51 protein-coding genes, 1 tRNA gene and 1 pseudogene are annotated in these 49,150 nt (G+C 51.7%); 33 read left to right on the top strand and 20 right to left on the bottom strand.

The genetic code is table 11. The features are described 5' to 3' along the window. Nucleotides 1–675: 675 nt before the first annotated feature. The 3 genes from IT781_RS12940 to IT781_RS12950 are packed head-to-tail and all read right to left on the bottom strand — an operon-like array spanning nt 676 to nt 1,633. Nucleotides 676–1,179 (bottom strand): hypothetical protein, encoded by a 504-nt coding sequence (locus IT781_RS12940; protein ID WP_194970584.1) that lies wholly within the window; start codon nt 1,177–1,179, stop codon nt 676–678. Continuing rightward, nucleotides 1,176–1,445, bottom strand: a complete 270-nt coding sequence (locus IT781_RS12945) for a hypothetical protein (RefSeq protein ID WP_194970585.1) — start codon at nt 1,443–1,445, stop codon at nt 1,176–1,178. Before IT781_RS12945 ends, IT781_RS12940 begins: the two co-directional genes overlap by 4 nt. Then, nucleotides 1,442–1,633, bottom strand: a complete 192-nt coding sequence (locus IT781_RS12950) for a hypothetical protein (protein ID WP_194970586.1) — start codon at nt 1,631–1,633, stop codon at nt 1,442–1,444. The genes IT781_RS12945 and IT781_RS12950 overlap by 4 nt, the downstream gene beginning before the upstream one ends. 456 nt (nt 1,634–2,089) lie before the next feature. Here IT781_RS12950 and IT781_RS12955 point away from each other — a divergent pair, with 456 nt between their 5' ends. Then, complete coding sequence (locus IT781_RS12955) at nt 2,090–2,881, top strand: hypothetical protein (RefSeq protein WP_194970587.1); 792 nt, start codon at nt 2,090–2,092, stop codon at nt 2,879–2,881. Between the two features lie 14 nt (nt 2,882–2,895). Continuing rightward, nucleotides 2,896–3,162 (top strand): hypothetical protein, encoded by a 267-nt coding sequence (locus tag IT781_RS12960; protein ID WP_194970588.1) that lies wholly within the window; start codon nt 2,896–2,898, stop codon nt 3,160–3,162. Nucleotides 3,163–3,246: 84 nt separating this feature from the next. Here the strand turns inward: IT781_RS12960 and IT781_RS12965 are convergent, their stop codons facing one another. Then, entirely contained in the window at nt 3,247–4,785 is a 1,539-nt protein-coding gene (locus tag IT781_RS12965; RefSeq protein ID WP_194970589.1) for a hypothetical protein, read from the bottom strand. 69 nt (nt 4,786–4,854) lie between these two features. Between IT781_RS12965 and IT781_RS12970 the strand changes: the two genes are divergently transcribed. Beyond that, entirely contained in the window at nt 4,855–5,301 is a 447-nt protein-coding gene (locus tag IT781_RS12970) for a hypothetical protein (protein ID WP_194970590.1), read from the top strand. Nucleotides 5,302–5,327: 26 nt separating this feature from the next. Here IT781_RS12970 and IT781_RS12975 read toward each other — a convergent pair whose 3' ends face one another. The 14 genes from IT781_RS12975 to IT781_RS13040 form a co-directional block, all read right to left on the bottom strand. Beyond that, complete coding sequence (locus tag IT781_RS12975) at nt 5,328–5,510, bottom strand: hypothetical protein (RefSeq protein WP_194970591.1); 183 nt, start codon at nt 5,508–5,510, stop codon at nt 5,328–5,330. 298 nt (nt 5,511–5,808) lie between these two features. Continuing rightward, nucleotides 5,809–6,168 (bottom strand): hypothetical protein, encoded by a 360-nt coding sequence (locus IT781_RS12980; protein ID WP_194970592.1) that lies wholly within the window; start codon nt 6,166–6,168, stop codon nt 5,809–5,811. 19 nt (nt 6,169–6,187) lie between these two features. Next, nucleotides 6,188–6,904, bottom strand: coding sequence for a helix-turn-helix domain-containing protein (locus tag IT781_RS12985; RefSeq protein WP_194970593.1), 717 nt, complete (start codon nt 6,902–6,904; stop codon nt 6,188–6,190). Beyond that, complete coding sequence (locus tag IT781_RS12990) at nt 6,895–7,446, bottom strand: hypothetical protein (protein ID WP_194970594.1); 552 nt, start codon at nt 7,444–7,446, stop codon at nt 6,895–6,897. The genes IT781_RS12985 and IT781_RS12990 overlap by 10 nt, the downstream gene beginning before the upstream one ends. Nucleotides 7,447–7,450: 4 nt before the next feature. Then, on the bottom strand, nt 7,451–8,035 hold the full coding sequence (locus IT781_RS12995; RefSeq protein ID WP_194970595.1) for a hypothetical protein: 585 nt from the start codon (nt 8,033–8,035) through the stop codon (nt 7,451–7,453). After that, nucleotides 8,032–8,580 (bottom strand): hypothetical protein, encoded by a 549-nt coding sequence (locus tag IT781_RS13000; RefSeq protein ID WP_194970596.1) that lies wholly within the window; start codon nt 8,578–8,580, stop codon nt 8,032–8,034. Before IT781_RS13000 ends, IT781_RS12995 begins: the two co-directional genes overlap by 4 nt. A 365-nt stretch (nt 8,581–8,945) precedes the next feature. Then, nucleotides 8,946–9,179 (bottom strand): hypothetical protein, encoded by a 234-nt coding sequence (locus IT781_RS13005; RefSeq protein WP_194970597.1) that lies wholly within the window; start codon nt 9,177–9,179, stop codon nt 8,946–8,948. A 142-nt stretch (nt 9,180–9,321) separates the two neighbouring features. Beyond that, nucleotides 9,322–10,749 carry a DUF5906 domain-containing protein gene (locus IT781_RS13010; RefSeq protein ID WP_194970598.1) on the bottom strand — a complete coding sequence of 476 codons (1,428 nt, stop codon included), beginning with the start codon at nt 10,747–10,749 and terminating at the stop codon, nt 9,322–9,324. Continuing rightward, nucleotides 10,746–11,171, bottom strand: a complete 426-nt coding sequence (locus tag IT781_RS13015) for a DNA primase (RefSeq protein WP_194970599.1) — start codon at nt 11,169–11,171, stop codon at nt 10,746–10,748. Before IT781_RS13015 ends, IT781_RS13010 begins: the two co-directional genes overlap by 4 nt. After that, a complete protein-coding gene (locus tag IT781_RS13020; protein WP_194970600.1) occupies nt 11,164–11,319 on the bottom strand; it encodes a hypothetical protein in 156 nt (51 codons plus the stop codon). The genes IT781_RS13015 and IT781_RS13020 overlap by 8 nt, the downstream gene beginning before the upstream one ends. Continuing rightward, a complete protein-coding gene (locus IT781_RS13025) occupies nt 11,306–11,650 on the bottom strand; it encodes a hypothetical protein (RefSeq protein WP_194970601.1) in 345 nt (114 codons plus the stop codon). Before IT781_RS13025 ends, IT781_RS13020 begins: the two co-directional genes overlap by 14 nt. Further along, nucleotides 11,647–11,904: an AlpA family transcriptional regulator gene (locus IT781_RS13030; protein ID WP_194970602.1), complete on the bottom strand. Its 258-nt coding sequence runs from the start codon at nt 11,902–11,904 to the stop codon at nt 11,647–11,649. Before IT781_RS13030 ends, IT781_RS13025 begins: the two co-directional genes overlap by 4 nt. A 108-nt stretch (nt 11,905–12,012) precedes the next feature. Then, nucleotides 12,013–12,726, bottom strand: coding sequence for a hypothetical protein (locus tag IT781_RS13035; protein ID WP_194970603.1), 714 nt, complete (start codon nt 12,724–12,726; stop codon nt 12,013–12,015). Nucleotides 12,727–12,739: 13 nt separating this feature from the next. Next, nucleotides 12,740–13,969, bottom strand: coding sequence for an integrase arm-type DNA-binding domain-containing protein (locus tag IT781_RS13040; RefSeq protein WP_194970604.1), 1,230 nt, complete (start codon nt 13,967–13,969; stop codon nt 12,740–12,742). Between the two features lie 968 nt (nt 13,970–14,937). Here IT781_RS13040 and IT781_RS13045 point away from each other — a divergent pair. From IT781_RS13045 to IT781_RS13095, 12 genes are all read left to right on the top strand, one after another. Next, nucleotides 14,938–15,327: a hypothetical protein gene (locus IT781_RS13045; RefSeq protein ID WP_194970605.1), complete on the top strand. Its 390-nt coding sequence runs from the start codon at nt 14,938–14,940 to the stop codon at nt 15,325–15,327. 663 nt (nt 15,328–15,990) lie between these two features. After that, complete coding sequence (locus IT781_RS13050; RefSeq protein ID WP_194970606.1) at nt 15,991–16,269, top strand: Lpp/OprI family alanine-zipper lipoprotein; 279 nt, start codon at nt 15,991–15,993, stop codon at nt 16,267–16,269. A 1,319-nt stretch (nt 16,270–17,588) separates the two neighbouring features. Further along, nucleotides 17,589–18,092 (top strand): PepSY domain-containing protein, encoded by a 504-nt coding sequence (locus IT781_RS13055; RefSeq protein WP_194970607.1) that lies wholly within the window; start codon nt 17,589–17,591, stop codon nt 18,090–18,092. A gap of 79 nt (nt 18,093–18,171) precedes the next feature. Further along, the gene (locus IT781_RS13060; protein ID WP_194970608.1) at nt 18,172–18,657 is read left to right on the top strand and encodes an HXXEE domain-containing protein; all 486 of its coding nucleotides are present in this window, start codon (nt 18,172–18,174) and stop codon (nt 18,655–18,657) included. Nucleotides 18,658–18,797: 140 nt separating this feature from the next. After that, entirely contained in the window at nt 18,798–19,820 is a 1,023-nt protein-coding gene (locus IT781_RS13065) for a class I fructose-bisphosphate aldolase (protein WP_194970609.1), read from the top strand. 169 nt (nt 19,821–19,989) lie between these two features. Next, a complete protein-coding gene (locus tag IT781_RS13070) occupies nt 19,990–21,159 on the top strand; it encodes an acetate/propionate family kinase (protein ID WP_194970610.1) in 1,170 nt (389 codons plus the stop codon). After that, nucleotides 21,152–23,536 (top strand): phosphoketolase, encoded by a 2,385-nt coding sequence (locus IT781_RS13075; protein WP_194970611.1) that lies wholly within the window; start codon nt 21,152–21,154, stop codon nt 23,534–23,536. The genes IT781_RS13070 and IT781_RS13075 overlap by 8 nt, the downstream gene beginning before the upstream one ends. A gap of 156 nt (nt 23,537–23,692) precedes the next feature. Then, the gene (locus IT781_RS13080) at nt 23,693–24,052 is read left to right on the top strand and encodes a hypothetical protein (protein WP_194970612.1); all 360 of its coding nucleotides are present in this window, start codon (nt 23,693–23,695) and stop codon (nt 24,050–24,052) included. Nucleotides 24,053–24,061: 9 nt separating this feature from the next. Further along, nucleotides 24,062–24,349 carry a zinc-dependent peptidase gene (locus IT781_RS22605; protein WP_255528698.1) on the top strand — a complete coding sequence of 96 codons (288 nt, stop codon included), beginning with the start codon at nt 24,062–24,064 and terminating at the stop codon, nt 24,347–24,349. After that, complete coding sequence (locus tag IT781_RS13085) at nt 24,346–24,873, top strand: zinc-dependent peptidase (RefSeq protein WP_370526999.1); 528 nt, start codon at nt 24,346–24,348, stop codon at nt 24,871–24,873. Before IT781_RS22605 ends, IT781_RS13085 begins: the two co-directional genes overlap by 4 nt. A gap of 360 nt (nt 24,874–25,233) precedes the next feature. Continuing rightward, nucleotides 25,234–25,809, top strand: a complete 576-nt coding sequence (locus IT781_RS13090) for an HdeD family acid-resistance protein (RefSeq protein WP_194970613.1) — start codon at nt 25,234–25,236, stop codon at nt 25,807–25,809. Nucleotides 25,810–25,915: 106 nt separating this feature from the next. After that, a tRNA-Lys gene (locus tag IT781_RS13095) sits at nt 25,916–25,991 on the top strand. A gap of 293 nt (nt 25,992–26,284) precedes the next feature. Here the strand turns inward: IT781_RS13095 and IT781_RS13100 are convergent. Beyond that, nucleotides 26,285–26,617 (bottom strand): hypothetical protein, encoded by a 333-nt coding sequence (locus tag IT781_RS13100; RefSeq protein ID WP_194970614.1) that lies wholly within the window; start codon nt 26,615–26,617, stop codon nt 26,285–26,287. Between the two features lie 395 nt (nt 26,618–27,012). After that, a pseudogene (locus tag IT781_RS13105) lies at nt 27,013–27,129 on the bottom strand (transposase); the annotation flags it as partial. A 593-nt stretch (nt 27,130–27,722) separates the two neighbouring features. Here IT781_RS13105 and IT781_RS22875 point away from each other — a divergent pair. From IT781_RS22875 to IT781_RS13195, 18 genes are all read left to right on the top strand, one after another. Continuing rightward, complete coding sequence (locus IT781_RS22875; RefSeq protein ID WP_194970615.1) at nt 27,723–29,201, top strand: di-heme oxidoredictase family protein; 1,479 nt, start codon at nt 27,723–27,725, stop codon at nt 29,199–29,201. A gap of 104 nt (nt 29,202–29,305) precedes the next feature. Continuing rightward, on the top strand, nt 29,306–29,884 hold the full coding sequence (locus tag IT781_RS13115; RefSeq protein WP_194970616.1) for a hypothetical protein: 579 nt from the start codon (nt 29,306–29,308) through the stop codon (nt 29,882–29,884). Nucleotides 29,885–29,897: 13 nt separating this feature from the next. Next, complete coding sequence (locus tag IT781_RS13120) at nt 29,898–31,115, top strand: 2-isopropylmalate synthase (RefSeq protein WP_194970617.1); 1,218 nt, start codon at nt 29,898–29,900, stop codon at nt 31,113–31,115. Between the two features lie 15 nt (nt 31,116–31,130). Further along, nucleotides 31,131–32,381: an aconitase/3-isopropylmalate dehydratase large subunit family protein gene (locus IT781_RS13125; protein WP_194970618.1), complete on the top strand. Its 1,251-nt coding sequence runs from the start codon at nt 31,131–31,133 to the stop codon at nt 32,379–32,381. Further along, nucleotides 32,378–32,878, top strand: a complete 501-nt coding sequence (locus tag IT781_RS13130) for an aconitate hydratase (RefSeq protein WP_194970619.1) — start codon at nt 32,378–32,380, stop codon at nt 32,876–32,878. Before IT781_RS13125 ends, IT781_RS13130 begins: the two co-directional genes overlap by 4 nt. Then, nucleotides 32,875–33,891 (top strand): extracellular solute-binding protein, encoded by a 1,017-nt coding sequence (locus IT781_RS13135; RefSeq protein ID WP_194970620.1) that lies wholly within the window; start codon nt 32,875–32,877, stop codon nt 33,889–33,891. Before IT781_RS13130 ends, IT781_RS13135 begins: the two co-directional genes overlap by 4 nt. A gap of 299 nt (nt 33,892–34,190) precedes the next feature. Beyond that, nucleotides 34,191–35,294: a hypothetical protein gene (locus IT781_RS13140; RefSeq protein WP_194970621.1), complete on the top strand. Its 1,104-nt coding sequence runs from the start codon at nt 34,191–34,193 to the stop codon at nt 35,292–35,294. 49 nt (nt 35,295–35,343) lie between these two features. Continuing rightward, nucleotides 35,344–35,652: an acyl carrier protein gene (locus IT781_RS13145; protein ID WP_194970622.1), complete on the top strand. Its 309-nt coding sequence runs from the start codon at nt 35,344–35,346 to the stop codon at nt 35,650–35,652. A gap of 16 nt (nt 35,653–35,668) precedes the next feature. Then, nucleotides 35,669–36,382: a dTMP kinase gene (locus IT781_RS13150; RefSeq protein ID WP_194970623.1), complete on the top strand. Its 714-nt coding sequence runs from the start codon at nt 35,669–35,671 to the stop codon at nt 36,380–36,382. Then, a complete protein-coding gene (locus IT781_RS13155) occupies nt 36,379–37,326 on the top strand; it encodes a hypothetical protein (protein ID WP_194970624.1) in 948 nt (315 codons plus the stop codon). Before IT781_RS13150 ends, IT781_RS13155 begins: the two co-directional genes overlap by 4 nt. Nucleotides 37,327–37,328: 2 nt before the next feature. Further along, nucleotides 37,329–38,411, top strand: coding sequence for an SDR family oxidoreductase (locus IT781_RS13160; RefSeq protein ID WP_228779133.1), 1,083 nt, complete (start codon nt 37,329–37,331; stop codon nt 38,409–38,411). Between the two features lie 18 nt (nt 38,412–38,429). Continuing rightward, a complete protein-coding gene (locus IT781_RS13165) occupies nt 38,430–40,100 on the top strand; it encodes a nucleotidyltransferase domain-containing protein (protein ID WP_194970625.1) in 1,671 nt (556 codons plus the stop codon). Between the two features lie 25 nt (nt 40,101–40,125). Then, a complete protein-coding gene (locus tag IT781_RS13170; protein WP_194970626.1) occupies nt 40,126–42,792 on the top strand; it encodes a phosphoenolpyruvate synthase in 2,667 nt (888 codons plus the stop codon). Between the two features lie 69 nt (nt 42,793–42,861). Continuing rightward, nucleotides 42,862–44,577: a fatty acyl-AMP ligase gene (locus IT781_RS13175; protein WP_194970627.1), complete on the top strand. Its 1,716-nt coding sequence runs from the start codon at nt 42,862–42,864 to the stop codon at nt 44,575–44,577. 106 nt (nt 44,578–44,683) lie between these two features. Beyond that, the gene (locus IT781_RS13180; protein ID WP_194970628.1) at nt 44,684–45,745 is read left to right on the top strand and encodes an acyl-CoA reductase; all 1,062 of its coding nucleotides are present in this window, start codon (nt 44,684–44,686) and stop codon (nt 45,743–45,745) included. A gap of 3 nt (nt 45,746–45,748) precedes the next feature. Further along, complete coding sequence (locus tag IT781_RS13185; protein WP_194970629.1) at nt 45,749–47,194, top strand: acyl-CoA reductase; 1,446 nt, start codon at nt 45,749–45,751, stop codon at nt 47,192–47,194. Then, complete coding sequence (locus tag IT781_RS13190; RefSeq protein WP_194970630.1) at nt 47,194–47,982, top strand: class I SAM-dependent methyltransferase; 789 nt, start codon at nt 47,194–47,196, stop codon at nt 47,980–47,982. Before IT781_RS13185 ends, IT781_RS13190 begins: the two co-directional genes overlap by 1 nt. 3 nt (nt 47,983–47,985) lie before the next feature. After that, the coding region (locus IT781_RS13195; protein WP_194970631.1) for a cytochrome P450 at nt 47,986–49,150 on the top strand (1,165 nt) is incomplete at its 3' end.

Genomic DNA, 49,150 nt, shown 5'->3' on the forward strand with positions numbered 1-49,150 from the left:
ATAAGGATGACTGGTTTGGCGGCGTTAGCACAGATGGTCGGACTGGACGCTTACAGTTCTTTTTGGACTTCAAGGCATTTAGCCTGAGATATTTTGCATTTGTTTAGCATTATCAAACCCTGTTAATTTCTTATTATTAATTCAATGGTTTGGGTATATGCTCAGAGGGAGAAGAGTGAGTGAATTGGCAATACTCTCCCAAAGCCGGCAAAAAAAAGCCCGCTTTGGTATTGCCAAAAGAAGTTATGCCCGTCGGTCGACTTCGCTCGCTTCATTGGGTTCGGTCATGTATGGTTCCCGAACTGCAAGTTTTACGGCCACATAACGCCGCCCATGCCCCGCACTTGCTATGATTAGGTGAAACTGCGCCCAAGGCCAAAACCAGCCAATATAAGCGCGCTATACGCCTTCATCATTACTCTTCTGGGTGTCTACTCTGCACGGTCCCGCTGGTAGTAGACTTTAGCGACGTATTACTTACGTGATACAATCGCCCACCTTTCGCTGCCAGTGACACTTACCCTACCACCCGGCGAAGGTTAGAGGCTCAGGTTGGTTGCAGCCTTCCTGAGTCCTCGCTTCTAATCAAATTTTTGTTGTTTTCTCTTTTATTCCTCCTGTTTTCGTTTCAGCTAATTAGGATGGACACTGGCAACAATGCCCATCGTGATTAACTTATTGGGTCAATAATTGGGTGTTTCTCTCCGCCTTAATCCGTTGCTCGATCTCGTACAAAGCCTCATCGCTCCAGCCTGAAACGTGCCGCATGTGCAGGATTTCGTGGAATAGCCGGAAGCCTTCAGCGTCCAAGTGGATCAACTTCCCCAGGCTATGCTGAAAAGGTGTGTCGGTCCGATAGGCGCTGATAAAGGCATCGGCCAGAAACAGCCCGGAGTGTCCGCCTTGGGCCACGCGCTCGATCAATAATTCAGGCTCCAGCTGCAAAGGCGTGATGCCGAATTCCCGCTCCTGCCGGGCTATGAGCTCATCAAGGCTGATGGTGCGGTCCGGTTCCAGTGCGTCCAGGTCATCAGCGGCTTGGTTTAACTGAGTCGCCATCTTGCGCAGGCTGTCGGGGTATATTTCGGCATCCAGTCCCGGAAAATTCTTGATGATGGCCAGCGGTTTGAAGTGTCGATCTCGGATTAGGTCAATATGGAGCGTTCTGTTTTGGTTCATTGTTCCGTCTCCGCTTGTTCGGCATTCATGCGGTGCATTCTTTCCTCTTCCAGCCATTCCGCCGCCAGATCTGAAGTTTCGGAGGCTACTTTAAGTGCATCCAGTAAGCCGCCTATGACATATCCGTTTTTAATAGACTTAGAAATTTCATCCCCACATTCAGAATCAACTTGAAATTCAAGCAGTAAATGGGCAATGGCAGAAATTGCGTTGTTACAATCTCTGATTTTTTCAATCTGTTGTTTAGAGAAATCTATTGGGCTCATTGTGCAGCCTCCATGCGTGAGAATTTCACAATAGTGGCAGGAATTTCGGCCAGCAGGCCGGCTGCTTGGGAAAAGGTTAAATCACGGCAAATAAGGCGCAATCCTGCCGGTGTGCGTTTGAATAAATGGAATAGGGAAATACGGCAATTGCCCTTGGTAAGGGACTCTGAAGGGGCTTTGTTAGTCATGATGGACTCCAGTTGTAGGTTAATTACCCGGCAACATGACGCCAATCATGGGTGCCGGACTGAGCGAAGTTGGCGTACCGGAACCTACGAACCGGCCAGTCTTGCAACTGCTTCACCCAGCCCGACATAATGAAAGCTGAGATTTCGCACATAAAAAAACCGCATGATGCGGCTGTGTGCCGTAGGATATTCCAGGACGCCAATCCCGACACTCAAATGTGTGAGTGCGAGGAAAGAATAGTTCACCACTCAACACTATGTCAAGCGGGCGATTGAATTATTAAACAATCAGGCTGAAAAGTATTGCGTATTAGCCCGTATTACTTTTTATGGAATTTGTGATAGGGTCAAATTTTTTCATAGTATCGAGCCTAACTTTTAGGCGGCTAAGTTTCGGTGTTACAATCGCTGGCTGATTTTTGGCGGTTATTTTTTAATTAGAGGGAAATTATCAGGATGGAAAAAATAATTTTAAGTTTGATTGCCGGGTTAATTCCAGCTGTTGGATTTGCTGGGATGTATGGGGGCGCAAAAACAATGGAGGCTGCCCAAGAGGACATGAGGAGGTATGTAGAACTGCGTACCACAGGGTATGAAAAACCAGAAACATTGTGCAGGTCTACTGGATTATATTCATTTAAAAGTGATGAAGGTATTTATCCAATCGATCAGTGCTTGCAGTTTGCTCAATCAATAATTACTGAAGCTCAAAAAGAAGATGAAGCAAAAGAGCAGGCTAAACTAATGATTAAACAAAAAGAAGAAGCCGAGTTAGCTGCAAAAAAAGCAGAAGAGCAGCGACAACAACAAGCACTTGAAATAGATCTTAAATCTGGCAAGAAGCAACCAGAAACACTTGAGGAAGCATTAATAACTTTTGATGCATCAAGAGGCGATTCTCTGTCTAGCGCTCCAAAAATCAAACCAGATGGGGCTTTTTATGGAATGCCTGGAAAAATCGCCATTGCGCACGATGACGATACTTTTGTTGGCGAATTGGTTTCAGACAATGCCCAACAGGCAGTTATGAGTATGCTTGGCATTAATAATGGATATGCTCAATATCCTAAATATTATCAAATAAAAATACCGCAAGAACTTAAAGAATATTATTATCAAAATGCGAAAATTAATGGGATTTTTGTATTTGTTGGAAAGTATAGTGCCAACCAACAATATACAATGGTTGACGGTGAAACAGGATCAATGCCGGTATTTGAAGCAGTATTTTTTAAAATGATTTATTAATATTTAGGTGAAAAATGGCTATAAAAAATAAAGTAGTACGCCTATCTTTAGCAGGCGGATTAATCGGACTATTAACAACTAATCCACGTCGCGCATTGGATGATTTAATAGATCAAGAAAATCAGCGGGGTTGGGGAGCAATACAAATTCAGCCGCATAGAACAACGAATTTATTTGTGATCCTGCTGCAACTTCTTGTTTTGCTTTGTACCCTTGGGTTATGGACATGGGGAGCCGGCTATCTGGTACTATTCCAGATGGACACCGGGGCACCTAAATAACAATACTAAATCACAGGCATAAATCTATCCTATGCCAATTTCACTGCCGATCATTCAGCAGTAAAAATTGTCATAGGATGGGCATTATCCGCTACTTAGTCCTCCAGTAGCTATTAACGCTATTTTTCTACAGCTTACGTCCTGGCTCACATCGCCAATGGGCAAGCTGACAAAAATAGGCTTGCCATCCTTTATGCTGCCCATTGGCTCTTTTACGCCAGGCGATTCCTGAATAGCAACGGGCGCCGGGGCTTTCGGAAGTCTTGGTGAAGGCACGAACACCGATTGAGCCGGCGCTATAGCGGCTGCTGGTAAAAACGACCGTATATCTTTGGCGAATATATCCCCCCGACTCATTGCGGCGGTCATATTTGCATAAGCCTCAGCAACGGTTATTTTACCGTTTCCGTAAAGTCCCTTATTGCCATTGATAACAGAATCAGTAAATCCTTTAATGCTATTCACAGGGGCGTTGGGGTTATTTTTTAGAGCCTTTAGAAAGTTAGCGCCCGTTCCAGATCCAAGGTTATGAAGGGCATATATGTTGGCATCGTCATTTGTACCGCCAAGCGCCCTACCTTTTTCAAGGTTTTCTTTGGTAAATTCGGCCAACATGGCGGCCTGCAGATCTTTATCGGATCTAAGATTGGCGGCTTCTTCTTTGGTCAAATTGGCAGCATTCTGAACACCATACTTGGCTCCGTACTTGTTGAGCATATTCGTCCAGGTGGCATCCAGAAACTGGCCGTAACCGTGCGCTGACGATATGCGCGATCCATCCTTTCTTGTTGGCCTGGCTTCCGAATTGAACCCGCTCTCGAACCCGGTGATTTTTGCCACTATGCCGGGATCTATGCCGGCTTTTACAGCAGCGGCGCCGAGATATTGTTTAGCATCATTCCATCGATCCATCAGCTTTTTGGGTACGGCTTTTACTGACTCTACACCTTGGCTTATCAATCCAGAAGCTGGCGCCAAGACGTTATCATTTAGCACCGATTTAACTGATTCAACGCCTTTGCTGACCGTATCACTGACAATTCCGAGCTTATCTTTGAAAAAGTCAGCTATCGGCTTCCATAGCTCGGCAATATCATCGGCCACATTAGTAAAAGCTTCGGTAATGCCAGGGAAGGTTTCTTTGAACAAATTAATCGCGCTATCCCAGCTTTCGCTTATGCGCCCGCCAATGTCAGCAAAGAACTTGCGCCCATTCTCAGTAAACAACCCCCAAGCCGCCGTTGCCGCCGCACTGATCGCCAGGCCGATAGGTGAGAAAATAACCCGTAAAACAGAGCCAATGCCAGATAGTAATGATCCGCCCAGGCTGGCTATTGCCGCCAGTATCCAAGGTGAAATACTACCCAGCAAGCCGCCCATAAAACTCTTGCTGCCGCCGTCGCCCGCGAATACCGGCTTATCTTCAATGGCCTTGAGGCTCTTTTTGACCGCTTTGTTATAAACGGTATCCTCTTTGCGGAAGAGCTTTATTTCACCCAGGATGCGCCGAAACCAGCGGGTATTATCCTTATCCCGGTCGCCGCCGAAAAACGCCTGATAGCCACGCGCTAAAGGCTGCGCCACTTCGTTAAAGGCTTTGACGGTCGGGTCCACTTCCTCCATGCCCGTATCCAGGCCGGTAACGGCTTCAGCTATCTTATTGCCCAGACCGTTAATCAGGTTGCGCTGTTTTTGCTCATCGCTATCGCCATTGGAGGTAAACCGCCCCCGGTTATCGCGGCCTGTTTTTGGCTCGGCTACGGTGCGGGATTGCAGTGTATTGGTGACAAATCGCCCCGCTGCGTCGTGTTTTCGAACGGCTTTGGGTTCTGCCGCTTTCTGCACATGCGGAACCGCAACCGTTCCATTTTTAACCGCGGCATTCTGTTGATCGTTTGGCCCCGTGCTTTTATCAATAGCTCGTACAATCGACTTCCGGGCAAGCGGCACGACTACGGCACCCTGTTTGACAGGCGTTTGCCGGGCATTGTGCGCTACCGGATTGACGGTCTTGACCGTATCAACATCCCCGCTCTTGCTCATGCCTATGACGGCGCGCTTGATCGCGGCCACATCGTTTTTAATGGTGTTGAGCAGATTATTGGAGCGCTTTATGTCGAAGAGGGTTTCACCGACTAGAAAGCCGGCTGTGTCATGGCTTAGTTTCACGCTTTTACCTCTATCTCATCAATCAATTTGCAAGCGGCCATAGCTCGGGCATCCGGGCTGGCTGATTCATCTTGCATGATTTGCTCGAGTGTCTTAATTGCCATTTTTTTTATTGTTGCCGGCGCTTTATATCCGGTCCTACGACCGCATTTTTTTGACGTTGAAGCTTTGGTTTGCATGTTTTTTGCTCTGTTTTGGACTGTAATAAACCGGTGATAAAGCACTTTGCTTTGGACTGTAAAAATTCCGGTGATTTATTCATCAACAAATCGGATATCGTTAAGCAACGACACAACGGCCTTACCGGGATACCGGCCCTGATGATATTGTCTTAAGTGTGGCTCTAATCGTCGCCATAAGTCGGGTGGAATGTAGATATCAAGCCGCACCGCACCCGAATCGATGAGTTTTTTTCTGTATTGCCGCTGCGTTTCTGCTTTGCTTTTTTTAATCATATGAAGTTTTTGAAGTTTGAATTTAGGCTTGATTTCCAAGCATGGTAACTTTTTTACAAGCTTGATTTCCAAGCTCGAGCAACTTCTCACAAGCCCGTAAAACCACGTCTGGCGGTGTCTGTGGGCTTTCGATCAACCGGATTAGTGCGTTGTTAATTTTTGTTAAGGTAACTTTTTGAGCAACTTTTTTATTAACATCGGCATTAACATCTGGGGCAGTATCGCCTCGGGACCAGCCATCCCGGTGGGCTTTTCTGCTGATTGCCTGACGGGTAAGTTGGAGTTCAGGCGAAAGGTCTGCGAAACTCATATTGGGATTGGACTCCCAACGCCTGCGGACTTCTGCCCATTGTTCTTTTGAAATTTTTGATTTTGCTGCCATTTTTGATATTTTTTCTTTTTTATCTGCTTTGATAAAACCGCTTGACCTCAGTGTTGGCGCGGCTTTGGTCGGCTTTTGATTTCAGTTCGTCAAGGGCTTTTTTTGCTTGGCAATGGTCCAGGTGATTGCGGTCGTTGACCGGGTGGCGCGGATCCTGCAAAACCTCGTCGATCACCAGCTCGGCCTCGCGCAATTTCCGCAACTCGTAATCTAGCCCCATGGCTTCTTCTGCTGTTTCGGCCAACACGCGCAGCAGTTTGGCGCCGCCGCGCAGGCTGTCGAACACCTTATTGTTCTGGCGTACATGCTTGACACATTCGAAGTTTTCTTTCGATCGGCGCAGGGTCCGGTCAATTGCTTCCTTCAACTCGACCTGTTTGTCGTGCAGCGTCTGGATTGCGCTGTCTTGGGCATTCTGTGCCTGTTCCCAATGGGCTTCCAGCCACTTTTCGACGTGCTGTTCCTGAGCGGCCGTCGGATCCCGCTGCCAACAATCCGAAACCCCAAACAGGAAATCGATTGATACCCGATACACTTCGGCCGCCTTCGGGATCAGCCATAATGGAACTGCATCGATAGAGCCTTCGACCTTGGCCAGCTTTGACGAATTGGCATAGCCAAGCAAGCTGGCGGCCTGTATTTGAGAAAACCCGCAAAGCTCGCGCGCGGCCTTCATGCGCTCGCCCAGGGTCTTAACAATTTGCTCATATTCATTGCGTCGGGACTTTATTTGCATGCTTGCACCTTGTGGCGAATCAGCGCACAACGGGCTTCTAGGGCCTTCTTGCTGGCCTTGTTGATGCGAAATTGCAACTGCGATCCGGCCGGCAGTCGATCAAAGTCCGGGTTTAATCGTTTGAAGGTGGCCAGAGCCTCGACAACCGCTTCGATCTCGGCCGGCAGCACGCCAACTGCCGCCGCCATCACTTCAACTTGGCGCTCCAAGGCCATTTGCCGGACCGCCCACTGGCTGAACAGCTTTGCTTGCTGATGGTGTATCCAAGCGCCGATTTCGCGTCCCAGCTTGGCTTCTTCGGAAACTTCCCACTCGCTTGAAAAACCAAGCATGAAATCGACGCTCGTGTCATAAATCAAGCTTGCCAGCCGTACCAGTTTCAAAGGGATGGTCTCGATATCTACGCCGTTTTCAATCCTCGCCAGGAATGAATCCGAAACACCCAGCCGATCAGCGGCCACATGCCGCGGCAGTTTGCAAATTGCACGGGCCTCGGCCATCCGGCTTCCAACAATTTTGGCAATTGCGATCTCGTCTTTCATGATTTTATGGGTAGGTGATAGCGGTACCGTTCAGTAAATCAACATCGTATAAACCAGGCTGAGGGTAGGGGCCGGACTTAAAGAACGAATGGAGCTTATTGGCCTCGACACGCGCATCTGCAATTGCCGCTGTTTCATTGGCAAAATCGGCATCCGTAGACGCAGGGTAGAGCGTCACAAATTCCTCATCCGTTAATGACCTGTGTGGATTGTCCCGCGTCGCATAGTAGCCATTGAGTTTGACAGCTTTTGCCATTTCTAACTCATGCCTTTCTTGTGCGAGGCTGCTGAGTCCACCAGCAATGCTCGCGCGTTTACCTGGGTCGGTATTGAATTCCGCGAGAAGCGCCTCATGCTTAGCTTTCTTGTCAACAATCTGAGTATCTTCTTCGATAAAAGGCGGGTTTGGGTACAATACATTAAATTCCACCTTTGTCATTGACCGACGTTTTGCCCGCTCCCGCCTTTCACTATAGCTATCTAGGACATTCTGGATAGCGAGATAATTTTCAGAGACAATACCTTGAAGCTCATCCATTCGGACTGCGGCCTGTTTTAGGATATCGTCGTGTACAAATTGCATATTCATTGCACAACCTCCTCAGATTGCGACAACTGAGTATTTTTGAGCAGTTCAGTCGAGAAGCGCGGAGCATCGGCTAGGAACTCCTGAATAGCTTCTGATTCGGCTTCCAGTTCTGCTACTCGCGTACAAGATAGAGCAATCTCGTCACTGCTGACGGGAGGAACGACCCTATCAATTTCTTCGTCGCTGAAGCCCTTCTTGAGCAGTTCTTTAGCTTTGATATCACGTGTACTGATACGCGCCTTGAGGCCGGCCTTTTCTAATTCTATTTCTTTCGGAATGTCACTATTCAACCGGGCAGCCGCCTTATCGATCAATTCAATTGGCCTGTTGGCATATTGCCGCTGTCCTTCATCAAGAACGGCCTGGTGTTCATTGTTGATTTTAGTCAGAGTCCGCTTGAATGATTGAAGGCTGGACATCGCCTCGATATCGCCTTTTAACGTCTCGGCATCGACTTTTTGAAGCGCTTTCAGCACAGGTTTGATGTTTTCGACTGAATGCTTAGCGGCTTTATATTGGATTGGTGAAATTGTCTTTGGGGTCATAACTGCCTCTGGCTTGTGAATTTAGAAGCAGTTTACGACTGATTTAGAGGGGTTAATGCGGGGTTTTCCGATTCTGAATCATGGCTTAATGAGTTAATTCAATTTCTGGTTTCTTCAAACTTGGTTCAGGTATTGGTTCGGGTATTGGTTCAGGTAAAAAAGCAAAAAAGCCCTTATAAATCAATGGTGGTTCAAGTGTATCAGTCGGTTCACCTCAAAAAACGCTTACAGGAAAAAAACAATATTCCATCTAAAAATATTTTTCTGTGAACTTATATTTGCATGAACCAATTGAACCATTGAACCAAACCAGATAAATCAAGGCTTCCAGTGGTTCAGGGTGGTTCAAGTAAAGGTTTTTTGGTTCAGGCAGTTTTGGCAATACTCCACAATTCGGATAATTTGACCTTTTCGTACTGCTCAAACAGTTCGATAGTAGTTTCAAGTTCTCCATGTGCCAGTATGGGCGCTTCTGGGCGTTGAGATGTGCCCAAGTTGAACACTTCTTTTTTAAAAAAATCTTTATAAATCAAAGCTTGGACACATTGGGCACTTTGGGCGGGCAAAATTTCGTTTACAGGAAAAAATTCATTACACATGAAAAAAGCAATTTATTTATTTTTTTCTGTAACTAAATATTTTATGCGCCCAATGTGCCCATATGCCCAAAATCTAGATAAATCAAGGGTTCTAGCTGGGCGCTTCTGGGCACTTCTCTTATTTTCTGGGCACTTCTTCTCCTTATTCTGGCGATTCTGACATCAATTCGTCTAAATTGACCTTTTCGTATTGCTCAAATTTGGCTTTTGCATCCTCAAACCGTCCAAAACCAATACCCCTGCCGCGCTTGCCTACACGCTTTAACGACTTAAATACTTTTCCCAGATATGATGCAACTTGGCGCTCTGTTAATATCCGATATTCGCTTGTTTTAGCGGTATTGCAGAACTCGATATATTTTGCGTACAGATCTTTAGTTGTCAGCTCTGTTAACCATCCACGCCCATCAACGGGCTTTTCTAGCGTTTCGTCGTAGGCATAGCCAAAAGTTCCATCAATCAATGACTGAACAATCCATTTTTGAACCGTATCCATTGAGTAATAGCGTTGTTCTCTCAATCCTGCGCTATCGGGAATGTCGCCAGTGTGCCAGCCTGATAAATCAATATTGAGTATGAAATCAAGGAACGCTGATTGAACCGCCTTGTCTGATACGTCCTTATTTAATGCGTCAAAGTATTCCCGGTTCCCAATGTAGGCATCAGAAACATCGTACACGGCATATCTGCGCTCATCCTTCGACGCTGGAACGGCATGATTTGAGTTAGTCGCCATTAATACCTTTAGGTAATTAGGCTGTTGAATCGCGTCTATGCCTTTGCGTTCAATCATCAAAGTGGGTTCTGTTATCAGAGCTTTTAAAACGGATTCGCCTTGCTTATCGCCAGAGTAAAAAGCTTCATCTGCAAACATGAAGCAAACGTCTGTTAAATGCCCGTTAAAACTTCCGACTAGATGTTTAGCGTTAGCGATATGCGCCGAATGATTTCCCCAGATATTGCACAGGAACCGGCCTAGTGTGCCTTTGCCGCTGCCTTTATTACCACGCAATACAATCGCCGCGCCTGCTGGCTTATCTGGATTCTGAACCGTGTACGCTATCCATTTAATCAGGTATTTGTACATGGCTCTATCGCCAGCACAGACAATCTTTTTCATGTGTTTGAGGATGCGTTTTATCAGCGTAGGGTTCTGTGCTGGCCCAACCGCGAAACCTTGCCAAGTGTTGTAATAGTTCCTTGGTGGATTCTTGGCCGGCAGGAATACCACGCCGCCAGTATATGAGCGCGAGCGGTAATCCTCGGCCCATGCCATTACATGGGTTTTGAATATGTCCTTAACGCCGCTCTTGAGCTGTTTTTCACCTGCCTTTATAGCAGTATTGGTATAGACCAGGTTAAGTTCATACCTAGAGATAAACTCGTATGAATCGCGCCCGGTCGGTGTTGCATTGGCAGGAATAAACCTCATAATTTTGTGTTTGCCGCCGATCATTACCGACGCATGAGTTTTATTCCATTTCTCAATGTGGGCGTCTAGTTCAATTTCCCATTTTGGCCGGCTGTCTGCGGTCAATTCGTCGCGCATTGCTTCAAGTGTGCTTGTCATCTTGAAACCTCCTTGCGCAGCTCATCAATAATGGATTCAGCCTTGTTAATGCTTTGAATATCGGCTGGTGACAACTCCTTGCCGTTAAGAAGCCGCCTAATGCCCAGGCCGAGAATGATTGATTCATGCAGAAGCCTGTCGAACATTTCAGACTTAGAAAAACGTGGAACTCTGGCATGTGCCCTGTCATAGCCCTGCGGCTTTTCCGGCATTAAATCCGACAGCGTTAAACCGATAGCTCCAACAATTTCGGTAACTTGGCATCCTGCCCAGCATTTGAGCAAAATTTTGTCGTCATCCGTTAATTTAATGGATAGTGATGGGCGCCTGTCGGCGTGTGATGGGCAAATGGCTATATATTTACCCGGTCCTGTGTTTTTGACTTTATCAAGGCTGCTTAGCAGGGTATTAATGTCACTCATCAATCCCCCTTGCAATTGATACCCAGACAGCCGGACTGATAAGCTCGGCTTTCAAATAGTCAGCAATTGATTTAAAATAATTGCGCAGTTTTTGATAAGTGGCCGCTCCGGTGTCGCGCCTGGCGGCCTGCTTTCTATACTTCATCATTCCCCCGCCTGCCCTCGAAACGCCGAACGGCGTCGATGAATTTTTCTACCCTTTCGCCCAGAAGCTTTTTTAACTCCATCAGGATCTCGGGTTCGATCAGATATCGTCCATAGATCGCAGTCCTGCCGGTCGGGTCGCTTGTTGGCGAGGTTTCTTCTTTCGTTTCAATCGGCCAGTTATGCCGGGTGCGTAATTGCCTGATGTATTCTGAAAGCCGATAAGAGGCTGTTTCGTTTTGGAAGTCGCGATGGGTGAATTGTCGGCCCGATAATAACCGCATCAGGGCGCGAGCTGTGAGGCTGTCGAGGCGGGGAAATGTTGGGGTAATCATTGCACCCCCCCATTTTGAGTTCTATCGGTATGCAATTGCACGACAAGTTTTTTGATTTCTTCATTAGATTTGCCGGCAATTCTCGCCTGATTGATTACTGCAACCTCGTGAGCTGGCCAGGCGGATGCGCGTTTGCCGATTTTAATAGGACTTGTGAATAGGCCGCGTTTGATGTCGTCATAATGCTGAGTTTTACGAACTCCACGCTCATGAAGAACATTTGGAAGGCGTAAAAGGGAAGTGATATTGGTCATGAAAATCTCCATGTTGGTTGTTGCCGGATATCGGCGGACTATGGAGATATAGTGAGATATACATGCATCAGGCAGTGGGGCAACTCGTCGCGCAAATACAGGCGCGAGTTACCCCGATTTTACTTCTTTAATAATATCTTTGACGTCATCGCGTGTTATGTCTTCACTGTATGATTGCCTTGCAAAAGCAAGAATCAATGATTCAGTTCCTCTTTTTTCAAACGGAAAAGCGTTTTGCTTAAGAACAAATAGAAATGCCCGTAGATACTCGCGCTTGGGTGATTTTTCCCGGCTCTTTATGGCTGCGCAAACAAAGCTTTCGGCGTGAACCTGTGTTTTGTCATAGGTTCGGATCTCCCAAAGCAAACCATTCAAAGCCTCTTCAAGTCCGGGCGTGCCTAAATGTGCTCTAAATGCTGCGCCACCGACAAGCCGGTTATGACCGGCAATTAATTCGCGTAACTCCTGAACTTTATCTTCGATTTCTTTTTGCTTTCCGCAAATCTCAATTTTTAATGTTTCACCAGCCTTTCCGCGTCGGTAACGAAATTGGTTATAGTCAATCCTCGTTATCCAAGCCGCATCAAAAAACCTAACCTGTTCTGCTGTGTTAGGAAGAATTTTTGCCAGCTTTTCCCATTCGGATATATGGGTATATTCGATAATCCGCTTGATCGTCTCTTTGTCATAATCGGTTAAAAAATGCTCGATAATGATAGTAGTGCCGCATTCTCGGCGGTTTCCTGCAAATAATTTTTTAATATGCGCCTTAACATGAGGTGGCACACCATAGCGAAAAGATATTTCTTCAAATTTAATCATTCCGTTTATCCGTTCAAAGAGAAACCTTGCGGATGGGAATAATATCTGCGCCTGCAGCATCGCTGGCGGTTTCGCAAAACTTTAGCCAGTCTTCCATCAGTAAGCGCCGCTTTTCTATCAAGTCGCCGCGTCGGTAGGCAGCTTCTGCTTGGTTGCGAATTGTGTGTGCCAGCGCCATTTCGCAGACCTCATGCGGGTAGGCAGTGCGTTCGGATGCCCAATCACGAAAGGTCGAGCGCATGCCGTGAACGGTGGCATCAAATCCTAAAGTTTGCTGCAGTAGCTTATCCATTGCTGCGTTCGACAAAAAGCCGCCCTTTGAGCGGCCCGGAAAAATAGCATCGTTCGTTTTCAGCGCGTGCATTTCCTTGATGATATCGAAAGCCCGACTTGATAGCGGTATGCGGTGCTCGCGGCCGGCCTTCATACGGTCGGCCGGAACGATCCATAGCTGATTATCGAAGTCGATTTCATCCCAGCAAGCGCCAATTATTTCTCCGGTGCGTGCAGCGGTCAAAATCAGGAACTCAAGCGCCTTGGCCGATACGCTACCATTGGCGCGTAATGCCAGAATCAGTGGATTGATTTCGGAATAGGGCAGGGCTTTAAAATGGCTGTTCTTTTGCACTTTGCCAGGTGACGCCAGAAGGTTGTCAAGATGGCCTTTCCAGCGCGCCGGGTTTTCGATGGCCCGGAAGCCTTGCACTGCCGCCCAATCGAGGATGTTTTCCATGCGCCCACGTAACCGGCCGGCCGTTTCATTTTTCGCCAGCCAGATCGGCTGGAGGACGCGCATGATTAGCGCGGTGTCCACGTCCTTGATGATTGTTTCACCAATGACTGGGTAAGCGTACTGCTCCAGGGTGTTTGCCCACTGCTGGGCATGCTTGACGTTCTTCCAGCCGTGTCGATGGGATTCAATGTATTGCTCGGCACAGAAAGCAAAAGTCACGGCACTATTTCGTTCGGCACGTTTTGCGGCCTGCTCGGCCTTGCGCTGCTCTATTGGGTCGATCCCCGACTTTACTAATCGACGTAGTTCGATGACGGCTTCACGAGCTTTCTCCAAGGTGATTTCGGGATAAGGACCGATTCCCATTTCTCGACGTTTGCCGTCAAGCGAAAACCGGAATATCCAACTCTTGGAATTTGACGAACTGACTTGCATGTATAAGTTGTCGCCGTCCCCGTAATAACCACTTTGCCTTAAGAATTCAACCTTTTTTGCTGAAAGTTTACCCATTGCTATTTTTACCCACCAGTTTTTTACCCACCATTCTACCCACCAATTAGGGCTGGGTTTTAGTGTACTTTAGCGGACGTTAATAAACAATAGTCTTGTAAGATGTTGATGATATTAAACAAAAAAATGACGGTTCTGATCGATGGCGGATATAAGTTAGGCGGACTGTCTCTCCGCCATTTCATACTTTCCTTTCTAAAAATAATCACCCGGCATTCATTCAAAATCTTATCTAAGCGAAGGTGTTGCTTTGATATGGTAGTAATGCATTAATTGATTATCAAATTTTCATCTCAATATTATCTAAATTTTATTTTATTTCAATAAATTAAATATTAATTTATTGATTCTCGTCGTACAGGTTTTCATAATCCAGTAGCGCGAAATTAGTTGCAATAGCTAACGATTTGCGAAATTCATCTTCAAATTTGCGCTTAAAAGGGACAAAGTCATTTTCGTGCGCGATAACCCACCTTCTCCCATGACTCATGTCGATTGTTCAAGAGCTCTCGGTCGTATTTGTACTGAGAGGCTTCGGATCAACCTCATCACCGAAAAATGGCTGGGCGTCCAGCTGATGGGTGGAGAAGTGGTCAATGCCGAGAAGAACGAAGACATTGTCGAGGTGTGTGGGGTTCTTGGGGACAGCAGTTGGCGCTGCAAATCTAAAATTGAGCCATTGAATAACCCTGAAAGCCACTGTTGAGTTTTCTGGCAAGCCGAGAGGACTGTTGGCGGTAGAAGAAGCGTAGTCTGACCCGGCGAGCTGTATGTGATGAATCAGTTTGGAATCAAAGCCGCATGAAGCGGTCAACAGTTATTGATTCGAGTGCAGCGGGTTATGGCTTAGTTATAGAGATTTGCAGTTAGCGCATAATCATGAAAACTATCTCCCAGGCGCGATTTCATGCTTCATCTGATTCTTTTGAGTAGCCGTTTAATCAGTAATAGAACTTTGAGAGAAGCAAATGAGTTTACAAACAAAATTAATAGTAGCTGCCATAATGGGCAGTATAGTTAATAGCGTAAATGGTTCGTCAATCTCAAGCGATCAATCCAGCGAGCCGACTTACATTAAGATGGCTGGTGTTGAAGCATTTGGCGTCAACACGTCAGATACACCTGAAGTCGATACGCCTGATACACCAGACGTACCTGAAGTCGATACACCTGATACACCAGACGTGCCTGATGTTGACACACCTGATACACCAGACGTGCCTGATGTTGACACACCTGATACACCAGACGTACCTGAAGTCGATACACCTAATACACCAGATGTACCTGATGTTGACACACCTGATACACCAGATATTCCTGAAGTTGATACACCTGACGTTGATACTTCCGATTAAGCTGCCTAGTGTTTAAGCACGCCACCTTTCTATATTCGTCGGCGCATTTTGACGTACTACTGAAAAAACTCAAGGCTGGAACTATCGGAAATGGACATTGCTCCACTGATCTGCCAAAGATCAATTAATTTTTAAATTGATTTCTCAATATTGACAGGATCGCACCGTTGCCACCCTGGTTTTTTCGTTTCTACATAGAGATATACCCCTGTATGGCGAAAAAACAGATAACCAATTTAATTTTTGCTCTGTCTCGGAATGACTTGATATACATAAGATTATTGGAGCCATTCTTTATGCGAGCCTGATATTCAATGGCGGCAGGGTAATACATGGAATATATTTATTTATGTAACATCCTAAAATTCAGTTCGTTAAGCTCGCATTAAGTTTTCAAGATGAAAATATATTCAAATAATTCAGACTAAGAATAAATGAGTTATTTGAATACTTGAAACGTTTATTAAATAAAACTGTTAGCGCCAGTTAATTGCCACAAAAGCGCATCAAAATTGACTGTATAAAACTCTGATCTATTATTTCTTAATAATATTGACGAGAAAAAGGTAAAGATAGGCGCTGAAAGTGGACAACATTAAAAAATGCTTAACTTAATATATAAGTTATTTTTGTAACAATAATCTATAACAAGGAAAAAATAATATGAAAAAAGTAATAAAATTATCAATGATTTCCCTGATTTTCAGCATGGTTACGGCTTGTGCGACTACTTCGGACGTTGAAAATTTACAGTCGCAAGTTGATGGCCTGAATTCTAAAGTATCTCAAGCATCCGCTGATGCGGCTAACGCACAGACTGCAGCGGCTGATGCGGCTGCAAAGGCTGAAGCGGCTGAAGCCGCCGCTAATCGGGCAGCCGAATTAGCTCAAGATACCAATAACAAACTGGACAATAGGTTCAGAAGATCAATGATGAAATAAACCCTTGTCGCTGGAGCGGAAAATAGACCAGCGAGAAAACTCCTTGCTCTTTTGGAGTCAATTTCTGCCTATCTAAAGCTGTGACACGGCTTTAAAGGATTATTGATAAATATTATCAAAACTGACAGTCAATAATATGTATGTTTTTGTTTTAAATGATGATTATTTTCAGTCGGTAAAAATTGGAGGCCGAAAAGGGAACCTATCGGACGCTGATTCCCATGCTTTAGATAGGTTTTTTGTATTAATCACTATCAACAACAGTTATCATGTTAAGGCACTGAAAAATAGCAGTGCTTTAAGTTTTAGAGTATTGATAGGGCTTTAATCCTTTGGAATGCTCAACCGGACAGTGCTTCAGATGAGGCGGCAGCTGGCGTAGTCAAGCTATTGCTGGTTGTCTGGCTCTTCTGTCAGAGAAAATAGAGACACTGACTAATGCACTGATGCGGATTATAAGAATAACTGATGAGGGTAGTGAATTGATTGCAACAAGTGTTTATATTTTAACGTGTGTTTTTACAACCTATGTCTTTTATAGAGCGCGTAAAAGCTAATTCGCTTTAGCTTGGGTTGTAAACAATATTCTACGCAGTCACATATGCGGATTTTGAAAAATAGCTAAATGCGCACAATAGGCTCATAGCGTTAACAGTTTCTGTATCTGTGGCTGTGTAGATCATAACTTCCATGACTTTATTTTCGGCATTCAAGCGATACCGCTGTGCCAATTTTTGATAACCTTCCTCGGTTAGCGAAACTGTCAATCTCAGGCGTATAGGCGAAGCGGCTTGATATCCAGCTAAATGATCTTTCTGATTTGATCAGAAATGCCCGGGCCATGGGCTTCACGCCAAATGCTTTCGAAAGACATGGCGCGAAATTCGAGAGCGAACTGCAGATGGCGCGTATGCTTTGCGTTCGACTTTTTCAAGTTTTCAGGCGGTTTTTTACTCATAAAATTCTTTTTTACGATCAATGCGCCAGAGCCGCCTATCATCGGCCATCTCAAATCCGGCTCCCGTCTGGCTGGAATCTTCCTCAAAAACTTCATCGGCGATCACATCAGCTTATTGATGGCGGCCGCAGCTAAATCTCTCGCCATATTGCTTGCCGGCCTTTGAGGAATCCCGCGGAAATGATTCGACAATAGCTATGAAATCTTTTTTCAGAATCGACTAAATCCTGTCTATTTTAGCTGTCTTGAGTATTGTTTATGTTATGCTTGAGCTCCCTAAATCAGAGTAATGTAGTTATAGGCTAAGTAACGTCTAGTAATTACAATTTAGGCTAACTATTGAACGAGATATAAAGAGACAATGAACATCAAATATTATCAATTCTATCTGGGCGGCCTGATGGCAATCATAAGTGCAGGGGCAATAGCCGAGGAAAACGCGGCAACGGAAGACGCCTGTCGAAAAGCCGCCAACGAGTCCGCAAAAGGCGAAATCGTCAAAATCGAATCGAAAAAGGTAATAGACGGCGGCGAGATTTATGAAATCGACCTTAAAGCGACCGACGGATCTCAATGGGAATTTAAGTGCGATAAAACCAGTGGCAAAATAATCAAGAAGGAACAGGAATTGCCGAGCGCCGATCATTCGGCTTTCGCCGCCTTGAAAAAAATCGATGAAGCTGAAGCCCGTAAAATCGCTTTGACGCAATATACCGGCATAATTAACAAGGTTGCGTATGAAATTGAATCGGATGGCACCGCGGTTTACGAGATTATCATCCAAACAGGAGACGGGCTTGAAATGGAAGTCGAAGTCGATGCGGCTACCGGCAAAATTATAGAAGCCGACGAAGACTCTGATTAAAATGGCCGGCCGGGTTAGGCAATAGCCATAACCCGGCGTTGCTGCCCTGACTTGCCTGGTTATGTCTATGACATACCCCATGTTTGGATGGCTTTTTGCATTTGCCGTTACTCTGCACAATGTGGAAGAGGCAATACTTTTGCCAAAATGGTCGATGCGTACCGGAAGATGGCATGCTCCGGTGGGCGAACTTGAATTCAGACTGGCTGTAGCAGTGCTTACGCTTCTCGCATATGGGGTTGCATATCTCTGCTCAATACAAGGGCCACAAACAGTTGCAGCTTATGCGCTAGCTGGCTACGCTTTGACAATGTTGCTGAATGTTTTTTTTCCGCACGTGCTGGCGACAATTGTATTGCGAGAATATGCGCCTGGTACGGCAACAGCTTTATTATTCAATCTGCCTGTGTGCAGTGCATTACTGTATGTTGGGGTTCAGGATGGATATATCAATGTCGAAAAGCTTGCGTGGTTTGGCCCAGCGAGTGCTGCAGTCATTTTGGCGAGCATACCGATACTGTTCTTGATTGGTCGAAAGTTGGTCGGTGCAGTAAAACATTCTTAATCCGAATCTGACGATATTTTCACTGTTCCCTTTAAAACAGCCAAAGACTTTTTGAGCAATTGCTTCTTCTTGCCGGTCGTAGCTTAAATAGATTCTGTTAGATTCTGCGATCGCCCAATTTAACTTGCCGGAGGTTTCGAATGAGCATTCAAAGCGAATTACAAGCCACCATTGCCGATATGGTAGTCGAGGGTAAAGGCATCCTGGCGGCCGATGAGAGCCTGCCGACTATCGCCAAGCGTTTCAAGGCGGTCAATGTGGAATCGACCGAGGAGAAACGTCGCGCTTACCGCTCGTTGTTGCTGACTACGCTAGGTCTGGGCGAATTCATCAGCGGCGTGATCCTGTTTGAAGAAACGCTGGGGCAGAAAACCGCTGACGGAAAACCTTTGCCGCAAGCTGCGGCCGAGCAGGGCGTTGTGCCCGGCATCAAAGTCGACAAAGGTACGATTCCGTTGGTCAATGCGTCGGGTGATCTGGTCACGCAAGGGCTGGACGGTCTGGCTGACCGGCTGACAGGATATAAAGAGCAGGGCGCGCGCTTCGCCAAATGGCGCGAGGTCTATCCGATTGCCGGACACAATCCGACAATGCTGGGCATAAAGACCAATGCCGAGGTGCTGGCCCGCTATGCGGCCATTTGCCAGTCGCTGGGCATCGTACCCATCGTGGAGCCGGAAGTGCTGCTGGACGGCGATCACACCATCGAGCGCTGCTTTGAAGTCACGGAAGCTGTTCAGCATGCAGTCTTTCACGCCTTGCATCGACACCGCGTAGAACTGGAACATATCATACTGAAACCGAGCATGATCCTGCCGGGCAAGGATGCGCCGAAGAAAGCCGGCCCCGAGGAAATTGCCGAAAAAACGCTGGTGCAGTTGCGCCGGACCGTGCCGGCAGCCGTACCCAGCATTAATTTCCTGTCCGGCGGCCAGACGCCGGAAGAAGCGACCGCCAACCTGAATGCCATCAACGCGATGGCCGGCAATGCGCCCTGGCAGTTGAGCTTTTCCTATGCGCGGGCGCTGCAAGACCCGGTATTAAAGACTTGGCAGGGCAGGGCCGAAAATGCACAGGCAGCGCAGCAGGCGCTTTATAAACGCGCAAAACTGAACAGCGTGGCGCGCACCGGCAGTTATACTTCTGAGATGGAAAAGGATTAGCGGCTGGGGCTGTAGGGGTGAATTCACTTGTGCCCCTTGCGGGTATTCGCCTTCTGGGTGCTTGTGCCCTTTAGGGTGCCCACCCTGGGCGACTGAAGTCGCCCCACAATGGGCAGCGCACAATCAGATAAACGCCTGTTCTCAAAATCAACAACAAAATGAACATCTTATGCAGGAAGTCATAATCGTCATCAATGCCGGTTCATCGAGCATCAAGTTCGCCCTGTTCGCCGCCAACGGCAGCCAATACCCCGATATGCTGTATCGAGGGCAGATTTCCGGTATCGGCAGCGAGGCGCGGTTTACCGTTCAGGGCGATAGCCTCTCGCTGCCGATACGCGATCACCAGGAAGCCTTGCGCGTCCTGGTCGATTGGCTGGACGCGCATGACGACGACTTGAGGCTGCTGGCCGTCGGGCATCGCATCGTGCATGGCGGCAGCCGATACGTCCGCCCGGCGCTGATCGATGAGGCCGTGATGGCCGACCTCGAGGCGCTGGTTCCGCTGGCGCCGCTGCATCAACCGCATAATCTGAGTGCTATCCGCGCCCTGCGGCAACTGCATCCCGGCTTGGCTCAAGTGGCCTGTTTCGATACGGCCTTCCACCACACGATACCCGAGCTCGCCCACACGTTCGCGCTGCCGAAATCCCTGCATGAAGAGGGCGTGCGCCGCTATGGCTTCCACGGTCTGTCCTACGAATACATCGTCAACGTACTGCCGCAGCATTCGGAAGCCGAGGCCGGCGGGCGCATCGTGATCGCGCATTTAGGGCAGGGCGCGAGCATGTGCGCGGTCAAGAACCGGCAAAGCATCGCCACGACGATGACGTTCACGCCGCTGGACGGCCTGCCCATGGGCACGCGCTGCGGTTCCATTGATCCGGCCGTCGTGCTGTATCTGCTGCGTGAGAAAAACATGACGGCCGATGCCATTTCGGATCTGCTGCATCACCGGTCCGGCCTGGCTGGCTTGTCCGGCATCAGCGGCGACATGAAAACGCTGCTCGGCAGCGGCCACGCCGATGCCCACAAGGCTGTCGACATCTTCGTTTACCATATCTGCCGCGAGCTGGGCTCTCTGGCCGCGGCACTGGGCGGCCTCGATACGTTGATTTTTACCGCCGGCATCGGCGAACGCGCGGCCGTGATCCGCGACAAGGTCTGCAAGGGCGCCGCCTGGTTCGGCATCGACATCGACCCGGAAGCCAATCGCAACAATGCGGCGCGGATCAGCAGCGCGAGAAGCCCTGTCTCGGTCCGCGTGATTCCGACCAATGAAGAACAAATCATCGCGCATCATACCTATACCTTAACCAGCGGAGGCCATAATGAATAGCATTCAGGACCCATCGGTACTGCCCCTTTGCGAGCAGGAAGCCGCGCGCATCAACGCCTACTGGCGCGCGGCCAATTATCTGTCAGTCGGGCAGATTTACCTGCTTGACAATCCGCTGCTCAAAGAGCCGCTGCAACTGAAGCATGTCAAGCCGAGGCTGCTGGGCCATTGGGGCACCACGCCCGGCCTGAATTTCATCTATGTGCACTTCAACCGCGTGATCAAGGCGCGCGATCTCGATGTCATCTATATCGCCGGCCCCGGCCACGGCGGGCCCGGACTGGTCGCCAATACCTATCTGGAAGGCAGCTATAGCGAGTTCTATCCCAATGTCTCCCAGGATGCCGAAGGCATGCAGCGCCTGTTCAAACAGTTTTCGTTTCCGGGAGGCATTCCCAGCCATGCCGCGCCGGAGACGCCGGGCTCCATCCATGAAGGCGGCGAACTCGGCTATGCGCTATCCCATGCTTACGGGGCGGCGTTCGATAATCCCGATTTGCTGGTATGCTGCGTGGTCGGCGACGGCGAGGCCGAGACCGGACCGCTGGCGACCAGCTGGCATTCCAACAAGTTTCTGAATCCCGAGCGCGACGGCGCGGTGCTGCCGATACTGCATCTGAACGGCTACAAGATCGCCAACCCAAGTTTTCTGGCGCGCATCGATAATGACGAACTGTGCGCTCTGTTCACCGGCTACGGCTACATGCCCTATTTTGTCGAGGGCGACGAACCTGAAATCATGCATCAAAAAATGGCCGCTACGCTCGATGTCGTGCTCCAGGAAATCGCCGATATCCAGAAAGACGCGCGCACCAACGGCTATTCCGGACGCCCGCGCTGGCCGATGGTGATCCTGAGAACGCCGAAAGGCTGGACCGGCCCTGAAGTGGTGGATGGCGTGCCGGTCGAGAATACCTACCGCTCGCATCAGGTCCCGCTTGCCAAGCTGGCCGAGAACCCCGCGCATTTGAAAATGCTGGAACAGTGGCTGCGCAGTTACAAGCCGGAGGAATTATTTGACGACAATGGCACGCTGATCCAGGAGCTGGCGGATCTGGCTCCGAAAGGCGAGCGGCGCATGGGCGCCAATCCGCACGCCAACGGCGGTTTGCTGCTGCGGGATCTGAAAATGCCGGATTTTCGCGACTATGCGGTGAAGGTGAAAAATCCCGGCGCCGAATCGGCTGAATCGGTGCGCGTGATGGGCAAATTTCTCCGGGACATCATGAAAGCCAACGAGGATCAGCGCAATTTTCGCATCATGGGGCCCGACGAGACGGCCTCGAATCGGCTCGATGCCGTGTATGAAGCTACCGACAAGGTTTTCACCGGCGAGATTATCGCCACCGATGATCATCTGTCGGATGACGGCCGGGTCATGGAAGTGCTCAGCGAGCATCAATGCCAGGGCTGGCTGGAAGGCTATTTGCTGACCGGGCGTCATGGCCTGTTCTCCTGCTACGAGGCCTTCATCCATATCATCGATTCGATGTTCAACCAGCACGCCAAATGGCTCAAGGTCACCAAGGACATCCCGTGGCGCCGGTCCATCGCCTCGCTGAACTACCTGCTGACGTCGCACGTCTGGCGCCAGGACCACAACGGCTTCAGCCACCAGGATCCTGGCTTTATCGATCACGTCGTCAACAAGAAGGCCGAGGTGATCCGCGTCTACCTGCCGCCCGACGCCAACACTTTGCTCTGGGTGACCGACCACTGCCTGCGCAGCCGCAACCGGGTCAACGTCATCGTGGCCGGCAAGCAGCCGCAACTACAATACCTGGATATGAGCTCGGCCATCAAGCATTGCACGACCGGCATCGGCATCTGGGAATGGGCCAGCAACGACCGCAATACTGAGGCCGATGTGGTAATGGCCTGTGCCGGCGATATTCCGACACTGGAAACGCTGGCCGCCGTATCGCTTTTACGCGAGTTTTTCCCAGAGCTCAAAATCCGCGTCGTCAATGTTGTCAACCTGATGCGCCTGCAGCCGAGATCAGAACATCCGCACGGCCTGTCGGACAAGGATTTCGACTCGCTGTTCACGGACAGCAAGCCGGTTATCTTCGCCTATCACGGCTATCCGTGGCTGATCCACCGTCTGACTTATCGCCGGACCAACCATGAGAATCTGCATGTGCGCGGCTATAAGGAAGAAGGCACGACCACGACACCATTCGACATGGTCGTGCTCAATGAGATGGATCGGTTCCATCTGGTTATCGACGTTATCGACCGGGTACCGCACCTGCGCTATGTCGGCGCTCATGTGAAGCAGATCATGCGCGACAAGCTGATCGAGCATAAGGAATATATCATCGAGCACGGCGAGGACATGCCGGAGATTCGCAATTGGGCCTGGCCGGTTGGATGAGGGATAAGCCGTTGGAGATTTGCTTTAGCAGTGAGCATGAAACTTGTTGGTGCGAATTTACTTGTACCTTTTAGGGTATTCGCATTGTACGGAAGTCCGCGCCTGTGCCGGAAAATCCAAGCGCTCTCGAGAAAGTTATAGAACACAGCAAAACTTATGAAACAGAGCAGAAATAAACACCTCATTATCAAGCTAGTGACAATCGGTTTGCTGATCGCCGGTCTGAGCTATATTCTCCATCCGGGCCTGGGGCAGTTCAGTCTTACTATCAATGGTCATCCGGTCGCCGAGCCCCTGGCCCGGCTAACGGCGATCCCGACCTTGCTGCTCACGCTGTTGTTTACCGGCTTGCTCGTGCTGTTGCTGTTTTTGGGCGTCGGCATGATGCTGTTCCTGGGCACATTGTTATTTGTAGCGCTGGGGATTTTCATCATAGCGCCTTATTTGTGGCCGGTGCTGGCTGTTATTTTTCTGGTCGTCATGCTCATGTCATTGGGTGGCGATAAACAGGTCTGATTTTTGCCGATGAATATTCTTAGACGCGCACGGGTCCGGTACATCCTGCACCGCTACCCGATCAAGCATGACGTATGGGAGGCCGTCACAGCCAAGCTGGCCGTGTTGCAGGGACTGACTTCAGTCGAAAAAGCGCATCTGCGCGAACTGAGCACATTGTTTCTGCATGACAAAAGGATTTACGGCGCGCAGGGTTTTGAGGTGAGCGAGGCGATGCGCATCCATGTAGCGGCCATAGCCTGTCTGCCGATTCTGCATTTGGGAATCGGGTTGTTTTCGCATGGAGCGATGTGGTGATTTACGCCGACGCTTTTCGGGTCAGCCGTGAGGAAGTTGACGAGATGGGCATCGTCCATTATCAGGATAGGGTATTAAGTGGCGAATCGTGGTCGCGTGGGCCGGTGATCCTGTCCTGGCGCGATATCGAGCAGGACACTCAAAGAGGTTATGAAGGACACAACGTGATCATTCATGAAATCGCGCACAAACTGGACATGCTGGACGGCAGCGCCAACGGCATACCGCCGCTGCATATGGCCATGCCCGTGCCGCCCTGGACCGATGCATTCAGCACGGCCTATGCCGCATTGAATCATCGCCTTGAACACCATCATGAGGTTTGTGTCGATCCGTATGCGGCAACCAGCCCTGCCGAGTTTTTCGCCGTGTTCAGCGAATACTTTTTCTGCGCGCCCGACATTCTGCATGCGCACTTCCGCGACGTATACCGGCAACTGCAACTTTATTACCGGCAGGACCCGCTGAGCCGGATTCATACGGATAAAACAGCCGATCAGCCGGTTCATGAGGCCGCGGAGTAAAGGGTTTGAATTCAGCTGTAGGATCGAATTCATTCGACCCGAAACGCGGCTATTTTTTAAATGGGGTTAAGTGCGAATGCCCGCAAGAGGCACAAGTGAATTCACACCTACACGCGCATCACTATTCAGGCGGCAAGGTCCGCCGTGAGTTGAATGAAAAGCGCGGCAACCAGGATAAAAAACAGTCCGTACCTAATATCAGTTATTAATGTTGACAGTTTAGAAACTGATAATGTCGATTTGAAGAGGTAGCTTAGCCTTGGTAAATGATCGCCTGCCAATCAGCCGGAAGGAGAGGGCGCTTGCAGAAATCAAAGGTTGCGGCAGTTGTTGTGTTTAATATTGATGAGGAGATGAATAATGGCCGATAGAATTGAAATCGAAATTCGGGAAATGCAACAGAGAATGCAGGAATACCTCCAGATGCACTGGAAGTTCTTCCTGGCGGAAGGCGCTTTTTTTATCATTCTCGGCATAGCGGCCATCATCGTGCCGCAGGTTTTCACCATAGCCATCGCCTTATTCATTGGCTGGCTACTGCTGCTGGGCGGCATCTTTCAAATCGCCAGAGCCATCCGCTTCAGCTCGATGCCGGGCTTTGGCATGTGGCTTCTTATCGGCGTTCTGCAGGTGTTAATCGGTTATTTTCTGATCGCGCAGCCCATGAAAGGCGCGCTGACTTTAACCATGCTGATGACGCTGTATTTTGCCGTGGAAGGCATTGCAAAAATATCCCTGGCATTCATGATGCGTCCATTGGCTCATTGGGGCTGGGTATTTTTTAGCGGTTTTACCGCCCTGATGCTGTCCGTTGTCGTCTGGGCCGGCTGGCCCGGCACGGCCGCCTGGGTGCTCGGCCTGCTGCTGGGAATTAACATGATCTTTCTCGGCGGTTCATTGGTCAAGATCAGCTTGCATCATGGAGGAAACGCTTGAGCTGACCATTTTGTAACAGGAATTAAAAAAACTTGCCGTTCATAAGCTTTTGTTTTGGATTTTTAGCCGAGAATATTATATAATTGTTATTCTAAATTCCTAATTCGGGGTGTTAGCTCAGTTGGTAGAGCAGTGGACTCTTAATCCATGGGTCCAGGGTTCGAGTCCCTGACGCCCCACCATTAAAATCAAGGGGTTGCAGACAAAAATCTGTAACCCTTTTTTATTGTCTCAAAGAAATGTAACCAATATGTAACCGGATTTACTCAACAGGAACGCAACAATTGCCGATTCATCAGGCACAAAAAAGCCCCTATTAAAAAGGGCTGAATAAGGACTTTGTATTGAGGGTGAGAGCGTAAACCCTCGCTCATGATGTTACCGTTAATTTCTTATCGACTAATTAATGAGCCACAAAAAAGGCCAGCATATAGCCAACCTTGATTGATGATTGTTCTTTGATGTAATGCTTCGGTTACTTTAGGTGGAGTTTCTCTAAATATTCCGCTGATTCCCCGATTGTATCGGCTAGCAGATTGACAGCGTCTAGCATAGTCACTTTGTTAAAGTTGCTCTTGATGGCTTCCGGTATAAGACTTTCGCATTCCTCATCCACTTGAAACCGTCTAAGCATGTCTGATATTGCCAATATTGCTCCACTTGCCTGTTTAATCTTCTCAATATGCTCCTGAGTTACGTCATAGGGCCTAAAAGCGGGTTCTTTTCGGCGGTCATGCTTTCTCTTATCTTTAGCACGCGACTCAATAAATCTATACAGTTTTTTATCTGGTTCTGTCTCTAATTTCATATTGTTTGTACTGTGCAAGAAACACAAGATAAGCATAGTTGACAAAAATAAAACTGCCAGTAAATGGTGGGCTTGGCTGAGCTTTGATGCTCACCATTGGTTGTACTGACTCAATCGCTCGCAATGGAAGAACAAAAGGCAAAAAAAGCCCCTAAATTAAAGGGGCTGAATAGAGACTCCACTGTAAGTGAGGGTGGGGTTTAATCCCTCGGTCATGATGTTACCGCTCATTTCTTATTGGTTAATTAATGAGATACAAAAAAGCCAATGTGCCCCGGCTTTGATTAAGTATTTTCTGATTACAGCTATTCGCAAACAGCCTCTAATTTTTCCCAAGTCGTCATGTGTTGGTGTTTGATCGCTGATACTGAGCCGGTCAGCGTTGAGGTGGTCTAATTCGGGTGGACATCAAACTCGGCCGACAATTCGGCTAAGGTCTTATCGCCTCTCAGCGCTGCCAAGGCCGTCTTGGCTTTGAACTGGGGCGAGTGATTGCTTCTTTTCTCACTCACGTTTTCTCCTCATGCGTTGAGATCACCATAGAGCCACTTTATCACTTAAGCCACTGCCTAATTCTCTGGGGCCATTTCTGTTCATGTAAATAAATCACATATTGCCTGTGTAATTTTTCACAGATTTCAACGATCCATTTCTTCAAACTATCCTGCAAGTACTTCGATGTTCAACAGGGCGGAACTTGGCATTTCAATTTTAATGCGAGGTGTGAGTTAAGGTTCAGCTGGTTCTATCCAGAAGTATTTGGTACAGAGGGTGTATTTAATACGGATGATGCAACGGTCTCGTCTGGGGTTGAAGATTAGCCGATCTCATCAACCTAAGGAGAAAAGTGAAGGAGCATTAGAAGTTGCGATTGAGATGGCGTTTACGGATTATCTGGGTATCAGCGTGTCATGCCGTTATCCGATGGCACGGCATTACTCAAGCTGATGCTCTAGCTTGCTACCAGTTAGTTAATGCTCGATAATTTTTCTGCATCATTAGCATTAGTAGGCGCCGCTCAGCTACGTTAAAAAAGGAAGCCCCAAGCAGCGCCGGAGTGAATATAACAAGTAGAACAAATCAGCTCATAATTGGAGAAAATCTTGTGGAGCAGCAATATAAATTAATACCTTACATTTTATTCGGGCTTTTATCCTCTCATTTTGGCAGTGCGGTCGCAGCCGCTCCTAAAATCTGTCCGCCCGGACTTGAAGCGGATTCCCCGACCGTTCCTTTCTCAATAGAACAGGCAGACATCAATAGTGGCGCTCTCAGCTTCCAGCAAATCAGCAACCACGGTAAATCGCTGTTTGACGCCAGATTCAACCGTTGCGACGGTTCAGGCCGACCTGAAACGACTGGCGGCGGCGACAAACGCGACATTCCCAGCTTCTCGGAAGAGGGGGAACCCATCACCGCGGCACAGGTTGAAAAACTGCGCACTTCGGCCCCGGATTCCGATGCCTGTTCCGGCTGCCATGCTCAGCCCGAAAGCGGCGGCGCGGGCGATTTTGTCGCCAACGTATTTGTTTTGGCCCAGACGCTGGACCCTGTCACGCTGTCTGTAAGCCCGACAAGAAGCAACAGCCGCAACACCCTGGGCATGCACGGCTCAGGGCCGATCGAAATGCTGGCGCGTGAAATGACGGCGGATCTTCAGGCGCAAAGAGCCGGCCTGGGTGACGGCGTTCATACGCTGACCACGAAAGGCATCAAGTTCAAGGTCAAAATTGCTAACGGGCAAGTGGTTGAATCGGAAGGCATAGATCACGATCTGATAGTCAAGCCTTTTCATCAAGCCGGCAAAGTCATTTCATTGCGCGAATTCTCTAACAATGCCATGAACCACCATCACGGCATGCAAGCCGAGGAGCGTTTTGACTTGAATCCGTCTAAAGGGATGGATTTTGATGGAGACGGCGTCGAGCGCGAGCTGACCATCGGCGACGAGACCGCCATTAGCATCTGGCAGGCTCAATTATCCACGCCGGTGCAGGTCATGCCGGAAAAACACGAAGAGCGCGAGGTTGTTAAACACGGTGAAAAGGTATTCAACGATGTCGGCTGTACCTCCTGTCACGCGCCTTCAATGGTGCTGAACACCCGCCATTTTGTCGAGCCTAACCCGTACAACCCTGCCGGCAACTGCAAATCCGCCGAGGACGGCTGTCCGAATTTTTCCTTCGACATGACCAAAACCGGCGACAAGCCCAGACTTGAAAAAGGCCCCAAAAATACGGCCATTGTCCGCGCTTATACCGATCTTAAACGCCACAACCTGTGTGATGACGCCAATAGCGCCAATCCTATCCGCTGGTTTTGCAATGAGCAGCTCGCGCAGGGCCGGCCGGACCAGAACGGCAAGCCCGGTTCCGAATTCTTCTTGACCCGCAAATTATGGGATGTCGGCAATACTGCGCCTTATGGCCACCGCGGCGACATTAGCACCATTACAGAAGCCATTCTGTACCACGGCGGAGAAGCCCGCGCCTCTCGCGACGCCTTCGCCGCGAAACCGGTAGAGGATCAAAAAGCGCTTGTGGCATTTTTGAAGACACTGCAGGTCGTGCCGCAAAAAAAGTAAATTCAGTATAGCGGCTGAATTAGCCAGCCCCGTTGCCGGACCGGTATCTTCCGGTCCGGCAACGGGCATTGAAACGCTAACCGAATAATGACACGTCGACTCTTATGAAATGGATCAAGAGTAAAACCCTGTTCTCACTATCACTGCTGTTACCCCTGGGCAGCTGCAACTACAACGACGCCAGAATTGACTATGACAAACAGATAAAAGTCTGTTCGACCGCTGAAAGCAACGGGCTGATAGATATGGCGGCTCAAGCCTGCCATCAGGCGCTGAAGATTGCGGACGATCAGGTCTTTGCGCCCTCGGAAGTCTCGGAGCTGTTGTATCAGCTAGGCTATCTGGAGCGCCAGCGAGGACAGTTTAAAGACGCGGAAAAGCTTATCCGGCGCTCACTGGCGATCGAGGATCTTCTTAAAAATCAAGGAAAAATCGCCTCCCGGCTGATTGAACTGGCATTGAACCAAGCCGGACAGGATCTCTGGCTGGATGGCGCCGATACATTGAAACACGTTGTCCCTTTGCTCGAGAGCTTGTCAGGCAATGATCGGAAAGCGGCGGCCGGTGCGTTCAGGTTATTCAACGTACGGCTTGAGGCGCGTGGTTATGCCGCAGAGGCCAAACTATTTAAAGCCGATTTCTCTGATCAGGGAAATTTTAGCGGTCCAGCTATCATTAATTAAGAGGGTATAAACAGTGGAGCAAAAAGAAATTAAGGGCATCTACGCCAATATCCCTGACAAAATCGAGACGATTGATTGCACCTTGCGCGATGGAGAACAGGCGCCGGGCGTCTGGTTCTCGCTGGAAGAAAAGCTAAGGTTGGTAAAGTTATTATCGGAAGCGGGGGTTGATGTTCTGGATGCGGGCTTTCCGGCCAGCAGCTGCGCCGATACCGAGGCTATGCAGGAAATGAAAAGCATGGGGCTGCGCTCAAGCATAGGCGCAACCGCCCGCGCCGTTCATAACGATATTGTCGCGGCCGAAAGAGCCCATGCCGATGAAGTGTTTTTGTTCATTCCGACCAGTGATTTTCGTATTCAGCAAACCCTTGGCGCAGACCGGTCCAAGGCGCTCGGCATGCTCAAAGCCGCGGCCGAAGAAGCGGCCGGCAGGGCCATGGGCGTCAATCTGGTTTTCGAGGACGCAACACGGGCAAGCTTTTCATCATTGATGCTTTTTATGAATACATTGCTGGCCAGTGTACCCATAAAGAGAATTATTGTTTGCGACACGGTCGGCTGTACTTTTCCCTACGCCATGGAGCGGTTGATAGCGCACCTATACGATGCGGTCCCCAAAGACGTCAGGCTGTGTGCTCATTGCCACAACGATTTTGGTCTGGCTGTCGCCAATACGCTGGCCAGTGTCGCTGCGGGCGCATCCAGCATTACCTGTACTGTCAATGGCATCGGGGAACGCGCCGGAAATGCCGACCTGGCGGAGACTATCGCCGCTCTGGAGCATCTTTTGTTCGTCGGACATTCAATTCGTCCCGACTATCTGCCGGTTCTGGCCAGGGAAGTTGAGCGGATCAGCGGCATTCATACCAGTCCGACCAAACCTGTCACCGGCTTTAATGTGTACCGTCACGAGTCGGGCGTACATGTCGACGGCATGCTCAAAAATGCAAAAAGTTATGAATATCTGCCTTCTTCATGGGTTGGCGCGCAAACCGAATACGTGCTGGGCAAGCACAGCGGCGCCGCGCTGGTGCGCCATCTGTTGAAACAGGCCAATATCGACGCAGAGGAAGAAATGGTCCATCAGATACTCGGCAGCGTCAAGAAGGCTATGGAAAAACGCGGCAAGGAACGCCACAAACAAGCTTACAGTGATTGCCTGCAGTTTCGTACCCAGGCTTTGTCAGGCGTGAGAATTGCCGATTTTCTCGCCCAACATGTCAGTGACTGATTCGGAGATAGTATTGTGCGGGAAACATTAAGCGACAAGGTCATTCGCAGCCATGCCTTGAACGGCACCGGCCAGGAAGACTATGTGCATGCCAGGATAGATGCGCTACTGGGCCATGACGCAACCATTGCTTTGCTTATCAATGAGTTCGAGCGGCGCCAATTATCCATTTGGGACAAGAGCAAAGTCATTTTTACCAATGACCATTTCTCACCGGCGGCCAGCATTGAACGTGCCGATATTTCCGCCAATTTTCTGCGTTTTTCCCGAAACCAGAAGATAGACCACTTATTGGTGGATAAAGGCATTTGCCACCAGTTGCTGGTCGAAAACAGCCTGTGCCAGCCGGGCAGCCTGATTGTCGGCGCCGACAGCCATACCATTATGGGCGGCGGATTGGGCGCTTGCGCCACCGGCATGGGCTCTACCGATATTCTGTTCGCGCTGGCCACAGGCACGACCTGGCTGCGCAAGCCGAAAACGATACGCGTCATTTTCCACGGCAGCCTGCCTGAAACCTGCAGCGGGCGGGATATCATCCTGGAGCTGCTGCGCCTGCTGGGCGAGGACGGCGCCCAGTATCGCTGCCTCGAATTTCACGATCATGCCCAGCCCAAATTGTCTCAGGATGACCGTTTCGCGATCGCCAATATGGCGGTTGAAATCGGCGCCAAGTTCGGGGTTTTTGTTCCCGACGAGATTACTTTGGCTTACTGTCATGCGCGCGACAAGCAGACACCGGGCAATTTGGTGCTGCCGGATGCCGATGCCGACTACGAATACACCCTGGAGCTTGACTTATCAGCGCTCAGCCCAAGAATAGCCAAGCCCTGGTCGCCGGCTAATGTAGTCGCGCTCAGCGAGCTTGACAGCATACCGATCAGCACGGCTTTCCTGGGCTCCTGCTCCAGCGGCAGAATCGAGGATATTCAGGAGGCCGCCGAAGAACTGGAGGGAAAAACCATTCATCCCGACGTGCGCCTGATCATTATTCCGGCCTCAATCAATATCTTCAAACAGGCGCTGGACAAGGGTTATGTCAAAACCCTGACCGAAGCCGGGGCTATTTTCAATCAAAGCAGCTGCGGGCCGTGCGGCGGCATAGACAAGGGCGTATTGGGCTCCACCGATGTCTGTATTTCCACGTCCAACCGCAATTTTCGCGGGCGCATGGGGCATTGGGACAGCAGGACCTATCTCGCCAGCGCCAGGACGGTGGCGCGGGCGGCACTAAAAGGTTGTATCAGCGGAGATTTATATTCATGAACAGTATCCAGGGCAGCGTCTGGTTATTTGGCGATAACCTCAACACCGATGTGATCCATCCGCCCAATTGTTACAGTCTGGACCCGGTCGTGGTCAAGCAGGGCCTGTTTTCAAAACTGGACGCCACGCTGCAATCCCGCCTGAAGCCGGGCGATATTCTAGTGGGCGGCAAGAATTTCGGCTGCGGCTCCAGCCGGGAGACGTCCATTCGAAGTCTGTTGCTGAATGAGATAGGCGCGATTGTCGCAGTCGATTTTGCGCGCATTTTCTTCCGAAATGCCACCAACAACGGCCTGCCTTGCCTGCAATTTGCCAATGCCGAAGACAAGCAGAAGCTGGCTGAAGGCGAAACCTGGACGATCTCTCTCGATGACTGGACGTTGACAAGCAAAACCGGCTTGACCATTCCTTTAGTGCCGGCCGGTTCCTTTGTCAGGAAAATCTGGTCGGAAGGCGGTTTATTAAATCTGTTGCCGGCTTCGGCTGAAGACGCATGACGCAAGCAAAACTTTTTGACAAACCCGAATGCCTCGATGTGATGACCTGGGCCGGAAAATGGGGAGACAGCCTCGAAAAGGTGGTGTCGGCCCGTTTTACCGAATTGACAGGCGTGCCTGTCAGGCATCATACGAACATCGGCCTGCGTTTGCCGGAGCGGCTTCATGATGCGCTGCGCACCCGAGAACGCCCGCCTTATGACGTGGTCTGGTCCAATGCGGTACCGGCGGTCGCCATGGCAGAACTGGATTATTGCCAAGTGTTCGATGAAGATGACATGCCATCACTGGCTGAGCTTTATGAGCGCGCCCGGCCGACGGGCTTTGTCGACCGGCTGGTGTTTCCCTACAGCGTGCATTATGTGCTGGTCTATTTAAAGCCGGCCGTCGAGGCTCGTGCGCTCAAAAGCTGGGACATCCTCATGGAGCAAAGGCATGCCGGCAAGATCGCCGTTTACCCGAACGGCAAGGGGTTCTATCCGATTGCCCAGGTGCTGGGCGGCGGCAGTATTGATAGCATGCCTGAAAACATGCAGCCCTGCTGGAATTACTTGGCCGGGTTCCGGCCCCGGATAGCCGTTCTGGATTACAGCATCGGCATGGAATCCCTGTTCAGGACGGGAAGTATCAATCTGTGTTTCCGGGCCTTGCCGAATGCGCTGGGCTTTATTGAAGCGGGGCTGGATGTCGGCTGGACCCTTCCTGAGGAAGGCACCTCGGATACCACCGACGCGCTGTGGATTCCGCAGCATGTGCCAGAAGATCGCGCCTACTGGGCAAGGAAATACATTGATGTCGCTCTGTCCGCCGGCGTGCAAAGCGAATGGTGCAGCAGATTAGGAGCTTTGCCCGCCAACAAGAGAGCTGAAGCTTCGGCTATTTTCGATGGGCCGGGCTTCCCGCGCAACATGGATGACACTGGCGGTTTTCTGTACGTGCCTGACGCTGTGATGTGGCGACACGAAGCCCAATGGGAAGCGATCTTCGAACAATTGCCATCGGTAGGTTGCTGAAAAATTCGACGATTTGCCATTGGCCTAGTTAACAGGCCGTTTTTGCCGCTACATTCCGTCTCGTCTCAGCGCATCAGATGCAGCAATTTTTATAGTGAGTCAAAAGATCTCATTCAGCTGATTTCAGGCGACGGCTCATTATGCTGGTGCAACAGAACCGGCGAGCTATCCAGGTAAATAGATCACACTTTACATGTGTAATTTTTCACAGATTCCGTCGGCCTGTTTCTTCATACTATTTCACAAGGTTCGATGTTCGACAGAACTCGATGAGTGAATCAAACTTGAGATGTCATGCTATGACCGATAAATCTTCCACCGATAAATTATTTCTTCCGGGACAGGATTTCACAATCCGTCCGGAATGGCGAAGAACAGCACAGCCACAGTACGCACAAGCCCTGGTTTATGCGCCCGGCAGAGTGCATTTTTGCGTATTCGATTTTTCCAAAATGGGCCCCGGCCTGGGCGGCGGGGGGCTCGGAGTCTCCACGTCAACCGCGGTCAATAAACTACTTGTTTCCAGAAAGCGCAATGCCAGTCAGGAAATGACTGCCACCACACGGCATCTGGTGCAGCTTTTTAAGGAACTGGTCAATTACGCCGACGACGATATTTTTGTCGACATACAGGAAAAGATTCAGTTTTCCCATGCGGGCCTTGGCTCCAATGTCAGCCTGAATACGGCTGTGATTGCAGGGCTGAATGCCTTGTTCGGCAGTCCTTTTTCCGTGGAAAACATGTGGGACATCATCACCCGTAATTACGTCGAGAACGCCGCGGACGGCCATTCCATTTATCGCGGGCTGGATACCGGCGTCGGCGAGGCCTGCCTGTTGTATGGCGGTCTGGTATGGATCGCCGAAGGGGAGGGCATGGGCGATGGACGGTATATCGGCAATCTGGCCACCGATGGCCTTTGGATAGTGACCGCGGTAGGCGATGTCGGGAAATTGTCCGGTGATGTGCTCAAGGCGTTCGGCGCCGATGCGGATATGTCCGGAAAAACCGAAAGCGAAGTCGTTGCCGGCAAATGCAACGAGTATCAACGCCAGTACGGCGATGCGCTTCACGCGGTGCTGCACAGAATGCGAGCCGATCTGTTGAGAAATGATCTGCGTGGTCTTTTATCGACTTGCTGGGACATGAATGAAGTCGGCAACATTAAAGTGCTGGAAGGCATCTATGAGCCCGCCATTTTGCATAAACTGGTCAAAACCCTGCGCAATGCAGGAGCCTTATACGCCGGCATGAGCAGCGCCGGTCCAGGGTTTTTCGCGTTTGCTGATTCAGAACACAGTGCGCTAAGGCTGCAATCCGTTCTGCAGGACCGGTTTGGCGATTATTTCAATAATTTCGCCGTGGGTCAGGCGGGCTCAAAACTGAGCATCTATCTGGATTAGTGCCCATACCGAACTTCAATCATCAAGTCCATCAGAGAACACGCTTAAAATGACACCGCAGGCTGAACATCATTTGACCAGGGATCATATTTTTACCGTTATGCAGGCGCAGCTGAAAAAGCTGGCCGACAGCTACGAGACCATACCCGAAGAGATCCATTGGTCCGATTCCATTATGACCGATCTGGGCTTTGACTCGATAACCGTGGTCGAACTTTGCTGCGCTGTTGAGGAAGCCCTGCAGATAAAGGAACTGCCATTAAACCAGTGGCTTAACGAACAATCGGAAAAAGACGGTGAGCGTTATACGATTGCCTCATTCGTTGATCTGGTTCTCAGCGCCAATGCGCCGCATTGACAGGGAGTAGACTGTCATGGAACAGGTATCAACAGCACTGCCGTTCGAGGCCATCGGCACCCGCCGTGCCAATGCGCTGTCCCTGCGGCCACACGGACTGCCCGGCACGTTAATAACGCTGTGCGGCATTGATGGCGCGGGCAAAACGTCCACCATAAAGGCCATCACGGATTATATCGGCAGTCAGGGCCTGCCGGTATTCTGCACCTACACGCCCACCGAGCGGGTCAGAACCAACAGCTTGTTTCGCGCTTTGGTTGACGCCGCGGACGACAAGGCGCGCAGCCAGATAGACATTCTCGGCCTGTGCCTGACCATTCTGGGGGATTTGATCCAGCACATCAGCGACACCATCATCCCTCATCTTGAGCAGGGACATGTCGTGATCTGCGACCGCTACATCTACACCAGCCAGGCCGAAGTCCACAGCCGGGCGGCCGATGAAATTCCCAAAACCGTGCTGGCCTATATCGCCCGGCACGTCATACGTCCTGACCTGGCCATCGGCATGCATATCGATCCGGATACGGCCAGACAGCGCATACAACAGCGCGAGCATGAGCGGGACAAACCGCTTGATCTCGAGTTCATGAAAATCCAGGCGGAGGCCTATCTCAATGTCGCGCGCGACAACGGGCTGCTCATGATTACAACCGATGCGCCGCTGGAGTCCACTTTTGCCCTGCTGAAGCCCAGCCTGGATTATTGTCTGGCAAGGTATAAAAAATGATTTCCAACAGCCAAAGCGAACAACGGCGTAAAAAATTCGCCGGCGTGTTGCCGGCTCTGTGTTGGTTTCGCTCTTATGCCCGCACCCGATTGCCTTTCGGCAGCCTTATTCTGCCGCTGGCGCTGAGCTTTCCTTTATCCTGTATTTTATATCATAGACTTAGTGGTCAACCAATTAACCTCAGTCTCGTATCTGTCGCTGAATGGTTGAGCTTCATTCTGCTTTTTGTCCAGTTGCGCCTGATCGATGACCTGGATGACGTGCAGGATGATCACCGTAATCAACATCAGCAAAATGAGCTGACACAGCATTTATCCATGCTGCTGATCATCACGGCCAGCACGTTAATCGTGCTGAACATGGCTTCCTTCAGGACCCTGTCGGCGGTTATTTTTTCAACCTTGATCTCATACGCCGGGCCGTTCCTGATCAAGCGCTTTCTTCCTCCGCATCCGGCCAGCCTGATACTGGGCTGGCTGGTTTTTGAAGGGGCTCCGGCGTCCTTTTTTGTTTACATCTATTTCGCCTGGTTAAGCCATTCCCCGGCAGAAGCGCTCTCAATCACGCAGATAGCCCCGGTGGCCGGCATATTCTGGCTGGCTTACGAAATCTGGAAGTTTTCCCGCAAAGTGCATGTTAATGCCATGCAGCCCTATTTTCTGCCAAAAAAAGGCGTCAGGGTGGTGTTGAGTTTATTGCTGGTTCTGGCGGCGGCCTTGATGGCGGCCTTGGCCGACATGGCTGATTTTTCAGCCTTCGGACGTTACAGCGCCGGTTTGTTGCCTCTGGTTTTTTTAGTCTGGATGAACAGCACATGGCCTGATCTTTCAGGGCTTGAGGGCCGCGAAACGATCACGGCGCCGGCTTGGAACGGCATGAGCTTTCTGGTCATCTTTGAAATCATGCTGGGCATTGAATTTATTTTTGAATGGGTACGGTTATAACTATGCAAATACTGGTAACAGGCGCGAGCGGTTTAGTGGGCGCAGAAGCCATCGCCAGGCTTCTGAAAGCCGGGCACACCATTGTGGCGCTCGTTCATTCCGTCGGTAATATTGTTACCAACGACGGTACGCTTTTGCCCAGCCGGCCTTATACCGGCGGGCGGGGCAATCCGGGCGAACTGCTGACTGTTAAAGGCGATCTTCAGCAGGACGGTTTGGGGTTAGATGCCGAACTCTACAGGCAGCTTCAGTCCTCCGTGGATAGGGTGCTGCATTCGGCGGCCCTGACCAGCTTCGGACGTCCCGAGGAACGCTACGAAGCCATCAATGTGGCCGGCACGCAGCGGATGATTGACTTTGCCATGAAAAAGCCAGGCGCCTGCATTCCTTTCATCTACATCAGCACGATGTATGTCTGCGGCGAGCGGCCCGGCATTTTTTCGGAAACGGCGTTCGACCGCGGGCAAAGCTTCGGCAGTCCTTATGAGGCCAGCAAATTCAGGGCCGAATCGCTGATCAGGAAGGCCCAGGACAATGGACTGCCCACGGTTATCGTGCGCCCCGCCATTATCGTCGGCGATTCTGTCGACGGCACCATGCGCAAATTCGACACCATCTATGCGGTTTACCGCATCACCACGGCCGGACTGGTGCGGACCATACCCGGCGATTACGGCGCGACGCTGGATATCGTGCCGATAGACTGGGTGGCGGACGGCGTGGTGGCCGCGCTGGAAAATTTCAGTCAAGCGCAGGGCAGAACCCTGCACCTGTGCTCCGACCAGCCGCTGGCCTTGCGCGAAATCAACGACGTCTGCGCCTTGTTTCCTTCTTTCAGCGTGCCCCGGTTTGTGCCCGGTCACGTGTTTCACAGCTACGGCATGAAAGGCCTGGAAAAGCGCTACTACGATGAAGTGATCAGCCTGTACGAATCCTACTTTCGCCGGCAGACGGTTTTTGTCCGGGATTCGACCCGGGACATTTTTGCCAAGGCGCCGCCGGCGCAGGGCAAGGAATTGCTGCACAAAGTTTTCAGCTACGCCGTCAAAGTCGGCTATTTCAGAAGAACAACCCATGAAATCTAACCGTCAGGGAGAATGTTGATGTCGCTTAATCATTCATTTCTGCTGCAGCTCTGGGAGCAGTCCCGCCAGCAGCTATACGCTCAGCTGGGTCAACGGCAGCCATCGGCGGTCTTTCTTGAAGGCTCGATCGCCGAGGGTTTTGGCAACGAGCGCTCGGATATCGACTTCGTTGCCATCATTGACGACGGCACGGAAATGGCCACCATGCCTTATATCTTGTTTCTGGAAAACCGGCGCGTCGAAGTGCGTCTGCTCAGCCGGGAGCGGCTGCAGCGTGAACTGCTGCAAGTAAAAGAAGCCCTGAATGCGGGCATCGAATCCGTGGCGCAGATATCCTGGAACCAGCTGGAGCGCTGCCAGCGGTTCATCGGCTGCCTGCCTATTGAAAACGAAGCCTACATCAAATCATTGCAGGATCTGCTGGGCAAGGAGTCGCTGGGCAGGGCGGTCGCGCTGTGGTTCGAGGATTTTGCCCGGCAGACCGGACGCTATGCGGTGGCCATGCTGGCGCTGGAGCAGGATGATTATGCCCGGGCCTGGATAAAGACGTCGGTTTTTCACGCCGCCAAAAGTTTTGTCGCCCAGCGCGGTGAACGCTATCTGGGCTCCAAATGGCTGTCGCTGCAGCTGGATCGCGCCCAGGTCGATAAAAAGCTGGTGCAACGCTTTTGGGATTTTTATACCGAAAAATCCCAAGACAGCAGCGCCATCGACTATTTGCATAAAGGCATTGCCCTGCTGGAAGAATTCTCGGTTTCCGGCGTTGAGCTGAATTTTGAAAAAGTGCTCGCCGACAGCCGGGCCGGTGTCAGCACCTGGCAAATAGGCCGGCATCTGCACATTCTTCGCGACGAAGACATCTTTCGACTGGACGACGGATCTGCCCGCGTCTGGCGCCGAATTATCTGGAATACGCCCTGTATACAGATAGCTCATGACAAACGCAGTGCCCAGGCGACAACAGACGCCAAAAATCATTTGGCCGATTTCAGCCGCGCCGGTCTGATCTCCCTGTGCTGGGGAGGCGAGGGCGAAATTCGGGCCCGGCAGCTGGGAACCTCGTGCCCATTGCTGACGGGTAAGGCAGCGCTGATCTCGGTCGACGGGGCGCGACTGTCCGCCAGCAGCCCGGCCGGCATTCAACTGCTGCCGGTTCCTGCCCGCCGCCTGGCGGAAGCCGGCGTCGAACTGACCTGGGCGAACATAGGCGTGGAAAACTCCCGGGAAGATTCGGAAGGCGCACTGCGTAGCGGCCAGCTGCGGGTGCTGCAGTATACCCTGCAGCGCATGATTCAGACCGCCAGCATGGTCGCCCTAGCCGGGTACGGCATCACGCCGCAGCCGCCGCTGGAAGAAGCGGTTCTTGAAGCCTTGCGCCTGCTGCCGTTGAATCCGTCTCTGGTCGAAGCCATCCAGCGCATTGAGACCGAGTCCATCCATTCCAGGGAACAAGGGCAGGAACTGTTCGAGCTTGCCGGACAAATTGTCAGAGAACTGCGGCAACTGGGCGGCGATGAGCAGTTTCCGGCCAGTTTTGACACGGCCTCGGGCTGGTGCGAAACGGTCATGTATGGTTATGACTGGATTAATCTGGCCACGCATTTGAACGCACGTTTTCCGGCCAGTGCGGTGGGCGGGCGAGGTTCCGCTGAAGAAGCCCGTGATTTGCTCGCCTCGAGCATCGGTTGAAACAGGACAGGATATGGAACATAGCATGATTGCACCGCTCACCCCGGCAAATCGTCTCGAAGATATTGAACGGTTTGCTGGCAACAAGGGGAAATCCCTTTACCTGCTAGGAAACAATGGGGTTCCTGTGCCTGCCTGGATCATCCTGGGCACGGACGTCTTTCAATACTACCGGAAAGCGGTCGGTCTCGATAAGGTGATTGCGGCTCTTTTAGAGAGCTTCAATGCGGACAATGCCGGCGACATAGCGGCTCAGATTCAAAATGCCGTGCTGTCGGCACCGCTGCCCGAAACGGTCAGCGCCTTGATCAAGGAAGCGCTGACTTCATTGGGGGAGGGGCCTGTCGCCATTCGCTCTTCCGGCAAGGAGGAGGACAGCAAGGACTTTTCCTTTGCCGGCCAGTTTGATACGTATCTGGGCATCGAAGGCCTGGATGACATCCTGCTCCATGTGCAGAAATGCTGGGCATCGGTGTATTCGGAGCGCTCGCTGCTGTATCGGCACCGCCACAATCTGGGCTTTGCCCATATCGATATTGCCGTCATTCTGCAACGGCTGGTCATGGCCGACCGCAGCGGCGTGGTATTTACCGTCAATCCCGCCAGCGGCAATGCCAATGAACTGGTCATCAGCGCCGTTTACGGCTTGGGGGAAGGACTGGTTTCAGGATTGGTGGACGCGGATACGGTCGTCGTCGACAAGCGTAACGGCGCTCTGATCAGTCAGGTGATTGGGGAAAAAGCCCAGCAGGTAGGGCCGAACGGCAACATCAGCGATGTCCCGCCTGAGGCCCAGCAGCAATTGTCCCTGAGCAGCGAAAACATACAGGCGATCTGCGCGTCGGCCAGGCAGATCGAGCAGAACTTCAAAGCGCCGCAGGATATTGAATGGTGCCTGCAGGAAGGCCGTTTATGGATACTCCAGGCCAGGCCGGTCACGGCTTTCAAAGAGGAACCGAAAGGCGATTTTCAGATTTGGGACAATTCCAACATTATCGAGAACTATCCCGGTATCGTCAGTCCGTTGACCTTCACGTTCACACAAAACCTGTATTCGACAGTGTTTCGGGAATACTGCCGCCTATTGCGCATTCCCGAAAAACAGCTCAAGGAAATGGACGGCTTCCTCGGCTCGGTGCTGGGCTATATGAACGGGCGGGCCTATTACAACCTGCTGCATTGGTACAAACTGGTCGGCACCAGCCCGTTTTATAACCTGGGCCATAAAATGCTGGAAGTCCAGATGGGGCTGGACGAGTCGCTGGACCTTGTCGCCTGCGAGGAAAAAATCCAGCCTTACCACGCCGATTCCCGCCTTGAGTATCTTTGGATTCGCGCTTTGAGCGGGGCAATGTTTTTCTGGTATTTTTTTACGCTGAAAAAGCAGGTGCGCAAATTCCGTGCGGCCTTTTACAAACTGTACGAGACCTTCAATGCCATTGACTACAGCGAATTGCCCGCCGACCGGATCTATGCCCACAGCAAGCAGTTCGAGCAGGCGATTATCGCCCGTTGGGGCATCATGATTTCGCTGGAATCCTCCATCGGCTTGCCCTATGGCTTGTTAAGGCTCCTGATCCGCCGCTGGCTGCCCGATGCGCCTGACTGGCTGGAAGTCGCCGTAATCGGCGGCATTCATGATATGGAATCCATGGAGCCGGCCTTGAAAATGGCTGAGCTGGTCGGCCATGCCAGACAGAATCCCGAATGGGAGCGCATTATCAGCCAGACGCCGGCAAAGCAATGCAGCCAAGCGTTGGCCGCGGCGGGAGCCGATGCGTTTCTGGCCCGGATTGACGCCTACATTGCCGCTTACGGCTATCGCAGCAACAATGAGCTGAAGCTGGAAGAGCCCGATTTGCGCGAGGAGCCCGGCGTATTGTTTGACATGCTGAAAGTGGCCCTGGCCACAGGCGCCAAAGAGCAGGGCGCGCCGGCGGCCTATGAGCGCGATCTGAAAGCGCTGCTTGATAAGGGACTGAATCCCGTGCAGCGCGTTCTGTTCAATATTGTCTTGCGCAAAGTCCAGTCTGCCATTCAGGCGCGGGAGACCGTGCGTTTTTGCCGCTCCCGAACGTTCGGCGTCTTCAGAAACATGTACCGGGCCATAGGCAATGACTTTGCCCGCCATGGACTGTTTGACGACGGGCGGGATATTTTCTATCTGCGCCTTGAAGAATTGAAAGGCTGCTTCGAAGGCATGGTTTCTGCCCGTGAGATAAAACCTTTAATTGTTCAGCGCAAGGCCGATATGGACGCTTATCGCGCAATGAAAGCCTTGCCACCGCGTTTTGTCACCTTCGGCTCGGTGCTCGGCTGGCTGCAGCGATGGTCGGAAACGGATGGTCAGCAGCATGAATCGGCCGCAGCCGATGACGGCAGCCGCGAGCTGCGCGGCACGGCCTGTTCCCCCGGCTTTGTTGAAGGCCATGTCCAGATCGTGCAGGAGCCCGGCGAGTTCACGGGCGGCATCCTGGCCACTTACCGCACGGACCCGGGCTGGGTGGCCGTGTTTCCGTTTGCCGAGGCGCTGCTGATCGAGCGCGGCAGTCCGCTGACGCATGCGGCGATTGTCGCCAGAGAAGTCGGTTTGCCCACGATCGTGCAAATACCGAAACTGACCCAAATGCTCAAATCCGGCATGCGGGTCAGAGTCAACGGCCAGTCAGGCACGGTCACCATTCTGGACTGAGGGCTGAACCGATCAGTCTTTTATTGCCGAACGATCCCTTATCCATTTTGAAAAAGCCGGTTTGCATTTATGAGTGAAACCCTTGCCGATATTTTGTTTGCACTGCCGCACGACGAAGAGCGCGGCATGCGTTTCATTACGCAACAAAACGAAGAACACTATTATCCCTGGCATTTGCTGCGGCAGCAGGCGCAACGGGTCGCCGCCAATCTGCAGTTCATGGGCGTCAAAAAAGGCGACCGCATCGCGCTGGTGATTGCCGAGCAGGAATATTTCATGCTCGGTTTTCTCGGCGCCCTGCTGGCGGGCGCGGTGCCGGTGCCCATGTCCTCGAATTTTATTGCCACGACCCGCAGCCGGCACAGTTATTTCGCCACGCTCGGCCACATCATTCAGGCCGCCGGCGCCCGCATGCTGCTGTGCATGGCGGCGCATGAAACTTTTTTGCAACAGGGTTTGCGCGATGCAAGCGGGGCAACCGTCAATCCGGCTTTGCTGGCCGTCGAGACTTTGCTGGCAGCAGAAGGCGGCGCTTTTAATCCGCCCAAAGTGAGCGGCAGCGACCTGTGCTTTCTGCAGTTCACCTCCGGCAGCACGTCGATGCCCAAGGGGGCGATGGTCAGCCATGGCAATGTCATCGCCAACGCCAGAGCCTTTCTCGGCAATAAAGGCAGTCTGAAAAGGCGCGATGACGATATTACTCTGGGCTGGGTGCCGTTCTACCATGACATGGGACTGATGTGTTTTGGCCTGGGGCCTTTGGTGGTTGATCTGCCGGCGGTCCTGATTCCAACCGAACGCTTCGCCAGACAGCCCTGGTACTGGATGATGGCGATATCGCAATACCGCGCGTCCATCACGTTCGCCCCGAATTTTGCTTTCGATATCGCCGCCCGCCTGACGCGCGAGCGGCACTTGGCCGGCATGGATTTGAGCCGGCTGCGCGCGGCCGGCTGCGGCTCGGAACCGATAAACCCGAAAGTCCTGCGTCAATTCTCTGCCTGTTTCGCGCCGGCAGGATTGCGTGCGACGGCCCTGATGCCTTGCTATGGCATGGCGGAAGCTACGGTAGGCATTTCTTTTCACACGGTCGATGCGCCGATCATCACCGATCTCGTCGATGCCAGCGCCTTGCGCAACGGTGAAGCGCTGCCGGCTCAGGCCGGCAGCGGGCAGACTGCGGAAATGATCAGCTGCGGGCAGGTCATTCCTGACCACCAGCTTAAAATTGTCGGCCCGGACGGCCAGGCCTTGCCTGAGCGCCAGGTGGGGGAGATCTGTTTTTCCGGTGCAAGCGTTACGCAGGGCTATTACCGGAATCAGGATGCAACCCTGGAAAGCTACCGGGACGGCTGGCTGCACACCGGGGATCTGGGCTATATCGCCCAGGGCGAACTGTATATCTGCGGCCGGCTCAAAGACCTGGTCATTATCCATGGCGTCAACTACTATCCGCAGGATATCGAGTGGATCGCCTCGCAGGCCGAAGGGATCAGGCCCAATAAAGTGGTTGCCTTCAGCGTCATGCGCCATGGCCAAGAATGCCTGATACTGTGCGTCGAGCCCAATAGTTATAAAAATATCGAGGCCCTTAAACATGCTCTGGTTGAAGACGTCGAGAAAGGGCTGGGGCTGCGCATCAGCGAGGTCGTGGTCTTAAAATCGGGCGCTCTGCCCCTGACCTCGAGCGGCAAGGTACAGCGGCGCAAAACCAAAGCCCTGTTTGAGAACGGGGATCTGCAGGCCTATGAGGAACTGGATGAGGCGGAAAGCCTCCCGGCGTAATCCCAGGCGATCGCCGGCAGCCCGTTGCCAGAAGCATAATTCATATTCACAAAAGCCATGACTCCTAGATTGATTCAAATGACTACCCATTCCATTCAGGCCTGCCATGTTCCGTTATAAAGATCCGTTCGTACAAAACCTGGCTGAGCAGATAGCCGCCCTTATTTCAGGCGAAGCCATCGACAGAGAGTCTGTCGAGCAGGCATTGGAAGAGCTTGCCTTGGCCAACCTGCCTCAGCTTGCCGACTACTGGCGAAAAACCGGCTGCCGTCTGGGCATACCGGATGCCGCCTTTAAAAACAGTCATGTCTACTATTTTCCGGACCAGCCCGCGGCAAGGGTTTTTCGAACCAGCGGCACCAGCGGCGCCGATAGGGGAGCCGCCTGTTATTCGCCCTTGGGACTGAAGCTGATGGACCTTTCGATCATCGAAAACGCCAGACGGCATCTTATTCAAGAACTGGACATGCCCGTCATCATCCGCTTCGTGCCTACCGTTTCACAGGCGCCGGAGATGATCATGGCTTATGGCATGGAACTGATCGCGACGACGTTTGGCGACAAGTCCCGTAGCGCTTCGGTCATCACCGGCAACGGCGTCGATTTCGAGCGTCTGCGTTCCATTCTGGACCAGGCCGTCAGCGACGATCAGCCTGTGGTTCTGCTGGGCGGTTCGTTCGCGTTTGTAAATATCTGCGATGCGCTGGAAAAGCTCGGGTGGTCATGGCAGTTGCCTGAAGGTTCAAGAACGCTGGACGGCGGGGGCTTTAAGGGGCGTTCCCGCGTCGTCAGGGCCGGCGAGCTGAGATCGGCCATCACGAAAACGTTCGGCATTCCGGCCGGACGGGCTTTCAATGTCTTTGGCATGACCGAACTGGCGAGCCAGCTTTATGACGCCAATGACCGCGAGATAGGCCCGCTCGACGAACGCCCCAAACGCAATCTGCCGTTTCTGCAGGCGCGGGTCCGGGACAGTTATACGCTGGCCTACTGCGATAGGGGCGAGGGGCTGGTTGAAATTATGGATTCGTGCATCATCGACCGTCCTCATCGCGTATTGACCGGCGACCTGGGGCTGGCGTCCGAGGACGGCGTAGCCATTATCGGCCGAGTAGAGCGCGGACAAGCCCGCGGCTGCTCTTTGTCTCTGGAAAGCATTAAATTCTGACTTATGCCTACTAATCGTAATATTTCCTGGATACCCGCCTGGGTGGATGCCAGCCAGCTGGAAACCTTCAATGCCAATATCATCAATGACCAGGGCGGTCAGCCGTGGCGGTGCACCCGGCCCTTGAGCGATCGCTGGAGCGTCATTGCCGATGGGCTCAGAGAGTCAACGGCTGCGCTGCGGGCCATGCCCATCGCCCATATTGTCGAGACGATCGATAAAGTCACCGCCAAATGGTGTGACCGGAACTGGCCGGTGCGGCAGGCGGCGCGTGCGGCCGTCGTTGAAGCGACCGGCTTTTCTGCGGAAGCGGTTGACAGAAGCTTCGATGTCGAACTGAAAAACTACCGGGCCGATTCCCTGTGGCGGGTGTTATACCGCGAGCTGGGCGATGCGGCAGCACTGGACGGTTTCGTGGCCGATGCCAGACTGCCGGGGCGCACTTACGCCATAGGCCCCGAGCTTACGCTGGCGATCTTTACCGGCAACGTGCCGGGCTTGCCGGCGCTGTCCATGGTCAGAGCCTTGCTGGCCAAGTCGGCAGTCATCGCCAAAGTAGCCAGCGGGGAGCCTACTTTTGCCGCCCGTTTTGCGGCAAGCCTGGCTGAAGAGGACGCGCGCATAGGCGACGCCCTGTTGGTCACTTACTGGGAACGCCATGAGCGCGACCTGCTGAAAACCGTTCTGTCTCAGGCAGAAGCCGTCATCGCTTATGGCAGCATCGAAGCCTGCCGTTCGGTTCGGGAATTGGCCCGCGATAACCGCATTTACATGGAACACGGCCATAAGTTCTCCGCGGGGCTTGTGGGGCGCGACTATCTGGCCCGGGTCGGGGCGCCGGTCATTGCCGGGCGCATTGCCGAGGATGTAGGCACATTCAATCAGCATGCCTGCATCGCGCCGCAGGTTTATTTCGTGGAAGGCGACAGGGCGGCCGTCCATAAGCTGGGCGATGAGCTCAGCCGGGCCATGCAGGCTTACGCCGAAAAATACCCTTTGGGCAACTTAAGGCTCAAGGATGCCCAGACCCTGCAATTGCAGCGTGCGGCGCAGGCTTGGAAGGCGACCGTCGCCGATGCCGATAGCGGCTTATGGCAGGATTCCGCGCTGAACTGGACCATAGCGATTGAAAAAGACCTGGCTGAGCACAGCCTGTCAGGCAACCGTTACATCGGGCTTATTCCCGTGGACAGTCTGGAACAGGCACTGAAAGCGCTGCGGCCCTATGGCGAATTTCTGCAGAATCTTGCCTTGGGCGCTGATGAGCCTGAACTGTCGGTTCTGGCGAGACGGGCGGCATTGCTGGGCGCCAGCCGTATCTGCCAGCCGGGACGCATGGCGGAGCCCAGCATGATGTGGCATCATGACGGCCAGATGTGCGTCGCCGGGCTGTTGCGCTGGTGCGACATAGAAATGCACGACGCTTTACATGAACAGGAAGAACAATAATGCGCAGATTTCATTTGTTTGAAACAGTCGACTTGAACTGGTGGCCGCAGGTTTTGCGCGACGGCGTCATGGACTGGCTACGGTTTATGATAGACAGCCACAAGAACTTCAATCTTATGGCGCCCAGGCTGCGCGATACGCTGGATAAAATGGGCACCAGCCAGATTATCGATTTATGCGCCGGCGGTTCCGGGCCCTGGCTGACGCTGGCGGCGGAACTGGAGAAAACCGGCGAGGTGCAAATTCTCCTGACCGATTTTTTCCCCAATGAGAAAGCCTTTCGCTACACGCTGGAGCAGTCCGGCGGCCGCATCCGCTTTCACCCTGAGCGCGTGGATGCCAGGAACGTGCCTTCATCGCTGAAAGGCGTGCGCACCATTTTTAGCGCGTTGCATCATTTTCGTCCTGACCAGGTGCAGGCGATTCTCGCCGATGCCGTCAACACCCGGCAGGCGATCGTGGTCATTGAGGGCTCCGATCACCGTCTATACGGCAGTCTGTTAATGCTGACCATGCCGCTGTTCATGCTGCTGTTGATGCCTTTCGTCAAGCCGTTTCGCTGGTCGCGCCTGTTTTTTACCTATCTGGTCCCCATCCTGCCAATAGCCGGCCTGTGGGACGGCATGGTCTCCATGCTGCGCACCTACACACCTGATGAACTGCGCGAAATCATCGACCGCATTCCAGGGCAGGAGGCGTTTTCCTGGGACATCGGCACGCAGGCGATCCCCGGCTCGCCCATAGGCATTACCTATCTTATCGGCACTCCAGACTCAACAGTTTCTTAAACCATGAATACAAAACCGCAAATAGTGCGCAGAACGCTGCGACAGTATTTTTCCGAACTGGGGCTGCTGCTCGACAATCCCCTGTCGGGCTTTGAAGTTTACCAGCAACGCTGGGGGGACGTGGTTCCGCTGCCGATTCCCGGCTTGCGGGCTTTTCAAATCACGCATCCTGAACAGGTGGGCGTGGTCTTGAAAATACCCCATCGGGACCAGATGGCGACCAAGTCCCTGAAAGACCTGCTGGGCAAAGGCTTGCTGACCAATCAGGAAGACGACTGGCACTGGCGGCGGCGCATCATTGCCAAACCGCTGGGGCCCAAGGCCATCACGGCCTTTGTTGATGATATGTTTCGCCTGACCGAAAGCTGGTTTATCCGGCTCAATCCGGAGGGCAGGGAAGTCGACGTGACGCCCGAATTAATGGGGCTGGCTTTCGATATTCTGATACACACGGTTTTCGGGGCCAATATCAAAATCAACAAAGACAGCATATTGTCCTTGCTGGAACAGTATATGAGCGAATTTACCCTCGACAATACCGGCTGGCGCCGCTGGCTGCCTCCGTTCATTGTCACGCCGGGCCGTCGTCAGCGGCGCCGGGCGATTGCCGGCATGCAGGATTTGATCCGCACCGCCATCGCGCAGCGCCGGGCTGCGCCGGAAAGCGATGATCTCCTGTATCGCCTGATGACCGCCCGTGATGAAGAAGGCAACAGCCTCAATGACGAGCAACTGCGCGATGAATTGCTGACCATGATTCTGGCCGGTTACGACACGGTAGCGTTAATGATCGGTTATGCCTTGTGGCTGTTGGCAAGGCATCCTGCCATTCAGCAGCAGGTTCATGAGGAATTGAAAGCGATTATCGCCGACGGCCCCATCAATGCCGAAACGCTCGCCAGACTGCCGCTGCTGAATGCGGTGTTGGATGAGTCGCTGCGCCTGTTTCCGCCCGCCTACATCATCGGGCGCGAGGCCGATAAAGACCTTGATCTGAACGGTTTCCAGATAAAGCGCGGCGACCAGTTGCTGGTTCCGCTGTGGGTCGTGCACCGCGATCCGCGCTGGTGGCAGGCGCCGGACGCGTTCAGGCCGGAGCGGTGGCTGAATGGCGAGACCGCGCACCTGCCGGCCAACGCCTTCTTCCCGTTCGGCGGCGGGCCGCGCC

The organism is Methylobacter sp. BlB1 (genome assembly GCF_015476545.1).
In the GTDB taxonomy this organism is placed as follows: Bacteria; Pseudomonadota; Gammaproteobacteria; order Methylococcales; family Methylomonadaceae; genus Methylobacter.

Bases quoted from the DNA above. Each gene is read 5' to 3' on its own strand.
- IT781_RS13075 (WP_194970611.1), top strand. From the start codon at position 21,152: ATGAATAGCATTCAGGACCCATCGGTACTGCCCCTTTGCGAGCAGGAA.
- IT781_RS13130 (WP_194970619.1), top strand. From the start codon at position 32,378: ATGAACAGTATCCAGGGCAGCGTCTGGTTATTTGGCGATAACCTCAAC.
- IT781_RS13170 (WP_194970626.1), top strand. From the start codon at position 40,126: ATGATTGCACCGCTCACCCCGGCAAATCGTCTCGAAGATATTGAACGG.
- IT781_RS13140 (WP_194970621.1), top strand. From the start codon at position 34,191: ATGACCGATAAATCTTCCACCGATAAATTATTTCTTCCGGGACAGGAT.
- IT781_RS13070 (WP_194970610.1), top strand. From the start codon at position 19,990: ATGCAGGAAGTCATAATCGTCATCAATGCCGGTTCATCGAGCATCAAG.
- IT781_RS13015 (WP_194970599.1), bottom strand. From the start codon at position 11,171: ATGAGTGACATTAATACCCTGCTAAGCAGCCTTGATAAAGTCAAAAAC.
- IT781_RS13060 (WP_194970608.1), top strand. From the start codon at position 18,172: ATGTTTGGATGGCTTTTTGCATTTGCCGTTACTCTGCACAATGTGGAA.
- IT781_RS13185 (WP_194970629.1), top strand. From the start codon at position 45,749: ATGCCTACTAATCGTAATATTTCCTGGATACCCGCCTGGGTGGATGCC.
- IT781_RS12985 (WP_194970593.1), bottom strand. From the start codon at position 6,904: ATGCAAATAAAGTCCCGACGCAATGAATATGAGCAAATTGTTAAGACC.
- IT781_RS13030 (WP_194970602.1), bottom strand. From the start codon at position 11,904: ATGACCAATATCACTTCCCTTTTACGCCTTCCAAATGTTCTTCATGAG.
- IT781_RS13150 (WP_194970623.1), top strand. From the start codon at position 35,669: ATGGAACAGGTATCAACAGCACTGCCGTTCGAGGCCATCGGCACCCGC.
- IT781_RS13175 (WP_194970627.1), top strand. From the start codon at position 42,862: ATGAGTGAAACCCTTGCCGATATTTTGTTTGCACTGCCGCACGACGAA.
- IT781_RS13155 (WP_194970624.1), top strand. From the start codon at position 36,379: ATGATTTCCAACAGCCAAAGCGAACAACGGCGTAAAAAATTCGCCGGC.
- IT781_RS12945 (WP_194970585.1), bottom strand. From the start codon at position 1,445: ATGAGCCCAATAGATTTCTCTAAACAACAGATTGAAAAAATCAGAGAT.
- IT781_RS22605 (WP_255528698.1), top strand. From the start codon at position 24,062: ATGAATATTCTTAGACGCGCACGGGTCCGGTACATCCTGCACCGCTAC.
- IT781_RS12990 (WP_194970594.1), bottom strand. From the start codon at position 7,446: ATGAAAGACGAGATCGCAATTGCCAAAATTGTTGGAAGCCGGATGGCC.
- IT781_RS13055 (WP_194970607.1), top strand. From the start codon at position 17,589: ATGAACATCAAATATTATCAATTCTATCTGGGCGGCCTGATGGCAATC.
- IT781_RS13135 (WP_194970620.1), top strand. From the start codon at position 32,875: ATGACGCAAGCAAAACTTTTTGACAAACCCGAATGCCTCGATGTGATG.
- IT781_RS13090 (WP_194970613.1), top strand. From the start codon at position 25,234: ATGGCCGATAGAATTGAAATCGAAATTCGGGAAATGCAACAGAGAATG.
- IT781_RS13050 (WP_194970606.1), top strand. From the start codon at position 15,991: ATGAAAAAAGTAATAAAATTATCAATGATTTCCCTGATTTTCAGCATG.
- IT781_RS13000 (WP_194970596.1), bottom strand. From the start codon at position 8,580: ATGACCCCAAAGACAATTTCACCAATCCAATATAAAGCCGCTAAGCAT.
- IT781_RS12955 (WP_194970587.1), top strand. From the start codon at position 2,090: ATGGAAAAAATAATTTTAAGTTTGATTGCCGGGTTAATTCCAGCTGTT.
- IT781_RS13065 (WP_194970609.1), top strand. From the start codon at position 18,798: ATGAGCATTCAAAGCGAATTACAAGCCACCATTGCCGATATGGTAGTC.
- IT781_RS13145 (WP_194970622.1), top strand. From the start codon at position 35,344: ATGACACCGCAGGCTGAACATCATTTGACCAGGGATCATATTTTTACC.
- IT781_RS13025 (WP_194970601.1), bottom strand. From the start codon at position 11,650: ATGATTACCCCAACATTTCCCCGCCTCGACAGCCTCACAGCTCGCGCC.
- IT781_RS12940 (WP_194970584.1), bottom strand. From the start codon at position 1,179: ATGAACCAAAACAGAACGCTCCATATTGACCTAATCCGAGATCGACAC.
- IT781_RS13115 (WP_194970616.1), top strand. From the start codon at position 29,306: ATGAAATGGATCAAGAGTAAAACCCTGTTCTCACTATCACTGCTGTTA.
- IT781_RS12965 (WP_194970589.1), bottom strand. From the start codon at position 4,785: ATGGAGGAAGTGGACCCGACCGTCAAAGCCTTTAACGAAGTGGCGCAG.
- IT781_RS13035 (WP_194970603.1), bottom strand. From the start codon at position 12,726: ATGATTAAATTTGAAGAAATATCTTTTCGCTATGGTGTGCCACCTCAT.
- IT781_RS12975 (WP_194970591.1), bottom strand. From the start codon at position 5,510: ATGCAAACCAAAGCTTCAACGTCAAAAAAATGCGGTCGTAGGACCGGA.
- IT781_RS13010 (WP_194970598.1), bottom strand. From the start codon at position 10,749: ATGACAAGCACACTTGAAGCAATGCGCGACGAATTGACCGCAGACAGC.
- IT781_RS13180 (WP_194970628.1), top strand. From the start codon at position 44,684: ATGTTCCGTTATAAAGATCCGTTCGTACAAAACCTGGCTGAGCAGATA.
- IT781_RS12995 (WP_194970595.1), bottom strand. From the start codon at position 8,035: ATGAATATGCAATTTGTACACGACGATATCCTAAAACAGGCCGCAGTC.
- IT781_RS13020 (WP_194970600.1), bottom strand. From the start codon at position 11,319: ATGATGAAGTATAGAAAGCAGGCCGCCAGGCGCGACACCGGAGCGGCC.
- IT781_RS13100 (WP_194970614.1), bottom strand. From the start codon at position 26,617: ATGAAATTAGAGACAGAACCAGATAAAAAACTGTATAGATTTATTGAG.
- IT781_RS12950 (WP_194970586.1), bottom strand. From the start codon at position 1,633: ATGACTAACAAAGCCCCTTCAGAGTCCCTTACCAAGGGCAATTGCCGT.
- IT781_RS13160 (WP_228779133.1), top strand. From the start codon at position 37,329: ATGCAAATACTGGTAACAGGCGCGAGCGGTTTAGTGGGCGCAGAAGCC.
- IT781_RS13040 (WP_194970604.1), bottom strand. From the start codon at position 13,969: ATGGGTAAACTTTCAGCAAAAAAGGTTGAATTCTTAAGGCAAAGTGGT.
- IT781_RS13045 (WP_194970605.1), top strand. From the start codon at position 14,938: ATGAGTTTACAAACAAAATTAATAGTAGCTGCCATAATGGGCAGTATA.
- IT781_RS13005 (WP_194970597.1), bottom strand. From the start codon at position 9,179: ATGTGTAATGAATTTTTTCCTGTAAACGAAATTTTGCCCGCCCAAAGT.
- IT781_RS13080 (WP_194970612.1), top strand. From the start codon at position 23,693: ATGAAACAGAGCAGAAATAAACACCTCATTATCAAGCTAGTGACAATC.
- IT781_RS12980 (WP_194970592.1), bottom strand. From the start codon at position 6,168: ATGGCAGCAAAATCAAAAATTTCAAAAGAACAATGGGCAGAAGTCCGC.
- IT781_RS12960 (WP_194970588.1), top strand. From the start codon at position 2,896: ATGGCTATAAAAAATAAAGTAGTACGCCTATCTTTAGCAGGCGGATTA.
- IT781_RS13190 (WP_194970630.1), top strand. From the start codon at position 47,194: ATGCGCAGATTTCATTTGTTTGAAACAGTCGACTTGAACTGGTGGCCG.
- IT781_RS13165 (WP_194970625.1), top strand. From the start codon at position 38,430: ATGTCGCTTAATCATTCATTTCTGCTGCAGCTCTGGGAGCAGTCCCGC.